The 56,893-nt window shown below is 71.6% G+C and carries 47 protein-coding genes and 1 riboswitch (1 of these 48 running past the window's edge); of the genes, 13 read left to right on the forward strand and 34 right to left on the reverse strand.

Going from position 1 to position 56,893, the window contains the following annotated elements; translation table 11 throughout:
* Positions 1 to 15 precede the first annotated feature (15 nt).
* The 12 genes from ACLJPL_RS10965 to ACLJPL_RS11020 all read right to left on the reverse strand — a co-directional run bounded on the left by ACLJPL_RS10965 (position 16) and on the right by ACLJPL_RS11020 (position 17,367).
* The gene (locus ACLJPL_RS10965) at positions 16 to 618 is read right to left on the reverse strand and encodes a GNAT family N-acetyltransferase (protein WP_411080585.1); all 603 of its coding nucleotides are present in this window, start codon (positions 616 to 618) and stop codon (positions 16 to 18) included.
* Positions 619 to 765: 147 nt separating this feature from the next.
* Complete coding sequence (locus tag ACLJPL_RS10970) at positions 766 to 1,611, reverse strand: GNAT family N-acetyltransferase (RefSeq protein ID WP_411080586.1); 846 nt, start codon at positions 1,609 to 1,611, stop codon at positions 766 to 768.
* Between the two features lie 202 nt (positions 1,612 to 1,813).
* A complete protein-coding gene (gene ispG / locus ACLJPL_RS10975; RefSeq protein ID WP_411080587.1) occupies positions 1,814 to 2,968 on the reverse strand; it encodes a flavodoxin-dependent (E)-4-hydroxy-3-methylbut-2-enyl-diphosphate synthase in 1,155 nt (384 codons plus the stop codon).
* A 237-nt stretch (positions 2,969 to 3,205) separates the two neighbouring features.
* Positions 3,206 to 4,516, reverse strand: a complete 1,311-nt coding sequence (locus ACLJPL_RS10980) for a M50 family metallopeptidase (protein WP_411080588.1) — start codon at positions 4,514 to 4,516, stop codon at positions 3,206 to 3,208.
* Positions 4,513 to 5,766, reverse strand: coding sequence for a 1-deoxy-D-xylulose-5-phosphate reductoisomerase (gene dxr, locus ACLJPL_RS10985; protein WP_411080589.1), 1,254 nt, complete (start codon positions 5,764 to 5,766; stop codon positions 4,513 to 4,515). Before dxr ends, ACLJPL_RS10980 begins: the two co-directional genes overlap by 4 nt.
* A 63-nt stretch (positions 5,767 to 5,829) precedes the next feature.
* Positions 5,830 to 7,116: a 3-phosphoshikimate 1-carboxyvinyltransferase gene (gene aroA, locus ACLJPL_RS10990; protein ID WP_411080590.1), complete on the reverse strand. Its 1,287-nt coding sequence runs from the start codon at positions 7,114 to 7,116 to the stop codon at positions 5,830 to 5,832.
* Positions 7,117 to 7,368: 252 nt separating this feature from the next.
* A complete protein-coding gene (locus tag ACLJPL_RS10995; protein WP_411080591.1) occupies positions 7,369 to 9,324 on the reverse strand; it encodes an acyl-CoA dehydrogenase family protein in 1,956 nt (651 codons plus the stop codon).
* A gap of 278 nt (positions 9,325 to 9,602) precedes the next feature.
* Positions 9,603 to 11,048 (reverse strand): aldehyde dehydrogenase family protein, encoded by a 1,446-nt coding sequence (locus tag ACLJPL_RS11000; RefSeq protein WP_411080592.1) that lies wholly within the window; start codon positions 11,046 to 11,048, stop codon positions 9,603 to 9,605.
* Positions 11,049 to 11,179: 131 nt separating this feature from the next.
* Entirely contained in the window at positions 11,180 to 12,460 is a 1,281-nt protein-coding gene (locus ACLJPL_RS11005) for an MFS transporter (RefSeq protein ID WP_411080593.1), read from the reverse strand.
* Positions 12,461 to 12,609: 149 nt separating this feature from the next.
* Positions 12,610 to 13,206, reverse strand: coding sequence for a TetR/AcrR family transcriptional regulator (locus tag ACLJPL_RS11010; RefSeq protein ID WP_411080594.1), 597 nt, complete (start codon positions 13,204 to 13,206; stop codon positions 12,610 to 12,612).
* 43 nt (positions 13,207 to 13,249) lie between these two features.
* Entirely contained in the window at positions 13,250 to 14,824 is a 1,575-nt protein-coding gene (locus tag ACLJPL_RS11015; RefSeq protein ID WP_411080595.1) for a PucR family transcriptional regulator, read from the reverse strand.
* Positions 14,825 to 14,973: 149 nt separating this feature from the next.
* On the reverse strand, positions 14,974 to 17,367 hold the full coding sequence (locus ACLJPL_RS11020) for an ATP/GTP-binding protein (RefSeq protein ID WP_411080596.1): 2,394 nt from the start codon (positions 17,365 to 17,367) through the stop codon (positions 14,974 to 14,976).
* 280 nt (positions 17,368 to 17,647) lie between these two features.
* Here ACLJPL_RS11020 and gabT point away from each other — a divergent pair, with 280 nt between their 5' ends.
* Both gabT and ACLJPL_RS11030 read left to right on the forward strand, forming a co-directional pair.
* On the forward strand, positions 17,648 to 18,988 hold the full coding sequence (gene gabT, locus ACLJPL_RS11025) for a 4-aminobutyrate--2-oxoglutarate transaminase (protein ID WP_411080597.1): 1,341 nt from the start codon (positions 17,648 to 17,650) through the stop codon (positions 18,986 to 18,988).
* A gap of 147 nt (positions 18,989 to 19,135) precedes the next feature.
* Entirely contained in the window at positions 19,136 to 19,993 is an 858-nt protein-coding gene (locus ACLJPL_RS11030; protein WP_411080598.1) for a phosphatase PAP2 family protein, read from the forward strand.
* On the opposite strand, the gene ACLJPL_RS11035 is transcribed toward ACLJPL_RS11030, so the two are convergent.
* The 9 genes from ACLJPL_RS11035 to ACLJPL_RS11075 all read right to left on the reverse strand — a co-directional run bounded on the left by ACLJPL_RS11035 (position 19,938) and on the right by ACLJPL_RS11075 (position 31,491).
* Positions 19,938 to 21,173, reverse strand: coding sequence for an alpha/beta hydrolase family protein (locus ACLJPL_RS11035; RefSeq protein ID WP_411080599.1), 1,236 nt, complete (start codon positions 21,171 to 21,173; stop codon positions 19,938 to 19,940). The genes ACLJPL_RS11030 and ACLJPL_RS11035 overlap by 56 nt on opposite strands.
* A gap of 244 nt (positions 21,174 to 21,417) precedes the next feature.
* Entirely contained in the window at positions 21,418 to 23,241 is a 1,824-nt protein-coding gene (locus ACLJPL_RS11040) for a chitinase (RefSeq protein WP_411080600.1), read from the reverse strand.
* Positions 23,242 to 23,430: 189 nt separating this feature from the next.
* Complete coding sequence (locus tag ACLJPL_RS11045; protein WP_411080601.1) at positions 23,431 to 23,895, reverse strand: hypothetical protein; 465 nt, start codon at positions 23,893 to 23,895, stop codon at positions 23,431 to 23,433.
* Positions 23,896 to 24,179: 284 nt separating this feature from the next.
* Positions 24,180 to 25,595 (reverse strand): NAD(P)/FAD-dependent oxidoreductase, encoded by a 1,416-nt coding sequence (locus ACLJPL_RS11050; protein ID WP_411080602.1) that lies wholly within the window; start codon positions 25,593 to 25,595, stop codon positions 24,180 to 24,182.
* A gap of 23 nt (positions 25,596 to 25,618) precedes the next feature.
* A complete protein-coding gene (locus ACLJPL_RS11055; protein WP_411080603.1) occupies positions 25,619 to 26,422 on the reverse strand; it encodes an ABC transporter permease in 804 nt (267 codons plus the stop codon).
* The gene (locus ACLJPL_RS11060; protein ID WP_411080604.1) at positions 26,422 to 27,363 is read right to left on the reverse strand and encodes an ABC transporter permease; all 942 of its coding nucleotides are present in this window, start codon (positions 27,361 to 27,363) and stop codon (positions 26,422 to 26,424) included. The genes ACLJPL_RS11055 and ACLJPL_RS11060 overlap by 1 nt, the downstream gene beginning before the upstream one ends.
* On the reverse strand, positions 27,360 to 28,526 hold the full coding sequence (locus tag ACLJPL_RS11065; protein WP_411080605.1) for an ABC transporter ATP-binding protein: 1,167 nt from the start codon (positions 28,524 to 28,526) through the stop codon (positions 27,360 to 27,362). Before ACLJPL_RS11065 ends, ACLJPL_RS11060 begins: the two co-directional genes overlap by 4 nt.
* 97 nt (positions 28,527 to 28,623) lie before the next feature.
* On the reverse strand, positions 28,624 to 29,871 hold the full coding sequence (locus ACLJPL_RS11070) for an ABC transporter substrate-binding protein (protein WP_411080606.1): 1,248 nt from the start codon (positions 29,869 to 29,871) through the stop codon (positions 28,624 to 28,626).
* A gap of 105 nt (positions 29,872 to 29,976) precedes the next feature.
* Positions 29,977 to 31,491, reverse strand: coding sequence for a gamma-aminobutyraldehyde dehydrogenase (locus ACLJPL_RS11075; protein ID WP_411080607.1), 1,515 nt, complete (start codon positions 31,489 to 31,491; stop codon positions 29,977 to 29,979).
* Positions 31,492 to 31,698: 207 nt separating this feature from the next.
* Between ACLJPL_RS11075 and ACLJPL_RS11080 the strand changes: the two genes are divergently transcribed.
* Positions 31,699 to 32,253 carry an NADAR family protein gene (locus ACLJPL_RS11080; RefSeq protein WP_411080608.1) on the forward strand — a complete coding sequence of 185 codons (555 nt, stop codon included), beginning with the start codon at positions 31,699 to 31,701 and terminating at the stop codon, positions 32,251 to 32,253.
* Positions 32,254 to 32,618: 365 nt separating this feature from the next.
* Here the strand turns inward: ACLJPL_RS11080 and ACLJPL_RS11085 are convergent, their stop codons facing one another.
* Positions 32,619 to 33,296: a DUF4190 domain-containing protein gene (locus ACLJPL_RS11085; RefSeq protein WP_411080609.1), complete on the reverse strand. Its 678-nt coding sequence runs from the start codon at positions 33,294 to 33,296 to the stop codon at positions 32,619 to 32,621.
* Between the two features lie 121 nt (positions 33,297 to 33,417).
* On the opposite strand from ACLJPL_RS11085, the gene ACLJPL_RS11090 reads away from it, so the two are divergent.
* From ACLJPL_RS11090 to ACLJPL_RS11100, 3 genes are all read left to right on the forward strand, one after another.
* Positions 33,418 to 34,452: an adenosine deaminase gene (locus tag ACLJPL_RS11090; protein ID WP_411080610.1), complete on the forward strand. Its 1,035-nt coding sequence runs from the start codon at positions 33,418 to 33,420 to the stop codon at positions 34,450 to 34,452.
* 22 nt (positions 34,453 to 34,474) lie between these two features.
* Positions 34,475 to 35,200: a glycerophosphodiester phosphodiesterase gene (locus ACLJPL_RS11095; protein WP_411080611.1), complete on the forward strand. Its 726-nt coding sequence runs from the start codon at positions 34,475 to 34,477 to the stop codon at positions 35,198 to 35,200.
* A gap of 82 nt (positions 35,201 to 35,282) precedes the next feature.
* Complete coding sequence (locus tag ACLJPL_RS11100) at positions 35,283 to 36,080, forward strand: SAM-dependent methyltransferase (protein ID WP_411080612.1); 798 nt, start codon at positions 35,283 to 35,285, stop codon at positions 36,078 to 36,080.
* A 93-nt stretch (positions 36,081 to 36,173) separates the two neighbouring features.
* Here the strand turns inward: ACLJPL_RS11100 and ACLJPL_RS11105 are convergent, their stop codons facing one another.
* Positions 36,174 to 37,337: a spermidine/putrescine ABC transporter substrate-binding protein gene (locus ACLJPL_RS11105; protein ID WP_411080971.1), complete on the reverse strand. Its 1,164-nt coding sequence runs from the start codon at positions 37,335 to 37,337 to the stop codon at positions 36,174 to 36,176.
* 257 nt (positions 37,338 to 37,594) lie between these two features.
* A complete protein-coding gene (locus tag ACLJPL_RS11110; protein WP_411080613.1) occupies positions 37,595 to 39,034 on the reverse strand; it encodes a gamma-aminobutyraldehyde dehydrogenase in 1,440 nt (479 codons plus the stop codon).
* Positions 39,035 to 39,211: 177 nt separating this feature from the next.
* Here ACLJPL_RS11110 and ACLJPL_RS11115 point away from each other — a divergent pair, with 177 nt between their 5' ends.
* The 4 genes from ACLJPL_RS11115 to ACLJPL_RS11130 all read left to right on the forward strand — a co-directional run bounded on the left by ACLJPL_RS11115 (position 39,212) and on the right by ACLJPL_RS11130 (position 43,285).
* Positions 39,212 to 39,703, forward strand: coding sequence for an Lrp/AsnC family transcriptional regulator (locus ACLJPL_RS11115; RefSeq protein WP_411080614.1), 492 nt, complete (start codon positions 39,212 to 39,214; stop codon positions 39,701 to 39,703).
* Positions 39,688 to 41,067 carry an aspartate aminotransferase family protein gene (locus ACLJPL_RS11120; protein ID WP_411080615.1) on the forward strand — a complete coding sequence of 460 codons (1,380 nt, stop codon included), beginning with the start codon at positions 39,688 to 39,690 and terminating at the stop codon, positions 41,065 to 41,067. The genes ACLJPL_RS11115 and ACLJPL_RS11120 overlap by 16 nt, the downstream gene beginning before the upstream one ends.
* A gap of 338 nt (positions 41,068 to 41,405) precedes the next feature.
* The gene (locus tag ACLJPL_RS11125) at positions 41,406 to 42,143 is read left to right on the forward strand and encodes an ABC transporter ATP-binding protein (protein WP_411080616.1); all 738 of its coding nucleotides are present in this window, start codon (positions 41,406 to 41,408) and stop codon (positions 42,141 to 42,143) included.
* The gene (locus tag ACLJPL_RS11130) at positions 42,125 to 43,285 is read left to right on the forward strand and encodes a hypothetical protein (RefSeq protein WP_411080617.1); all 1,161 of its coding nucleotides are present in this window, start codon (positions 42,125 to 42,127) and stop codon (positions 43,283 to 43,285) included. The genes ACLJPL_RS11125 and ACLJPL_RS11130 overlap by 19 nt, the downstream gene beginning before the upstream one ends.
* A gap of 161 nt (positions 43,286 to 43,446) precedes the next feature.
* On the opposite strand, the gene ACLJPL_RS11135 is transcribed toward ACLJPL_RS11130, so the two are convergent.
* The 3 genes from ACLJPL_RS11135 to ACLJPL_RS11145 form a co-directional block, all read right to left on the reverse strand.
* Complete coding sequence (locus ACLJPL_RS11135) at positions 43,447 to 43,920, reverse strand: SRPBCC family protein (protein WP_411080618.1); 474 nt, start codon at positions 43,918 to 43,920, stop codon at positions 43,447 to 43,449.
* A 224-nt stretch (positions 43,921 to 44,144) separates the two neighbouring features.
* On the reverse strand, positions 44,145 to 45,281 hold the full coding sequence (locus tag ACLJPL_RS11140) for a glycosyltransferase family 4 protein (protein ID WP_411080619.1): 1,137 nt from the start codon (positions 45,279 to 45,281) through the stop codon (positions 44,145 to 44,147).
* A 49-nt stretch (positions 45,282 to 45,330) separates the two neighbouring features.
* Complete coding sequence (locus ACLJPL_RS11145; protein WP_411080620.1) at positions 45,331 to 46,521, reverse strand: glycosyltransferase 87 family protein; 1,191 nt, start codon at positions 46,519 to 46,521, stop codon at positions 45,331 to 45,333.
* A gap of 142 nt (positions 46,522 to 46,663) precedes the next feature.
* On the opposite strand from ACLJPL_RS11145, the gene ACLJPL_RS11150 reads away from it, so the two are divergent.
* Together ACLJPL_RS11150 and ACLJPL_RS11155 are read left to right on the forward strand one after the other, a co-directional pair.
* Positions 46,664 to 47,929 carry a sensor histidine kinase gene (locus ACLJPL_RS11150; protein ID WP_411080621.1) on the forward strand — a complete coding sequence of 422 codons (1,266 nt, stop codon included), beginning with the start codon at positions 46,664 to 46,666 and terminating at the stop codon, positions 47,927 to 47,929.
* The gene (locus tag ACLJPL_RS11155; RefSeq protein ID WP_411080622.1) at positions 47,923 to 48,591 is read left to right on the forward strand and encodes a response regulator; all 669 of its coding nucleotides are present in this window, start codon (positions 47,923 to 47,925) and stop codon (positions 48,589 to 48,591) included. The genes ACLJPL_RS11150 and ACLJPL_RS11155 overlap by 7 nt, the downstream gene beginning before the upstream one ends.
* Before the next feature lie 21 nt (positions 48,592 to 48,612).
* Here the strand turns inward: ACLJPL_RS11155 and ACLJPL_RS11160 are convergent, their stop codons facing one another.
* The 5 genes from ACLJPL_RS11160 to ACLJPL_RS11180 all read right to left on the reverse strand — a co-directional run bounded on the left by ACLJPL_RS11160 (position 48,613) and on the right by ACLJPL_RS11180 (position 54,464).
* Positions 48,613 to 49,635 (reverse strand): ABC transporter ATP-binding protein, encoded by a 1,023-nt coding sequence (locus tag ACLJPL_RS11160; protein WP_411080623.1) that lies wholly within the window; start codon positions 49,633 to 49,635, stop codon positions 48,613 to 48,615.
* Positions 49,636 to 49,640: 5 nt separating this feature from the next.
* Complete coding sequence (locus ACLJPL_RS11165) at positions 49,641 to 51,254, reverse strand: ABC transporter permease (RefSeq protein WP_411080972.1); 1,614 nt, start codon at positions 51,252 to 51,254, stop codon at positions 49,641 to 49,643.
* A gap of 125 nt (positions 51,255 to 51,379) precedes the next feature.
* Positions 51,380 to 52,480: a thiamine ABC transporter substrate binding subunit gene (locus ACLJPL_RS11170; RefSeq protein WP_411080624.1), complete on the reverse strand. Its 1,101-nt coding sequence runs from the start codon at positions 52,478 to 52,480 to the stop codon at positions 51,380 to 51,382.
* 82 nt (positions 52,481 to 52,562) lie between these two features.
* Positions 52,563 to 52,679, reverse strand: a riboswitch (TPP riboswitch).
* An 83-nt stretch (positions 52,680 to 52,762) separates the two neighbouring features.
* On the reverse strand, positions 52,763 to 53,869 hold the full coding sequence (rlmN, locus tag ACLJPL_RS11175) for a 23S rRNA (adenine(2503)-C(2))-methyltransferase RlmN (RefSeq protein ID WP_411080625.1): 1,107 nt from the start codon (positions 53,867 to 53,869) through the stop codon (positions 52,763 to 52,765).
* Between the two features lie 358 nt (positions 53,870 to 54,227).
* Positions 54,228 to 54,464 carry a hypothetical protein gene (locus tag ACLJPL_RS11180; protein ID WP_411080626.1) on the reverse strand — a complete coding sequence of 79 codons (237 nt, stop codon included), beginning with the start codon at positions 54,462 to 54,464 and terminating at the stop codon, positions 54,228 to 54,230.
* Between the two features lie 456 nt (positions 54,465 to 54,920).
* Here ACLJPL_RS11180 and ACLJPL_RS11185 point away from each other — a divergent pair, with 456 nt between their 5' ends.
* Positions 54,921 to 55,238 carry a hypothetical protein gene (locus ACLJPL_RS11185; RefSeq protein ID WP_411080627.1) on the forward strand — a complete coding sequence of 106 codons (318 nt, stop codon included), beginning with the start codon at positions 54,921 to 54,923 and terminating at the stop codon, positions 55,236 to 55,238.
* Positions 55,239 to 55,534: 296 nt separating this feature from the next.
* On the opposite strand, the gene ACLJPL_RS11190 is transcribed toward ACLJPL_RS11185, so the two are convergent.
* Both ACLJPL_RS11190 and frr read right to left on the reverse strand, forming a co-directional pair.
* A complete protein-coding gene (locus tag ACLJPL_RS11190) occupies positions 55,535 to 56,620 on the reverse strand; it encodes a phosphatidate cytidylyltransferase (protein ID WP_411080628.1) in 1,086 nt (361 codons plus the stop codon).
* Positions 56,620 to 56,893, reverse strand: partial view of a ribosome recycling factor gene (gene frr / locus ACLJPL_RS11195; RefSeq protein ID WP_018509617.1) — the final stretch only. 284 nt of this gene lie beyond the right edge of the window; 274 of the gene's 558 nt are visible here — the last part of the coding sequence; the start codon falls outside the window, past its right edge; its stop codon occupies positions 56,620 to 56,622. The genes ACLJPL_RS11190 and frr overlap by 1 nt, the downstream gene beginning before the upstream one ends.

A 56,893-nucleotide genomic window follows, 5' to 3' on the forward strand; every position in this document is an offset into this window, starting at 1 on the left:
CAGGCGGAAATCCATTCAGCGCCGGGCCTCTCCTGATCCGGACGCGAGGCCCTGCCGCCGGAGCGGGAGGGCCGCGCCCATCACCGCGTACGGCAGCGGGGCGCTGGGGAAGACCACCTGGCGGGCCAGGTCCTGGTAGCCGAGGGAGCGGTACAGGGCGCGGGCCGGGCTGTCCCTGTCGATCGCGGAGAGGATCGACCGGGGGTGGTCGACGGCGTCGGTGATGGTGGTGATCAGGGTGCGGCCGATGCCGTGGTGCTGGTGGTCGGGGTGGACGTGGAGCTCGGTGATGACGAAGGAGTCGTCGAGCCAGCCGTCCGAACCGGTGGCCCTGAGGTAGGGCTCGACGACGGTGGACCACCAGTGGGCGCGGTCGTTGGGCAGTCCGTAGACGAACCCGACGAGCCGCCCCTCGGGGGTGAGGGCGCCCAGCGCGCGGGCCTCGGGGTGGTCGAGGTGTCTGAGGACGATGTGGCGGCGTACGTCGATCTCGTCCTGGCTGAGCCCGAAGGCGGCCGCCTGGACGTGGAGGGCTTCGTCGACGCGTGCGGCCAGGTCGATGGGGCCGACCTCGATGCCGGGGTCCGCCGGGCCCTTCCCGGTGACTGCTGGTGCCATGCGGGAACCCTACTGGCCGGGGCGGGCGGGCCGGAACGCGCGGCGGCCGGGAATGGTTCGCTCAGGGAGTGCGGGGGACGGCCCGCTGCTGGTGTGCCGGGGGCGGTTCGCTCTCGCCCGGCTCGGAACGGTTCGCCCGCGCTCGGTTCAGAACAGCACGCTCATGAAGGTGCCGGTCTCGCGGAAGCCGACGCGGCGGTAGGCCCTGCGGGCGGCGGTGTTGTAGTCGTTCACGTACAGGCTGACGACGGGGGCGACGTCGGCCAGGGCGTAGCGCAGGACGGCGGCCATGCCGGTCTCGGAGAGGCCCTTGCCGCGGTGCTCGGGGGCGACCCAGACGCCCTGGATCTGGCAGACCTGGGGGGTGGCGGCGCCGATCTCCGCCTTGAAGACCACCTTGCCGTCGTCGATCCGGGCGAAGGAGCGGCCCGCGCCGACGAGTTCGGCGACCCGGGCCTGGTAGAGGAGTCCGCCGTCGCCGGCCAGCGGGGAGATGCCGACCTCCTCGGTGAACATCGCCACGCAGGCCGGCATCAGGACGTCCGTCTCGTCCTTGCGGATGCGGCGGACGAGCGGGTCGGGGGCCACGTCGGCGGAGGGGCTTTCGGTGACCATGAGCGGCTGGTTGGCGCGGACCTCGCGGGCGGGGCCCCAGCCCGGCTCCAGCAGCCGCCACAGCTGGGTGGTGGGTTCGGCGGGGCCGACGATCGAGGAGCAGCGGCGGCCGGCCCGGCGGGCCCGGTCGGCGAAGGCGCGGACGGCCTCGGGTCCGGCGCAGATGGGGACGAGGTTGGCGCCGGAGTAGCAGAGGGAGCGGAGCCTGCCGTCCGCGTACCAGCCCCACATCTCGCCGCCGAGGCGCCAGGGGTCGAGCCCGGCGACGTGCACGCGGGACGTGACGAAGGCGTTGGCCACGGGCTCGCTCTCCAGTATGGCGAGCGCTGCGCCGAGGTCGCTGGGTTCGAGGACCCGGGTGGTGGTCTGCGTCAACACGAGGGGGCCTCACCATGCGGTCTGCTGATTTCCGCACTGTACCCAACAAGCCTGTCGAACGCTGCCCGGGTCCGGAAGCGGGCTCCGGGACACGCCGCCCCGGAACACGGGGCACGTCGCTCGGGGACACGCCTTGGATACGCCGCCGCCCCGCCGGGCGCGGGGCCCGGCGGGGCGGTGAGGACAGCGGGAGGCGCGCCGGTCAGCTGATGGAGACCTCGGGCTCGCCGGACGGGATGCCGTCCTTCTCCATCTGCTCGGCGATCTTCAGGGCCTCTTCGATGAGGGTCTCGACGATCTTCGACTCGGGGACGGTCTTGATGACCTCGCCCTTCACGAAGATCTGGCCCTTGCCGTTGCCGGAGGCCACACCGAGGTCGGCTTCGCGGGCCTCGCCGGGGCCGTTGACGACGCAGCCCATCACCGCGACGCGCAGCGGGACCTCCATGCCCTCAAGACCGGCGCTGACCTGGTCGGCGAGCTTGTAGACGTCCACCTGGGCGCGTCCGCAGGAGGGGCAGGAGACGATCTCCAGGCGGCGCTGCTTGAGGTTCAGCGCCTCCAGGATCTGGAGGCCGACCTTGACCTCCTCGGCCGGCGGGGCCGAGAGGGAGACGCGGATGGTGTCGCCGATGCCCTCGGAGAGCAGCGCGCCGAACGCGACGGCCGACTTGATCGTGCCCTGGAACGCCGGTCCGGCCTCGGTGACGCCGAGGTGGAGCGGGTAGTCGCTCTGCGCGGCGAGCTGGCGGTAGGCGTTGACCATGACGACCGGGTCGTTGTGCTTGACCGAGATCTTGATGTCGCCGAAGCCGTGCTCCTCGAAGAGGGACGCCTCCCACAGGGCCGACTCGACGAGGGCCTCGGGGGTGGCCTTGCCGTACTTCTTCAGGAGCCGCGCGTCCAGGGAGCCGGCGTTGACGCCGATCCGGATCGGGGTGCGGGTCTCGGAGGCCGCCTTGGCGATCTCCTTGACCTTGTCGTCGAACTGCTTGATGTTGCCGGGGTTCACCCGGACCGCCGCGCAGCCCGCGTCGATCGCGGCGAAGACGTACTTCGGCTGGAAATGGATGTCCGCGATCACCGGGATCTGCGACTTCCTCGCGATGGTGGCGAGCGCGTCGGCGTCGTCCTGGGTGGGACAGGCCACCCGGACGATCTGGCAGCCGGACGCCGTCAGCTCGGCGATCTGCTGGAGGGTGGCACCGATGTCCGACGTACGCGTCGTCGTCATCGACTGCACGGAAACGGGCGCGTCGCCGCCGACCGCGACCGTGCCGACCTGGATCTGTCGGCTGACCCTTCGGTCGGCGAGCTTGGTCGGAACGGCCGGCATTCCGAGAGAAATCGCAGTCATGCGCTGTGCATCCCCAAGGTGTGGATCAAGGTCCCGATATCGGCGGGCTCCAGGCTTCGAGGTTACGGCACCGGAGCCTGGAGCCATGCACCGTGTCGACAAGTCCACCCTTTGGTGAGCGACCGGACACAACGGGTGTGCCCGGCCGTCATTCGTGGGACGCGTGGGGCGCGCGGGCCCCGGAGCGCGTGCGTCCACGGGCCCCCGAGGTGCGCGGGCCCGTGGACGCGCGGCGGTTCAGGAGATCTTGACCGGGTTCACGATGTCGGCCACCAGGACCAGCAGCGTGAAGCAGATGAAGAGCCCGGCGACCACATAGGCGACCGGCATCAGCTTGGCCACGTCGAACGGGCCCGGGTCCGGGCGCCGGAAGACCTTGGCCACATTGCGCCGCAGCGACTCCCAGAGCGCGCCCGCGATGTGCCCGCCGTCCAGCGGGAGCAACGGCAGCATGTTGAACAGGAACAACGACAGGTTGAAGCCCGCGAGCAGGAACAGCATCATCGCGACCTGGTTCTGCGCCGGGATGTCGAGGTTCATCACCTCGCCGCCGATCCGGGCCGCGCCCACCACGCCGACCGGTGAGTCGTCCGCGCGCCGGCCGTCGCTGAACGCCGCGTTCCACAGGTCCGGGATCTTGGAGGGCAGCGCGATGATCGCGTCGACGCCGTTCTCGATCATGTCGCCCATGCGCACGACGGAGTCGCCGAAGCCGAGCGGCACGATCTCGGTCTGGGCGGCGAAGCCGAGGTAGCCCGCCTTGACGAACTCGTCGGGCACGACCTCGCCGTTGCCGTCCTTCTTCGCCACGTCGTTCTGGAGGAGAACGGCGTTGAGGGTCAGCTCCTGGCCGCCGCGCTCGACGGTGATCGAGGCGGGTCCGATGGTCTTGCGGATGCGGTCCGAGAGGGCCGCCCAGTCGTCCACCTTCTGGCCGTCGAAGGCGACGATCTTGTCACCTTCCTTCAGGCCCGCCGCCTTGGCCGGGGAGACCTGGTCGGAGGACTGGCAGGTGTCGCGCTTCTCGCTCTGCGAGATCACGCACTGCTGGACGCCGGCGACCTCGGTGGTCTGCGTCTGGAAGCCGAAGGTCATCGCGACGCCCATGAAGATCGCGACGGCGAGGATCAGGTTCATGAACGGGCCGGCGAACATCACGATGACGCGCTTCCACGGCTTGCGCGTGTAGAAGAGCCGCTTCTCGTCGCCCGGTTCGAGCTCCTCGTACGCCGCGGAGCGGGCGTCCTCGATCATGCCGCGCCACGGTGAGGTGGAGCGGGCTTCGAGGCGGCCGTCCGCGCCGGGCGGGAACATCCCGATCATGCGGATGTAGCCGCCGGCCGGGATGGCCTTGATGCCGTACTCGGTGTCGCCCTTCTGCTTCGACCAGAGCGTCGGGCCGAAGCCGACCATGTACTGCGGGACCCGGATGCCGAACATCTTGGCCGTGGAGAGGTGGCCCAGCTCGTGCCAGGCGATGGAGAACAACAGGCCCACGACGAAGACGGCGATCCCCAGGACCGTCAGCAGGATCGAGGTCAGACTCATGCGTGCGCCTCCGCTGTCGCTTTAGCCGAGAGTTCCCGGGCCCGTGCGCGGGCCCAGGTTTCCGCTTCGAGGACGTCCGCGACGCTGAGCGGGGTTCCCGGGGCGGGGGCGCCGTGTTCGGACACCACAGCGGTGACCGTATCCATGATTCCGTTGAAGGGCAGCCGTCCGGCGAGGAAGGCGTCGACGCATTCCTCGTTCGCCGCGTTGAAGACGGCGGGCGCGGTGCCGCCGAGCGCACCGACGTGGCGGGCGAGCGCCACGGACGGGAAGGCCCCGGTGTCCAGCGGGAAGAACTCCCACGTGGATGCCTTCGACCAGTCGAAGGCGGGGGCCGCGTCCGGGACCCGCTCGGGCCAGCCGAGGCCGATGGCGATGGGTCCGCGCATGTCCGGCGGGGTGGCCTGGGCGAGGGTCGAGCCGTCGGTGAACTCGACCATGGAGTGCACGTACGACTGCGGGTGGACCACGACCTCGATCCGGTCGAAGGGGATGTCGTAGAGGAGGTGCGCCTCGATGACTTCCAGACCCTTGTTGACCAGGGTGGCGGAGTTGATCGTGATGACCGGGCCCATCGCCCAGGTCGGGTGGGCGAGGGCCTGCTCCCGGGTGACGTCGGCCAGCTCCTCGCGCGTACGGCCCCGGAAGGGTCCGCCGGAGGCGGTGACGACGAGCTTGCGGACGTCGGCGCGGACGCCCGCGGCCAGCGCCTGGAAGAGCGCGGCGTGCTCGGAGTCGACCGGGATGATCTGCCCGGGGGCGGCGAGGGCCTTCACCAGCGGGCCGCCGACGATCAGCGACTCCTTGTTGGCGAGGGCGAGCGTACGGCCGGCCTTCAGCGCGGCCAGCGTCGGGGCGAGCCCGATGGAGCCGGTGATCCCGTTGAGCACGGTGTGGCAGTCGCTCGCGGCGAGCGTGGTCGCCGCCTCGGGTCCGGCGAGGATCTCGGGGAGCGGCTCCCCGGCCCCGTACCGCTCGCGCAGCGCCTCGCGGAGGGCGGGGACGGCGTCCTGGTCGGCCACGGCGACCGTGCTCACCCGCAGCAGGTGGGCCTGTTCGGCGAGGAGGGCGACCCGGCCGCCGGCGGCCGAGAGCGCGGTGACACGGAAACGGTCGGGGTTGCGCAGGACCAGGTCGATGGCCTGGGTGCCGATGGACCCGGTGGAGCCGAGGATCACCAGATCCCGGCGGCCGACCGCCGCATCGAACACGAGATGCGGATCGGCGAGGGGGGCGGGGCTGTCGCTCATGCCCCCATTGTTGCCGCTCCGGCTGTGCGTGGGGACAGCGCGTCCCGGTGGCGCGCGCGTCCGCTACGGCCGGGGGCTCCCCGCGGCCTGGGCGAAGTCCGCGAAGACCTCGTGAAACTGCGGGAACGTCTTCCGTACGCAGCCGGGGTCGTCGAACGTGATGCCGGGCGTGCGCAGTCCGGCGACGGCGAAGGACATCACGATGCGGTGGTCGCCGTGGGTCGCGATCTCGGCGGGCCGCGGCGTACCGGGGTGGATCTCGATCCAGTCGGGCCCGGTGCGGACGGTGACGCCCATGCGGCGGAGGTTCTCCGCGCACGCCTCCAGCCGGTCGCACTCCTTGACCCGGGTGTTGGCGACGTCCTCGATCCGTACGGGGCCGTCCGCGTACGGGGCGATGGCGGCGAGGGTCGGCATGGTGTCGGAGATGTCGCGCATGTTCACGGTGAGCCCGCGCAGCGTCCCCGTGGAGCGGACGGTGGTGGCGTCGGCCCCCACCTCCACCTCCGCGCCCATGTCCCGCAGGACGTCGACGAAGCGCAGGTCGCCCTGGAGCGCGCCGATGCCCAGGCCCGGGACGGTGACCTCGCGTCCGGTGAGGGCGGCCGCGGCGAAGAAGTAGCCGGCGGTGGAGGCGTCGGGCTCGACCGCGTAGGCGGTGGCCCGGTAGCCGCCGGTGGGGCCTCCCCTGTCCGGGCGAAGCCGGGAACTCGGGGAAGGAACGGTGAAGGTGTTCCCCTCGCGCAGCACCTCCACGCCGAAGCCGCGCATCATCGCGAGGGTGATCTCGACGTACGGGGCGGAGACCAGCTCGGTGACCTCGATCCGCAGCCCCTCGGCGGTGAGCGGGCCGAGCATCAGCAGGGCGGTGAGGTACTGGGACGACTCCCCCGCGTCCAGGGCCAGTTCGCCGCCCTTGATCCCGGCGGCCCGGACGGTCAGCGGGTGGTGCCCCTCGGCCTCCTCGTGGCGCAGGTCGACGCCGAGGTCGATGAGGGCCCGGGTCAGCGGGGCGAGCGGGCGGCGGCGCATCTGGGCGGAGGCGTCGAAGCGGTACGTGCCGGAGGCGGCGGCCGCGACGAGGGTGGGCAGGAAGCGGGCGGTGGTGGCGCCGTCACGGCAGTGGACGTCGGCGTCCGGGGCGGCGGGCCCGGCCGGGCGGCCCTCGATGTGCCAGCGGTCGGCCTCCTGGACGACCTCGTACCCGAGGCTCTTGAGGCCCTCGACGAAGCCCTCCGTGTCGTCCGAGCGCAGCGGGTTCAGCAGGGTGGTGACGCCGTCCGCCGCCGCGGCCAGGAAGAGGGCGCGGGCGGTGACGGACTTGGAGCCGGGGATCTCGATGACGGTCACGGCCGCCATCCTGCCGTGCGGGCGGCGGGCCGAGGGGACGCGTCCAGCGCGTGGACGCGCCCCGTGGGCTTCCTTCAGCGCGTGGGCGCGCCCTGTGAGTTTCCTTCAGCGCGTGGGCGCGCCCCGTGAGCTTCCTTCGGTGCGCGGGCGCGCCCTGTGCACTTCCTTTAGGGCCCGGATACGCCCCGTCTAGGGCCTGGATACGCCCCGTGGACTTCTTTCAGGTCGTGGACACGCGTCCTGGGTCATCGGTCAGCGCACCGGCCGGTGCTGGTTGTCGTGGACGGAGGCTCCGGGGGTGGCGTCCGCGATCCAGGGGCCCTCGCCACTGGGGTCGATGACGCCTTCCTCCAGCCAGGTGTACGTACCGGACAGGACGCCGTCCACCACGCGCCCGTCGAGGTCGTCGGTGTTCGACCACAGCCGGGTGAAGAGCTCCTCGACCCGGATGCGGGACTGGCGGCAGAAGGCGTCGGCGAGCTGGTAAGCCTCGCGGCCGTGCTCCCCGGAGCCCCGCAGGTGCTCGGCGCGGACGCAGGCGGCGCTCATGGCGAAGAGTTCGGCGCCGATGTCGACGATCCGGCCGAGGAAGCCCTGCTTGGTCTCCATCCGGCCCTGCCAGCGGGACATCGCGTAGAAGGTGGACCGGGCGAGCTTGCGCGAGGAGCGTTCCACGTACCGCAGGTGCCCGGAGAGGTCGCGGTGTCCGGAGGGGTTGAACTCGGCGTACGTACGCGGAAGTTGTCCGGCCCCGGTGACGAGCTGGGGCAGCCAGCGGGCGTAGAAGCCGGCCGCGTTGGCACCCGCTTTCGCCTTGTCCGACAGGGACTTCTCCGGGTCGATGATGTCGCCGGCGACCTTGAGGTGGGCGTCGACGGCCTCGCGGGCGATCAGCAGGTGCATGATCTCGGTGGAGCCCTCGAAGATCCGGTTGATCCGCATGTCGCGGAGCATCTGCTCGGCCGGGACGGCGCGTTCGCCGCGGGCGGCCAGCGACTCGGCGGTCTCGAAGCCGCGTCCGCCGCGGATCTGGACCAGTTCGTCGGCGATCAGCCAGCCCATCTCGGAGCCGTACAGCTTGGCGAGGGCGGCTTCGATGCGGATGTCGTTGCGGTCCTCGTCGGCCATCTGCGAGGAGAGGTCGACGATCGCCTCGAGGGCGAAGGTGGTGGCCGCGATGAAGGAGATCTTCGCGCCGACCGCCTCGTGCCGGGCGACGGGCCGGCCCCACTGTTCCCGTACGGCGGACCATTCACGGGCGATCTTCAGACACCACTTCCCCGCGCCGACGCACATGGCGGGCAGCGAGAGGCGGCCGGTGTTGAGGGTGGTCAGGGCGATCTTCAGCCCCGCGCCCTCGGGGCCGATGCGGTTGGCCGCGGGAACCCGGACCTGGTGGAAGCGGGTGACCCCGTTCTCGATGCCGCGCAGCCCCATGAAGGCGTTGCGGTTCTCCACCGTGACGCCCGGGGCGTCCGCCTCGACGACGAACGCCGTGATGCCGCCCTTGTGGCCCTCGGAGGCCGGGACCCGGGCCATGACGACCAGCAGGTCGGCGACGACGCCGTTGGTGGTCCAGAGCTTCACGCCGTCCACGAGGTAGTCGGACCCGTCGGGCACGGCGGTGGTGGCGAGGCGGGCCGGGTCGGAGCCGACGTCGGGCTCGGTCAGCAGGAACGCGGAGATGTCGGTGGTGGCGAGCCGGGGCAGGAAGGCGTCCTTCTGTTCCTGGCTGCCGAAAATCTTCAGGGGCTGCGGTACGCCGATCGACTGATGCGCCGAGAGCAGCGCCCCGATGGCGGGGCTCGCGGAGCCGACCAGGGCGAGCGCCTTGTTGTAGTACACCTGGGTGAGCCCGAGACCGCCGTACTTGGTCTCGATCTTCATCCCGAGGGCGCCGAGCTCCTTGAGACCGGCGATGACCTCGTCGGGGATCTTCGCCTCGCGCTCGATCCGGGCGCTGTCGACGTGCGTCTCGCAGAAGGTGCGCAGCCGCGCCAGGAACTCCTCGCCGCGCCGGATGTCGTCCGGCGGCGGCAGGGGGTGCGGATGGATCAGATCGAGCTGGAAACGCCCCAGGAACAGCTCCTTGGCGAAGCTGGGCTTGCGCCAGTCCTGCTCACGGGCCGCCTCGGCGACCCGGCGCGCCTCACGCTCGGTGACCTTGGGTGCTTTGGGGACCTGGGGTGTGTTGTGTGGTGCGGACATGTGGGGCCTCACCTCGCCGCGCGTCGCCGGACGGATGGACACACGGACTGCTAGTCGCTGCCTACTGGTCCGTATGTAACCCGTGTACCCGCGGTTCGGCACCCGCACCAGCCCCCGCGCGCGGACAGCCGCCGCCCGGAGCGCACGGCTCGCACGGCGCGCACGGCGCGCACGCGCGGACGGCCTGAACCCCCGCACAGTGGGTTCAGGCCGTCCGTCTCGCATCCCGCCCGCCCTCGCTGTCCGGGCGGAGGGGCGGGCGGGGTGTCGGTGGGGTGTTACAGGGCGAGGCCCGTGAGGACGAGGACGCGCTCGTAGGTGTAGTCGTCCATCGCGTAGCGCACGCCCTCGCGGCCGACGCCGGACTGCTTGGCTCCGCCGTACGGCATCTGGTCGGCGCGGTACGAGGGGACGTCGCCGATGATCACGCCGCCGACCTCCAGGGCGCGGTGGGCGCGGAAGGCGGTCTGGAGGTCGTGGGTGAAGACGCCCGCCTGGAGGCCGTACTTGGAGGAGTTGACGGCGGCGAACGCCTCGGCCTCCCCGTCGACCTTCTGGAGGGACATGACCGGGCCGAAGACCTCTTCGCAGGAGAGCTTCACGTCGTCCGGGAGGCCGGCGAGCACGGTCGGGGCGTAGGTGGCCCCGTCGCGCTTGCCGCCGGTGAGGAGTTCCGCGCCGCCCTGGACGGCCTCGTCGACCCAGGACTCGACGCGCCGGGCGGCGTCCTCGCTGACGAGGGGGCCGACGTCGGTGGCGGCGTCGGCGGGGTCGCCGGTGACCAGGGCCTCGACGGCGGCGACGATCTTCGGGACGAGCCGGTCGTAGACCGAGGCGTCGGCGATGACGCGCTGCACCGAGATGCAGGACTGGCCGCCCTGGTAGTTGGAGAACGTGGCGATCCGGGTGGCCGCCCACTCCAGGTCCTCGTCCGAGGCGTAGTCGCCGAGGACGACCGCCGCGCCGTTGCCGCCGAGCTCCAGGGTGCAGTGCTTGCGGGGCGCCGACTCCATGATCGAGTAGCCGACCGGGCCCGAGCCGGTGAAGGAGATGACCGGCAGCCGCTCGTCCTGGACCAGGGCGGGCATCTTGTCGTTCGGGACCGTCAGGACGGACCAGGAGCCGGCCGGGAGGTCGGTCTCCGCGAGCAGCTCGCCCAGGATGAGCGAGGAGATCGGGGTGGCCGGGGCCGGCTTGAGGATGATCGGTGCGCCGACGGCGATGGCCGGGGCGACCTTGTGGGCGCTGAGGTTCAGCGGGAAGTTGAACGGCGCGATGCCCAGGATCGCCCCGCGCGGGAAGCGCCGGGTCAGCCCGAGGCGGCCGGTGCCGCCGAGGTCGGTGTCGAGCCGCTGGGCCTCGCCGCCGTTGAAGCGCCGGGCCTCCTCGGCCGCGAACCGGAACACGGACACCGCCCGGCCGACCTCGCCGCGCGCCCACTTGATCGGCTTGCCGTTCTCCGCCGAGATCAGCTGGGCGATCTCCTCGGTGCGCTCCGTCAGCCGCCGTACGACGTGGTCGAGGGCCGCTGCCCGTACGTGCGCCGGGGTCGCGGCGAACTCGTCGCGTACGGCGTGGGCGGCGGCGACGGCCTCCTCGACCTGGTCGTCGGTCGGCACGCTGACGGCGCCGACGAGGCGGCCGTCGTACGGGTTGGTGACGTCGAAGCTGTCGGCACCGGTGGCCCGGCGGCCGGCCACCCAGAAGGCGTGGGGCGAAGTCATGGAGGTTCCGGCCCTTCGGAGGTCGTGAGGAGGTCGTGACGGAGCAGGTCGTGACGGAGGTGGTAGTGACGGAGGTGACGGGCGCCCGGGAGGCTCCCCTCTTGTTGGTCCACGGTAGGGCGGCGGGACGCTCAGGGCGTTTGTCCGGCGTGGAGCGGAGCGGGGGTCGGGTGCTCCGAATCGGCAGGGGCGGTGTCCGCAGCGGAGGACCCGGACTTCTGCGTACGCCCGCCGGCCGGGCCATCCGGGCTGTCCGGGCCGGACGGTCCCGGCTTTGCGCTACGCCGGAGCAGATCCGGTACGAGGGTGAGCAGGCCGGCCACCGCGAGGGCCGCGCCCAGCCAGAGCGGGGCCCGCAGGCCGAAGCGGTCGAGGCCCAGGCCGCCCAGCGCGGAGCCGAGGACCACGCCGAAGGTGATGAAGGAGCTGTGCACGGTGTTGACGAGCGGCCGGGCGTTGCCGGTGCGCTGCACCCGGGTGACCAGGGCCGGGTTCATGGTGACCCCGACGAGGCCGATGCCCAGCATGCAGAGCACCGCCCAGAGGTCGAACCGGGCCAGCAGGGCGAACCCGGCCAGGAACACCGCGTTCAGCGACAGGCCGCCGAGCAGGACGGGGAGGGTGAACCGGTCGGCGAGCCGGCCGACGACGGTGTTGCCGATCACGGTGGCGGCGCCGTACGCGAGAAGCAGCAGCGGGACCGTGCCCGAGGAGAATCCGGTGACCTGGGTGAGGATCGGGTTGAGGTAGCTGAAGGCGGAGAAGGTCGCGCCGATGACCATGGTGCTGGTCAGCAGGGTGATCCAGAGCCTGGGCCGGCGGAAGGCCGTGAGCTCGGAGCGGAAGGTGCCGCTGCCTTCGGGCCGGTCGGTCCGGCCCACGCCGATCAGCGTGCACAGGGCGGCGGCGACCGTCAGCGCGGAGATGGCCCAGAACGCGGCGCGCCAGCCGTACCGTTCGCCGGTCAGGGTGGCCAGCGGCAGCCCCAGCAGGGTGCCGAGCATCAGTCCGTTGAGGATGACCGCCACGGCTCGGCCGCGGATCTCGGGGCGGGTGAGCTGGGAGCCGAGCGAGATCGCGACGCCGAAGAACGCCTGTGAGGCGACGCCGGTGATCACCCGGGCGACCACCATGACCGGGTAGCCGGACGCGGTGGCGGCGAGCACGTTGCCGGCCAGGAAGACCGGGAAGAGGACCATGAGCGCGGTCTTGGGCGGGAGTCGCAGCAGGGCGACGGAGAGCAGCGGCCCGCCGAACGCCATGGAGAGGGCGAAGACGGTGATCAGGTAGCCGATCTGCGGGACGGTGACGCCCAGTCCGGCGGCCATCTGCGGCATCAGTCCGGCGACGACGAACTCACTGGTGACCATGGCGAAGATGCCGAAGGCCAGTACGTGGACAGCACGAGGCACGGGTGGTTCCCCCTGTGGGTGTTGTTCTGCATTGATCGGCATTGATGGGTGTTTTGTATTGATCAGTTCAAAACTCGGACATGGGCGGGCCCGGCCCGTGGACGGCAGGCGGGAACGACGCTCAGCGCATGCGGGTCAGCGGATCGGCGTCAGCGGACCAGGGCGTCCAGGGCGGTGTCGGCCACGGTCTGGACGGCGGCCCGGTCGGCTCCGCCCTGGGCCGCGATCCGCATGCCGCCGATGACGGCGTTGACGTACCGGGCGAGGGCGTCGGGGCCCCGCGCGGAGGCGATGGAGCCGTCGCGCTGCCCGGAGGCGATGACGCCGGAGAGGGACCGCAGCCTGCGGGCGGCGTCGCGGTCCAGGAGGCGGGCCGCCTCCGGGTCGCGGGCCGCGAGTTCGACGGTGGAGTTGACTCCCAGGCAGCCCAGACTGCGGCCGTCCGGGCGGTTGTCGAACTCGTCGGACACGATCTTGTCGAGCAGGGCGCGGACCCGTTCGCCGGGCGGGCGCGTCTCGTCCTCCAGCACGGCGCTCTGGGCGTCGGCCATGGTGTCGAGGTAGCGGGCCAGCGAGCGCGCGAACAGCTCGCGCTTGCTCTGGAAGGTGTTGTAGATGCTGCTGCGCCCCAGCCCTGTGGCGACGCACAGGTCCTGGGTGGAGGTGGCCTCGTAGCCGTACTCCCAGAACGTGCGCATCGCGGCGTCCAGGGCCCGGTCCTCGTCGAACTGTCTCGGTCGGGCCATGGCAGTACTCTAGGGTTTTGGACCGGTCGATGCAATACCGGCTTCAGCCCTCGCCGGGGGTCGCCGCCTCGGTCGCCTTGAGCGCGAGCCACAGCTCCATCCGGACATCCGGGTCGTCCAGCGAGCGGCCCAGGATCTCCTCCACCCGGCGCATCCGGTAGCGCAGGGTGTGCCGGTGCACGCCGAGGTCGGCGGCGGCCGCGTCCCACTGGCCGTGGCGGGAGAGCCAGGCGCGCAGGGAGGCCACGAGGTCGCCGCGGCCCTTGGCGTCGTGCTCGTACAGGGCGCGGAGCATGCCGTCGGCGAAGGCCCGTACGGCGTCGTCCGCGAGCAGCGGCAGGACCGAACCGGCGGCCAGCTCCTCGTGCTCGACCAGGGCCCTGCCCCGGCGGCGGGCGACGGAGAGGGCCTGTTCGGCCTGCTTGTACGCGGCGGAGACGGCGATCGGGCCGCAGGGCGCGGAGAGCCCGACCACCACATCGCTGTCCTCGGCGCCGCCTTCGCGCGGGGAGCGGTCGTCCTGGGCCTCGGCGTAGGCGGCACAGGCGGCGACGGCGGTGCCGCCGTCCGCCGCCAGGACGACGACGCGTTCGCCCTCGGGGACCATGAGGAGCGCCTCGCCGGAGCGGGCGGCGGCGGCCTCCATGGTCTCGGTGAGCAGCTCGAACCCGGCGGGCGCGGCCGCCTCCGCGATCAGCAGCCGGAACGGGGCGTCGAGGAGTCCGCCGTACAGGTCTCCGGCGACCGCCCGGGCGTGGTCGGACTGGCCGGCCAGGAGCATCCGCAGGACGGCGGCGCCGAGGCGCTGTTCGGCGCCCTGGAGGGAGCGGGAGCGGGCGGTGGTGAGGGTGAGGAGGGCGACGGCGGAGTGCACGGCGTACCGCTCGGCGGTTCCCAGCGCCGCGCCCGTGCCCACGGCCAGCGCGCCGCGCGCCCGGCGGCCGGTGCCCAGCGACTGGAGCTCGACCCGGTCCTCGCTGCCGCCCACGACGACGCTGGCGGGGGCGGGGCGGTCCCGGAGGCGTTCGACGTCCGGGGTGAGGCGGGCGGCGCGGCGGGCGGCCCAGTCGGGGGCGGCGGCGAGCACCGCGCCGGAGGTGTCGTACAGCGCGGCCCACCCGTCGATGTGGGCGGCGAGGCGGGCGAGGAGGTCGGCGGGGCCGTCCCCGGCCAGTGCGGCCTTCGTCAGCTCGCGCTGGGCCTCGAAACCGGCGGTGACCGCGCGGTACTGGTCGGCGGCGATGGCGGCGGACACGGCCTTGCTGATGGCGAGGAACGGGGTGCGGCGGGGGACCTCCAGGAGCGGGAGCCCCGCTTCCTCGGCGGCGTCGACGAGGGCGGCGGGAACGTCCTCGTAGTTCACCCCGACCGCGAAGCCGACCCCGGCGACACCCGCTCCGGCGAGCCGCCGCACGTACCGCCGCATGGACTCGGCGTTCTCGGCGTCCAGGTTGGTGGCGGTCACGAGGAGGAGCTCGCCGCCGTCCATGTACGGGACGGGATCGGCGAGCTCACTGGCGTGGGCCCAGCGCACGGGGGTCTCGAGCCGGTCCGCGCCCGCCCGCACGGTGAGCTTGAGCGCCGAGTGCTGGACGAGCGAGGCGAGCGTGGGGGGCATGGGACCGGGAACCCTTGAGGTCGGCGACAAGGTCTGCGGGACGGCGGACCGGCGACGCGATGGGCGATGCCGATTTCGCCGTCCCGTATGAACGGCTGTCTTCGATTCTGCCAGGGCGGCAGGGTTCCCAGGACCGCTCCCGGCCGCTTTCAGCCTGCGAGGTCCACCAGGAAGGGCGGTGCGTGTTCGCCGTCGACGGTGGTCAGGGACAGCACCGCGTGCCCGGCGGGCAACTCGTAGGCGAGCGCCGATGCCGTCCAGCGCTCCCGTTCCACCTGTCGCACGGTGACCGCGTCGGTGGTCACCGCCTTGCCGGTCGCGAGCTTCCGCAGCGCGTGGAGGGCGCGTGTGAAGGGCTGGTCGGCGAAGACGGTGTGCTGGGCGACATCCCGGACCTCGACCCACTCCTTGCCCCATGCCTCCGAGAACCGCTTCCCGTCCCAGGTGGTGATGCCGGAGAAGATCATCCCGCACCCGACCGCGCCCAGCAGGGCCGAGTGCAGCCCTTCGGGCACGTCGTCGACGGTGCGCAGGGCCAGGACCGCCCCGGCGTTGACAGACCTGAGGTGCCGAACGCCCCGGACGGTCTCGGCGGTCAAGGTGTGGGTCGCGTCGTCCAGCACCAGGCAGGCGAAGAGTGACCGGTCGGCACGGGCTGCGGCGGCCGCGTTGAACTGGGCCAGAACAAGGCGGGCCAGCACTTGCGACGCCCCCGCGTGAGCGCGTACGGGAAGATCGATCCGGACCCTGAGCGGGTGCTGCACGAGGGACCGGAGAGGGAAGGCGCGGGATTCGTCGCTGGTGCCGAAGAACCCCTCGAACGCGGGCCGGTCGAGCAGAGCCACCCTGTCGGCGAGGACCGGGGCGGGGTCCCCACCGGTGCTCGCCTGTCGTACCCGGGCGTCCAGCTCACGCAGCATGGCGTGGTGGCCGCCGGCTTCGAGTGCTCGCCGCAGCTCACGCAGTTCGGAGTCGGTTCCCGCGAGGAGCTCGCGAAGGTCCGGCACGGACGGGAAGCGGCCGTGGACGGCACGGTAGGGTCCGAGCAGCTGGCCGAGCACCAGAGCCGCGCGTCGGCTGTCCAGGTTCGGAATGTCGCCGACGAGCCCTTCGGCAAGGACTGCCGCGGCCTCGTCGGGGTCGTTCGTGCCGCCGTACAGATCGAAATCGTGCGCCGACGAGGCGTCGCCGATCTTCACGACGACATCGAAGGCGTCGTCCGCGCCGAGAGGTGTGCCCGCCGCGCAGACGGCGACCACCGCCGTCCTCCCCGCCAGAGCCTGGAGCGCCAGCGTTTCGACGACGGGACGCACGAGCCGGGTCGTCTTGCCGGATCCGGACGGTCCGACCGCCAGCAGAGAGGTGCCGAGAACAGCGGGTTCCAGGGCTGCGCCCGCACCCCTGCGGTCGTAGGGGTTTCGTTCGTCGTCGACATAGCCGCCGACGCGGACCTGTCCGGTCAGCAGATCGTGACGCGCGGCTCGCAGGGGCAGATCCCGGTGTCCCGAGGGATGAAGGAAGGCATGAGGACCCTTGCCCACCACCTCGGCGGCGAACGCCTCGGAGCGGTCCCGATAGGCACGGCCGGTCTCCCATGCATGGCTCAGACGGGCACAGTCGACATCGTTCACACGTTCGTCGCGCACGGCGGACGTGAGCACGTCCGCCGCCTCCACCTGGCCGGCGGCACGCAGCTCGGGCCAGTGGTCCCTCCCTGTTCCGGGCTCGGGGGCAACGGCTTGCGGGGGGTGGGGCCCGGTCGCGGACGTCGGGGCCTCCCTGACGTCACGGAAAGCGGTACGCCACCGCCCCACCCGGGCGAAGGGCCACACGACGACAGAAGCGATCAGGACGTGGGTCCCATAGCTCACCAGTACCGCCAGGTAAGGATTGCCGCCTCCCTGCCGCCAGCTGAGCGGAGTCGACCCGAAGACGAATCGGTGCAGGGGGACGCTGTCGTTCCATACCAGCCACAGAGCGACAAGGGCTCCGAAGCCGGAGGCCAGCAACCGGGCACGGGGCAGGTTGGGGCCCGCGTAATGGCGGAAGACACCGGCCCAGTTGCCCAGACGGGCGGCCCACACTCCGGCCGCGATCACAAAGACCTGGTAGTAGAGGGTTCGAACGGTGTAGGCGATGTCAGGCGCGTACAGCCGGAACCCTGAAATATCCCACCAGTCCGCCGGTGTGAAGACCCTGAGCAGCCCCTCCATGTACGGAACGCGGAAATTCTTCAGAAGTGCCCAGGCCACCAACCACAGCGCCAGGGTGAGCAGCGGAGCCACCAAGGAGGGGCGGGACGGTTTCCGGGCGGGACGCGGCACGAATGCGTAGCGCCAGACGCCGGGGCCGACTACGGGGCGGGGCGTGTTCAGCCAGCGGGCGATCGTCGGTGCACTCCGAGGGGGGTCGGCGGGCCTCGGCGGCGCAGCGGGCGGCGGCCCGGCCGGACGGGGCACTTGGGGCCGGACCCCGCCCGCTGCGGACGGCCCCCACTCCCTGCCGCTCGCGCCCCGTACGCCCCGCGTGCCCTCGTCGTCCATGAACCACTGCCCCCTTGACCTGCCGGTCCGTCCGCTGCCCCGGTCAATCTAGTGCGCGCGCACGGCGAGTTCAGCAATGCGCGCGGATATGGCCGTCCCCGGCCGCCGGCGGAGCCGCATCGCACCAGGTCGGCGGAGGAGTGGCCGGGCATCGGGCCGCTACCTGTCCGCGGCGGACAACGACACGCGCTCTCCACTCCCGATCGGAGCATGCCCGGGTGGCGGCCCCGCCCCTAGCCTGCAGAAAGAAGAGCGTCCGAAACACCCCCAGGAGCCCCTCATGACCGCAATTCCGCAGGAGCGCCGCGTCGTCACTGCCATCCCCGGCCCGAAGTCGGCCGAGCTGCAGGCTCGCCGTCTCGCGGCCGTCGCCGCAGGTGTGGGCTCCACCCTGCCGGTGTTCACCGCCCGCGCCGGCGGCGGGATCATCGAGGACGTGGACGGCAACCGTCTGATCGACTTCGGCTCCGGCATCGCCGTGACGTCGGTGGGCGCCTCCGCCGAGGCCGTCGTACGCCGCGCCACCGCGCAGCTCGCCGACTTCACCCACACCTGTTTCATGGTCACGCCGTACGAGGGGTACGTCGAGGTCTGCGAGCAGCTCGCGGAGCTGACGCCGGGCGACCACGCGAAGAAGTCGGCGCTGTTCAACTCGGGCGCCGAGGCCGTCGAGAACGCGGTGAAGATCGCCCGCGCCTACACCAAGCGCACCGCCGTCGTCGTCTTCGACCACGGCTACCACGGCCGGACCAACCTCACGATGGCGCTGACGGCGAAGAACATGCCGTACAAGCAGGGCTTCGGCCCGTTCGCGCCCGAGGTCTACCGCGTCCCGGTCGCCTACGGCTACCGCTGGCCGACCGGGCCCGAGAACGCCGGCGCCGAGGCGTCCGCGCAGGCCATCGACGAGATCACCAAGCAGATCGGCGCGGAGAACGTCGCGGCGATCATCATCGAGCCGGTGCTCGGCGAGGGCGGCTTCATCGAGCCGGCCAAGGGCTTCCTCCCGGCGATCGCGCAGTTCGCCAAGGACAACGGCATCGTCTTCGTCGCGGACGAGATCCAGTCCGGCTTCTGCCGCACCGGCCAGTGGTTCGCCTGCGAGGACGAGGGCATCGTCCCGGACCTGATCACCACCGCCAAGGGCATCGCCGGCGGTCTGCCGCTCTCCGCCGTGACCGGCCGCGCCGAGATCATGGACGCCGCGCACGCCGGCGGTCTGGGCGGTACGTACGGCGGGAACCCGGTCGCCTGCGCCGGTGCGCTCGGCGCCATCGAGACGATGCGTGAGCTGGACCTGAACGGGAAGGCCAAGCGGATCGAGGAGGTCATGAAGGGCCGCCTCGCCGAGATGCGGGCGAAGCTCCCCAACGGCGACATCATCGGCGACATCCGCGGCCGTGGCGCCATGATCGCGATCGAGCTGGTGAAGTCCGGCACGAAGGACCCGAACCCGGAGGCGGCGGGCGCGCTCGCCAAGACCTGCCACGCCGAGGGCGTCATGGTCCTCACCTGTGGCACCTACGGCAACGTGCTGCGCTTCCTGCCGCCGCTCGTGATCGGCGAGGACCTGCTCAACGAGGGCCTCGACGTGATCGAGCAGGCGTTCGGCACGCTCTGACCCCCGAACCCCGGAACGGACGCGGGCGGCTTTTCGCCGCACCCGTCCGGCATCCGGGTGAGGGCCTGTGAAGAACGTGTGCGGGGGCGATGGCGGCCGGCGGTTGCGACTGTCGGCCGCCCCTCCACTGCCGTACGGTTTCTGCAGATGAGAGAAACACCTCGCTCGCGGGAAACCGCGGGCGATTCCGGGTCGGGGCTTCCCCAGCACCGTCCCGGGCGTGCCTTCGTGCACGCCACCGGAGCTTCCGGCTCCGGTACTCCTCACCGATCGGACGGCCGCCCGCCCCACACCCCCCGGGGCGCGCGGCGACCCGATCCGGCCGGCCATCCCGGAACAACCCCCCCTGTTCCCCGGTGGCCGGCCTCTCTCCTTCTCGGCCTCCTGGCGGCGCTGTTCGCGCTGTTCGCGCTGATCACCTGGCAGGTCGCGGCCGAAGGCCCGCTGGTCCGGCTCGACGAACGCGTGGGCGAGAGCCTCTTCCGGCGCGGCCCGGCTCCCCTGACCCAGCTCTTCTCCGACCTCGGCGGCATGCCGGTGGCCCTCCCGGTGCTCGTCTGCGCGATCGCGTACGCACTGTGGCGCGGCGCCCGCCGACTGCCGGTGTACGCGGCGCTCACCATGGCGGCCGTGCCCGCGCTGGTGATCCCGCTGAAGGTGGCCACCGCCCGGCAGGGCCCGCTCACCGAGGCCGTCAACTACTACCCGTCGGGCCATACGGCGACGGCGGCGGTGGCGTACGGGGCGGCGGCCCTGCTCCTCCTCGCCCTCCCCCGCCCGTCGTGGCTGCGGGAGAGGGCCTGGCCGCGGGCCTGGATGCTGCCCGCCGCCGCTGTGCTGCTGACGGCGGCGACGGGCGTCGGGCTGGTGCTGCACGGTTACCACTGGCCGCTGGACGTGCTGGCGAGCTGGTGCCTGGGGCCGGTGCTGCTCGCGCCGCTGTGGTGGGTCAGTCGGCGGCCTCGGCGGCGGCGTCCGCGAGAAGGGCCGCGAGCCACTCGGTGAGCTCCGGGGTGTCGTGGTCGATCGTCGCGAAGTGGATGCCGAGCGGCTCGCCGGCGGGGACGACGCCGGGCTCGTAACGCCGGTAGTGGATGTCCGCGCGCGGACTGTTCGTCCTGATCAGTTCCTCGACCAGGGCGTCGGTGCCCAGCAGCGGTGCGGGGTCGGCGCGGACGCGTTCGTCGTCGGCGGCCTGGGTGATGCGGACCGGCACGGCGAAGGGGAGGTCCGGGTTCATCGCCTCCACCTGGCGGTCGAACTTCTCCTGGTCGGCGTTGGGGGCGGCGGGGTATCCGGCCCTGAACTGCTCGGATCCCCTGATGCCGCCCCAGGAGTCGGGGCGGCTGAGACCCGCGCGGGAGCGCTGCCGCACATGGGGCCAGAGCTCCTGGAACGCCCGGGGCGAGAGGACCTGTGCCGGGTCGATCGTGGGGTCGCCGCCGATGGCCCCGGCCAGGAAGAGCGGGGTGAACGCGAAGCCGGGGGCGGCCCGGTCGAAGAGGGCTCCGGCTCGGACCAGGCCCAGGAGGTGGTTGGCGGGGGCGATGGCGGCGACGCCGGCCAGTCCGTCGACCCGGCCGGGGGCGTGATGAGCGGCGAACAGGGCCGCCTGGCCGCCCTGCGAGTGTCCGACGATCGCGAACCGCTCCCCGATCTCCCCGGGAAACAGCTTGCGGGCGGCCGTCACGATGTCGAGTACGCCCATGGCCTCGGAGCGGCCGAGGAGGTACGGGTGCAGATGGTCCGCGGTTCCGGTGCCCAGGGCCTCGTAGTCGCTCATCGCCACGGCCCACCCCTGGTCCAGGAAGTGGCCGAGAAGCGTGAGCGGGTAGGCGTTCATGGGCGAGGCCCCGGTGTCGCCCCGGTCCCGCGACGGCGCGCACCGGTTGGCCGCGCCCACGGTGCCGTGGGCCCAGCTGACGACCGGGTAGCCGCCGGCGGGGACGGGGTGGGCGGTGCGGTCCGGCAGGGCGATGACGCCCGAGGTGGCGACCGGGGTTCCGTCCGCGCCCTCGGAGAGGTGGAGCACCAGCCAGTTCTTTCCGCCGGGCACTGCCGCGGCGGGGTTGCCCAGGGGGCGCGCGTGGATCGGGTCGCCGGGGCCGCCTTCGGGCAGGGGGACCGGCGGGGTGTAGAACGCGTCCCCGGCGGGCGCGTCCACCGGGGACGCCGAGGATGCCACGGATGCCGTAGGTGCTGCGGATGCCGTGAGGGATGAACCGGTGCTCACACGCTGTCCTTTCTCGGACGCGGCGGAACGCGGCGGGCGGACGACACGCCCCCTCCGCCCCGTCAGGCGTCGTGATCACCATAGGGGGCCGGGACGGCGTGGATGATGCCCGTCGCCGCGATCCTCTTCACCCCGGCGACGGGCATCGGTCTGATGGGGCGTACGGCCTGTGGTCGCCGGCCGTACGCCGGGTGGGTCAGCGGCCGAAGTAGGTGTTGAAGTTCCGGGAGAACTCCCAGTTGTTGAACCGGTCCCAGTTGATCGACCAGGTCATCAGCCCCCGCAGATCGGTCCAGGTCCCGTGGGTCTGGTAGGAGCCGCAGTCGGTCTTCTTGATCAGGCAGTTGAGGGCCTTGTTGACCTCGGCCGGTGAGGTGTGGCCGTTGCCCGCGTGGGTGGAGGCCGGCAGTCCGATGGCGACCTGGTCGGGGCGCAGGCCCGGGAAGACGCGGCTGGTGTTGCCCGCGACCGGGAAGCCGGCGAGCAGCATGTCCGTCATCGCGATGTGGAAGTCCGCGCCGCCCATCGAGTGGTACTGGTTGTCCAGGCCCATGATCGGGCCCGAGTTGTAGTCCTGGACGTGCAGCAGGGTGAGGTCGTCGCGCAGGGCGTGGATGACCGGCAGATAGGCGCCGGCGCGCGGATCCTGGCCGCCCCAGGGGCCGGAGCCGTAGAACTGGTAGCCGAGCTGTACGAAGAAGGTCTCGGGCGCCATCGTGAGGATGAAGTCGGAGCCGTGCTTCGCCTTGAGGGTCTTCACGGCGGAGATCAGGTTGACGATCACGGGCGACGTCGGGGCGCGGAAGTCGTTGTCCCCGGTGTTCAGCGAGAGGGAGTGGCCCTCGAAGTCGATGTCCAGGCCGTCCAGGCCGTAGGTGTCGATGATCTTCGAGACCGAGGTGACGAAGGCGTCCCGGGCGGCGGTGGAGGAGAGCTGCACCTGGCCGTTCTGGCCGCCGATGGAGATCAGGACCTTCTTGCCCGCGGCCTGCTTGGCCTTGATGGCGGCCTTGAACTCCGCCTCGGACTCGACGTTCGGGCACTCCTTGACCGGGCAGAGCGAGAAGCGGATGTCGCCGGAGGTGACGGAGGTGGGCTCGCCGAAGGCGAGGTTGACGACGTCCCAGGAGTCGGGCACGTCCGCCATGCGGGTGTAGCCGGAGCCGTTGGCGAAGCTGGAGTGGAGGTAGCCCACGAGCGCGCGGGCCGGGAGCTTGGTGTCGCCGCCCCCGCCCCCGGCTGTGGTGGTCGCGGTGACGGCGGCCGACTTGGCGGACTCGCCGGCCGCGTTGGTCGCGGTGACCTGGAAGCTGTACGCGGTCGAGGCAGCCAGTCCGCTGACGGTGGCGGCCGGGCCGGTGACCGTGGCCACCTTCGTACCGCCGCGGTAGACGTGGTAGCCGGTCGCGCCCGACACGGCGTTCCAGGAGAGCGCGACGGAGGAGGAGGTCACGGCTGTGGTGCGCAGGCCCGCGGGGACGGCGGGCAGGACGACCGGGTCGCCGCCGGGGCCGACGAGGGTGAGGTCGTCGACGTAGTGGGCGGGGGCGCCGTACCAGCCGTGGGTGTAGACGCTCACGGAGGTGGTGCCCGGGCCGGTGGTGAAGCTGGTGGTGAGCTGCTTCCAGGCGCCGGTGGACTGGGTCCAGGTGGAGACGTCGGTGGTTCCGGTGCCGGTGGCGCCGAGGTAGACGGGGCTGCCCTGCACCCAGGCGCTCAACGTGTAGCGGGAGTTGGGCTTGACCGTGACCGCCTGGGAGCACCTGGCGTTGTCGTTGCCCGCCGGGGTCCCCTTCAGCGCCTTCGTACCGCCGTACACCGGGGTGGAGACGGCCGCCCCGCTGCCTGCGGTGCAGCTCCAGCCGTCGAGACCCGCCTCGAAGCCGCCGTTGCGCGCCACGTCCACATCGGCCGCACTCGCCGCCGGCGCCGTGGCGACCAGGGCGCCGGCGGCGAGCACCGCGGCCGTACAGGCGGCCAGAAGTCCGGAGAATCTGACGGTTGGTCCGGTGCGTTCCACAACAGCCTCCGTGCAGGGGGGAATTGAGTGTGGCGTGCGCACAACATGGTCCAGACCAATGAGGTTGTCAAGACCTCTGGCAGTCAGTCACCCGCACTTGCATCCGCACCCGCACCCGCCTTCGCGCTCGTCCGAGGCGACAGCGGGCCCACCCCCTTCACGGCCGTCCGCGTCCTGGGCCGCAGCGGCTCATCCCCCTTCGCGGCCGTCCTGGGCCGCGGCTCCGGCCGCCTCGTGCATCGCCAGCTCCAGCAGCCCCGCGTCCGTGAGGGTCCCCGAACCGTCCGGCGGGATCAGCCACCGCACTCCCCCGGCCGCCCGCCCCGGGTGGGGAACGACGATCCAGGTGCCGGGGCCCGCCCCCCGGATGCCGGTGCCGACCCAGCGGGCCGCGGTGCCCGGCGGGACGAAGAAGCCCATACGGGACTCGCCGAAGTCGGCGAGCACCGGCCCCGGCCGGTCGATGAGACGGGTGAGCACGTCGAGCGTCGGATATCCCAGCCCCCCCGGCAGGATCAGCACGTCCCAGCGCTTGCCGGCGGGAAGGAGCGCGATCCCCTGCGGATTGCGCTCCCACTCCCACCGGCAGGCGCCCGGATCCGGTGCCACCGATGTGAGCCACTCGACCGCGGCCCTGGTCTCCGAGCCAGTCATGACCTGCCCTCCCGTTGACGTGGGCACCGGCAGGGTCCTGCCGGTGCGTACACGGGGGGAGAGAGCGTCGGGTCCGAACTATGACGCGGGTTGGGGCTACTTGTTGGCAGTGAGGTGGGTCACAGCAGCCGACGACCCGGTGGCCGGGCCGCCGGGTCGTCGGGCCGCCGGGTCGTCGGGCCGCCGGGCCGTCGGGCCGCCGGGCCGCCGGGCCGTCGGGCCACCGGGCCACCGGGCCACCGGGCCGTCGGGTCGTCTCGTCGCCCGGTGGCCGGGCGGCCGGGTCAGCTGTCGAAGCCCAGCCCCAGCTTGTCCATGGTTTTCAGCCACAGATTGCGGTGTCCGCCGTTGGCGTCGGCGCGGGCGAGGGACCGCTTGGTGATCTCGATCCCGGCCCAGGCGAACGGCTCCGGCGGGAACGGCATCGGCTTGGAGCGGACCATCTCCAGACGGGTCCGCTCGGTCTCCTCACCGGCGAGCAGATCGAGCATCACATCGGCTCCGAAACGCGTCGAGCCGACGCCGAGACCCGTATATCCGGCGGCGTACGCGACCCGCCCCTGATGGGCCGTTCCGAAAAACGCCGTGAAGCGGGAACAGGTGTCGATCGCACCGCCCCAGGCGTGCGAGAAACGCAGTCCGGAAAGCTGCGGGAAACAGTCGAAGAACTGCTCCGCGAGCTTGAGGAAAGTCTCCGGCCGCTGGTCCAGATCGGCGCTGAGCTTTCCCCCGTACGGATAGATCGCGTCGTATCCGCCCCACAGGATCCGGTTGTCCGCGGAGAGCCGGAAGTAATGGAACTGGTTGGCGCTGTCGCCCAGCCCCTGGCGCCCCTTCCAGCCGATGGATTCCAGCTGATCGGGGGTGAGCGGTTCGGTCATCAGCGCGTAGTCGTAGACCGGCACGGTGTACGGGCGGACCCGCTTGACGAGCGACGGGAAGATGTTGGTGCCGAGCGCGACCCGGCGGGCGAAGACCCTCCCGTACGGTGTGCGCACCGCCATCCCCGGGCCGGAGCGGACCAGGTCGAGGCCCCGGGTGTGCTCGTAGATCCGCACGCCCAGTTCCTCGCAGGCCCGCTTCAGGCCCCAGGCGAGCTTGGCCGGGTTCAGCATCGCGACCCCGCGCCGGTCCCAGAGGCCGCCGAGGAAGGTGGGCGAGTCGACCTCGGCGCGCAGGGCGTCGCGGTCCAGGAAGTCCACGCCGGTGATGCCGAGCCGCTGGATCTCCTGGTGCCATTCCCGCAGCTCTTCGAGCTGGTGGGGCTCGGTGGCGACGTCGATCTCGCCGGTCCGCTCGAACGCGCAGTCGATGCCGTAGCGGGCGACGGCGGCCTCGATGGCGTCGAGGTTCCGCTCCCCCAGCTCCTCCAGCTTCGCGATCTCGTCCGGCCACCGCTCCACACCGTTGGCCAGGCCGTGGGTGAGGGAGGCGGCGCAGAAGCCGCCGTTGCGGCCCGAGGCGGCCCAGCCCACCTCGTGCCCCTCGATGAGGACGACGTCCCGGTCGGGGTCGCGCTCCTTGGCGATGAGCGCGGTCCACAGTCCGCTGTAGCCGCCGCCGACGACCAGGAGGTCGGTGTGCTCGTCGCCGGTGAGGGCGGGGAGGGCGGCGGGCCTGGCCGGGTCGTCGAGCCAGTAGGAGACCGGCTTGGCACCGGAGAGTGATCGGGCGGCGATACTCATGGCAGCTGGGGCCATGGTTTCCAACTCCTTCAGGAATTTCAGGGTCGTGCGTTGTTCTTTCGCCGGCTCGCTATGACCTGGCCGACGAGAACCACCGATACCGCAATGATGAACATGGCGGTGCCGATGACGTTGATCTGGACGGGCGTGCCGCGCTGTGCCGAACCCCAGACGAACATGGGGAAGGTGACGGTGGAGCCCGCGTTGAAATTCGTGATGATGAAATCATCGAACGAAAGCGCGAAGGCGAGCATCGCTCCCGCCGCGATTCCCGGTGCGGCGATCGGAAGGGTCACCCGTAGGAAGGTCTGCACGGGCCCCGCGTAGAGATCGCGGGCCGCTTCCTCCAGTCTCGGGTCCATCGACATGACGCGCGCCTTGACGGCCGTCACCACGAAGCTGAGGCAGAACATGATGTGCGCGATCAGCACGGTCCAGAAGCCGAGCTGGGCGCCCATGTTCAGGAAGAGCGTCAGCAGGGAGGCGGCCATGACGACCTCGGGCATCGCCATCGGCAGGAAGATCAGCGAGCTGATCGCGCCGCGCGCCCGGAAGCGGTAGCGGACCAGCGCGAAGGCGACCATCGTGCCGAGCGCGGTCGCCCCCAGCGTCGCCCAGAAGGCGATCTGGAGCGAGAGCGAAAGGGATCCGCAGAGGTCGGCGACGCCGCAGGGGTCCTTCCAGGCGTCCAGCGAGAACCGCTGCCACTCGTAGTTGAAGCGCCCGTTGGGCTTGTTGAACGAGAACACCATCACGACGATGTTCGGCAGGATCATGTACGCGAGGGTCAGCAGACCCGCGATGACGATCAGGTTGCGGCGTATCCAGCGCAGTACGGGCATCAGACCAGGTCCTCCGTCCCGGAGCGGCGGATGTAGAAGGTGACCATCAGCAGGACGATCGCCATGAGGATGAACGAGAGCGCGGCGGCCGTCGGATAGTCCAGGACCCGCAGGAACTGGCTCTGGATGACGCTGCCGACCATCTTGGTGTCGGTGGAGCCGAGCAGTTCGGCGTTGACGTAGTCGCCGCTGGCCGGGATGAAGGTCAGCAGGGTGCCCGAGACGACGCCGGGCATGGAGAGCGGGAACGTCACCTTGCGGAAGGTGGTGGCGGGGGTGGCGTAGAGGTCGCCCGCCGCCTCGTGCAGCCGGCCGTCGATCCGCTCCAGCGAGGTGTAGAGCGGCAGGATCATGAACGGCAGGAAGTTGTACGTCAGACCGCAGACGACGGCCATCGGGGTGGCCAGCACCCGGTTGGACTCGGTCCAGCCGAGCCAGCTGGTGACGTCCAGGACGTGCAGGGTGTTGAGGACGTCCACGACCGCGCCGCCGTCCGCGAGGATCGTTTTCCACGCCAGCGTACGGATGAGGAAGCTGGTGAAGAACGGGGCGATGACCAGCACCAGCACCAGGTTGCGCCAGCGGCCCGCCTTGAAGGCGATGAGGTAGGCGAGCGGATAGCCCAGCAGCAGGCACAGGATCGTGGCGGTGCCCGCGTACAGCAGGGACCGGATGAACTGCGGATAGTAGTCGCGCAGCGCGTCCGCGTAGGTCTGGAAGTGCCAGGTGACCTCGAAGCCCTGCTCCAGGGAGCCGGTCTGTACGGAGGTGGATGCCTGGTAGACGAGCGGCAGCGCGAAGAAGACGAGCAGCCACAGGATGCCGGGGAGCAGCAGCCAGTACGGGATGAGCCGTTTGCGGGTGGAGGGCTTGCGGAGCTTGAGCTCCTTCGGCCCCCCGGGCTGCGAAGGGGGCGCGGGCGGCGCTTCGGTGAGGCTCACTCCGCGTCCTCCACGCTCGTCGCGCCCGCGTCGATGTCCTGGGCGGCGTCGAGGCCGAAGGTGTGGGCGGGGTTCCAGTGGAGGACGACCTCGGCGCCGGGGACGAGGCGCGTGTCCCTTTCGATGTTCTGCTCGTAGACCTGGAGGGCGGTCCCGGCCGGGCTCTCGACCACGTACTGGGTGGAGACGCCGATGAAGCTGGAGTCGGTGATGCGGCCGGTGACGCGGTTGCGGCCTGCGGCGATGTCGCCCGCGTCGTCGGCGGGGGCCAGGGATATCTTCTCCGGCCGGATGCCGAGGAGGAGGCGGCCGCCGCTGGTGGCGGGGGCCGAACATCGCTCGCGGGGCAGGGTGAGCTTGCCGCCGCCCGCGGCCACCACGAGATCACCGCCGGCGTTGTTTCCGGTGGAGACGATCTCGCCCTCGATGAGGTTGGAGGTGCCGAGGAAGTTGGCGACGAAGGTGGTGCGCGGGTTCTCGTAGAGGTCGGCGGGGGCGCCGAGCTGTTCGACGCGGCCCCCGTTCATCACCGCGACGGTGTCGGCCATGGTCATGGCCTCCTCCTGGTCGTGGGTGACGTGCACGAAGGTGATGCCGACCTCGGTCTGGATGCGCTTGAGCTCCAGCTGCATCTGGCGGCGGAGCTTGAGGTCGAGGGCGCCGAGCGGTTCGTCGAGCAGCAGGACCTGCGGGTGGTTGATGAGCGCGCGGGCGACGGCGACGCGCTGCTGCTGGCCGCCGGAGAGCTGGTGGGGTTTGCGGCGGGCGAAGTCGCCGAGCTGGACGAGCTCCAGCATGTCGTCGACCTGCTTCTTCACCGACTTGATGCCGCGCCGGCGCAGCCCGAAGGCGACGTTCTCGGTGATGTCAAGGTGTGGGAAGAGCGCATAGCTCTGGAAGACGGTGTTGACGGGCCGCTTGTACGGGGGCAGGTCGGTGATGTCCTTGCCGCCGAGGAAGACCGTGCCGGTGGTGGCCTCCTCCAGCCCGGCGATCATCCGCAGGGTGGTGGTCTTGCCGCAGCCGGACGCGCCGAGCAGGGCGAAGAAGGAGCCCTGGGGGACGGTCAGGTCGAGGGGCTGTACGGCGGTGAAGGAGCCGTAGGTCTTGCTGATCCCGGCGAGGCGGACATCGCCGCCCGCGGTCTGCTGCTGCTGTGTCATGGGTCGCAGTCCCAGTGTGTTCGGGGGGAGTTCGGGGAAGTTCAGGTGGCGGCGTCACCGGTCGGGGCGCCGGTGGGATGCCTGGCGGGCTGCCTGATCAGGCGCCGATGAGTCTGGCGAACTTCTCTTCGTACGCCGTCTCTTCCTCCGTGCTCAGCGAGCGGAAGGCGCGCGACTTCGCCGCCATCTCCTTGTCGGGGAGGATCAGGGTGTTGGAGGCCATCGACTCGTCGATCTTGGCCAGTTCCTCGCGTACGCCGTCGACCGGGCAGACGTAGTTGATGTACGCGGCGAGCTGGGCGGCGACCGGGGGCTCGTAGTAGTAGTCGATGAGCTTCTCGGCGTTGGTCTTGTGCCGGGCCTGGGCGGGGACCAGGAGACTGTCGCTGGAGATGATGTAACCGGCGGCCGGGATGGCGTACTCGATGTCCGGGTTGTCGGCCTGGAGCTGGATGACGTCCCCGGCCCAGCCGACGCAGGCGGCGATGTCGCCCTTGCTGAGGTCGGCGGTGTAGTCGTTGCCGGTGAAGCGGCGGATCTGCTTCTTGTCGACGGCCTTCTGGAGCCGTCCGATCGCACCGTCGAAGTCGGCGTCGGTGAACTTCCCCGGGTCCTTGCCCTGGTCGAGCAGGGTCATCCCGACGGTGTCGCGCATCTCGGAGAGGAAGGACACGCGGCCCTTGAGCTTCGGGTCGTCGAGCAACTGAGTGATGGAGTCGACCTTGCGGCCGCCGGTCGCCTTCGTGTTGTACGCGATGACCGTGGGGATGCCGGTCCAGGGATAGGAGTAGGCGCGGCCGGGGTCCCAGTCGGGGGTGCGGAACTGGGCGGAGACATTGGCGAAGGCGTGCGGGAGGTTCGAGGGGTCGAGCTTCTGCGCCCAGCCGAGCCGGATGATGCGGGCGGCCAGCCAGTCGGTGACGCAGATGAGGTCGCGTCCGGTGTTCTGGCCGGCGGCGAGCTGCGGTTTGATCTTCCCGAAGAACTCGACGTTGTCGTTGATGTCCTCGGTGTACTTGACCCTGATCCCGGTGCGCTTCGTGAACGCCTGAAGGGTGGGCCGGCTCTTCTCGTCGTCGCTGACGTCCATGTACTCGGTCCAGTTGGAGAAGGTGACTTCCTTCTCCTTCTCCGAGTGGTCGTCGGCGGCGGCTGCTCCCTCGGCGCGTCCGGCGGGCGGGATGCCGCAGGCGCCGAGGGTGGCTATCCCGCCCAGCGCGAGGGCGCCCATGCCGGACGCGCGCAGCAGGGAGCGGCGGGTGAGGGCTCCCCGGCCGTTGGTCAGGGACCGCCTCATGGCCGCCAGCTGGGCGGCCGAGAGGCGCTCGGGCTCGTAACTCTCCATACGCTGTGTGCCCTTTCGGGTGGGAGGCCGCTGGGGCCTCTCGTCTGGATGGTGCCGGGCTCAGGGGCCCGGTCCACACGAAGGGCCCCGGTCGCGCGGCAGCTGCTATCGGTCCCCGAAGATCGTGCGGTGCCAGTCCTTGCGGGCGACCGCGGTGTTGTCGTACATGACGTGCTTGACCTGCGTGTACTCCTCGAAGGAGTACGCCGACATGTCCTTGCCGAAGCCGCTGGCCTTGTATCCGCCGTGCGGCATCTCGGAGAGGATCGGGATGTGGTCGTTCACCCACACACAGCCCGCCTGGATCTCGCGGGTGGCGCGGTTCGCGCGGTACAGGTCGCGGGTCCAGGCGGAGGCGGCCAGTCCGTACGGGGTGTCGTTGGCGAGCGCGATGCCCTCGTCGTCGGTGTCGAAGGGGAGGACGACCAGGACCGGGCCGAAGATCTCCGACTGGACGATCTCGCTGTCCTGGGCGGCGTCCGCGACGAGGGTGGGGCGGTAGTACGCGCCGTCCGCGAGGTCTCCGCCGGGGGCCTCGCCGCCGGTGACGACCCGGGCGTAGCCGCGGGCCCGCTCGACGAAGGCGGCGACGCGGTCGCGCTGGGCGTGGCTGATGAGGGGGCCGAGGTCGGTGGCGGCGTCGAAGGGTGAGCCGAGGCGGACGGTGTCCATGAGGGCGGCGACGTCGCGGACGAAGGCGTCGTAGAGGGGGCGCTGTACGTAGGCGCGGGTGGCGGCGGTGCAGTCCTGGCCGGTGTTGATGAGGGAGCCGGCGACCGCGCCGTGGACGGTGGCCTCCAGGTCGGCGTCGTCGAAGACCACGAAGGGGGCCTTGCCGCCGAGCTCCAGATGGAGCCGCTTGACGGTGGCGGTGGCGATCTCGGCGACCCGCTTGCCGACCGCGGTGGAGCCGGTGAAGGAGGTCATCACGACGTCGGGATGGCCGACGAGGTGCTCGCCGGCGTCCTTGCCCGCGCCGGTGACGATGTTGATCACGCCGTCCGGGATGCCCGCCTCGGTGGCCGCCTGCGCGAACATCAGCGAGGTCAGCGGGGTGAGCTCGGCGGGCTTGAGGACGATGGTGTTGCCGGCGGCGACGGCCGGGAGGACCTTCCAGGCGGCCATCTGGAGGGGGTAGTTCCAGGGGGCGATGGAGCCGACGACGCCGATCGCCTCACGCCGTACGTACGAGGTGTGGTCGCCGTCGTACTCGGCTGCGGCCTTGCCCTCCAGGTGGCGGGCCGCGCCCGCGAAGAAGGCGGCGTTGTCGACGGTGCCGGGGACGTCGAACTCGGTGGAGAGCTTGATCGGCTTGCCGCACTGGAGGGACTCGGCGTACGCGAAGTCGTCGGCCTGCTCCGCGAGGACGGCGGCGAACCGGTGCAGCGCGTCGGAGCGCTCGCCGGGGGTGGCCCCGGACCAGCCGGGGAAGGCGGCCCGCGCGGCGGCGACGGCCGCGTCGACGTCCTCCGTACCGGCCAGCTCGTACCGCAGGACGCTCTCGCCGGTCGCGGGGTTCACGATGTCGTGGTGGCGGCCGGACGTGCCCGGGAGCAGCTTGCCGCCGATGTACTGCGCACCTTCCGCGAAGCGGTCCTGAACCTGGAACCCGTTGCTCATGACGCTCTCCTCCGCCGCTGTACCCGCTGGGCGGGGTCGGCGTAGCTTCTTCGTGAATTGAGTGCCGATCCTGACAGAGGGGTTCAAGCCCAACAAGTGATTCCGTTGTTGCCTTTTGGTTACGCGACGGAATCTGTCGACCATGTGTCGTGTCGGTGCGGAAATCCCCGTACGGAGTGTCAGTGGCGGATGCCACACTCACATGTCATGGGACCGATCGATGAGCTTCTGGCGGACGTGGCGCAGGGCAAGCGGGTGAAGTATCTGCCGTTCTGGGGCCACCGTCCGCGCCCGGACGGGCGGATCGGCGCGAGTTGTCTGAGCCAGTGGTGGCCGTCGCCGTTCACGGTGGACGGGGTGACGTACGCGAGCGCCGAGCACTGGATGATGGCCGGCAAGGCCCGCCTCTTCGGCGATCCGGAGGCGGAGCGGGCGGCGGTCGCGGCGAGTAGCCCGGCGGCGGCGAAGAAGGCGGGGCGGCTGGTGCGCGGCTTCGACGAGGACGTGTGGATACGGGAGCGGTTCGGGCTGGTGGTGGAGGGCTCCGCGCACAAGTTCGGGCAGGACCCGGAGCTGGCCGGATATCTCCTGGGCACGGGCGACCGGGTGCTGGTGGAGGCGTCCCCGCTGGACCGGATCTGGGGCATCGGCCTCGCGGCGGACGACGAGCGGGTGGAGCGGCCGCGGGAGTGGCAGGGGCTGAACCTGCTGGGCTTCGCGCTGATGGAGGCGCGGGAGCGGCTGCGGGTGGGGGCCGTTTAGACGGCGGGCGGGGGGCGGCTGGAAGGCCGGGGCGCGGCGGCGGCTTTCGGGCCGGGGGGCCTGGCGTCGCCGGGCGGGCTGGGGGCTGGGTTGGGGGGCTGGGGCCCGGGCGGGCCGGCGGGCCTTGTGACCTGGGGCGGGGCGAGGGCCTTGAGACCGGGGCCGCCCGAGGGGCCTGGAGTCCGCCGGTCGCGGCACCGGGCCTTGAGGCCCCGGGTGGCACCGAGCCTTGAGACCCCGGGTAGGGCAGGAGGCGCGCCTCCGCCCGGGTCGGCGGGGGTGGCCCCCTGCCGGCCCGGCGGCGGATGCGGTGCGTCCGGCTGCCGGTGGGGCTGCCGGACAGGCCCTGCGGCGGGCCCGGAGACCTACCTGCGGTCCTCGACGACCAGCGATGTGGAGAACGGGTCGTCGTAGGAGTCGTCGTAGTCCGACTTGTCATTGGCGATGGCCCAGATGACGGCGCCGAGGAACGCGGCCGCGATCACCATGCCGACCGAGCCCAGGACGATGCCGGCCACCGCCATGCCCCGGTTGGTGGCCTCGCCCCGCTTGGCCCGGCCCAACCCGATGAGGCCGAAGACCAGCGCGAGGATGCCGAGAATGATGCCCAGCCCGTACAGGCAGAAGACGACCACCGAGACGATGCCGAGCACCATCGCGGCGGTGCCGAGGCCGTTCGCGGGCGCGGGCCCCCACGGCTGCTGGCCGTAGGCGTCGTACCCCGGATAGCCGCCGTACGGCTGCACCGGGGGCGCGGGGTAGCCGTAGCTCCCGGCGGCCGGCGGCGGTGCCGCGTAGGCGGAGCTCTGAGGGCCTGTCGGCGGCGGTGGTACGGCCGAGGGCGGCGGACCGAATCCGCCGGGCGCCGGTATCGGCCCGGTGCCGTCCCCCGCGGACGGCATCGACGTCACGGTCGGCTGGTCGTGGACCGCGGGCGGCGGCGTGCTCGCGCCCGGCTTGCCCAGCTCCACCCTGCTGTCCGGCGGTGCCCACGGATCGCGCGGCGCGGCCCCGCCCCCAGGCTGCTCTGTGTTGTCTGACATGGGCCTCCCCCATCGTGGTCCCGTCATGCTACGGCCCGGCCGATCGGCCCCGGACCCCGCCTACGATGATCGGTGCGGCCGGTACGCCCGGCCCACGTCACGCCGAACCGGGAGATTTCCGATGACCGATCCGCATCCCTTCATCGCCGGGCTGCCCAAGGCCGAGCTCCACGTCCACCACGTCGGGTCCGCCTCGCCCCGGATCGTCGCCGAACTGGCCGCCCGCCACCCGGATTCCAAGGTCCCCACCGACCCGGACGCGCTGGCCGACTACTTCACCTTCACCGACTTCGCGCACTTCATCGAGATCTACCTCTCGGTGGTGGACCTGATCCGCACCGCCGAGGACGTCCGGCTGTTGACGTTCGAGGTGGCGCGGGACATGGCCCGGCAGAACATCCGGTACGCGGAGCTGACCGTGACCCCGTTCAGCTCGACCCGGCGCGGGATCCCCGAGGTGGCCTTCATGGAGGCCATCGAGGACGCCCGCAAGTCCGCCGAGTCGGAGTTGGGCGTCATCCTGCGCTGGTGCTTCGACATCCCGGGCGAGGCCGGGCTCCAGGCCGCCGAGGAGACCGCCCGGCTCGCGGTGGAGCGGCGGCCGGAGGGGCTCGTCTCCTTCGGCCTCGGCGGACCGGAGATCGGGGTGGAGCGCCCGCAGTTCAAGCCCTACTTCGACCGGGCCATCGCCGAGGGGCTGCACTCGGTCCCGCACGCCGGGGAGACCACGGGGCCGCAGACCATCTGGGACGCGCTCACCGCGCTGCGCGCCGAGCGCATCGGCCACGGCACCAGCTCCGTCCAGGACCCGAAGCTGCTGGAGCACCTGGCCGAGCACCGTATCGCCCTGGAGGTCTGCCCCACGTCGAACATCGTCACCCGCGCGGTCACCGACATCGAGCTGCACCCGATCCGGGAGATGGTGCGGGCGGGCGTGCTGGTCACCGTCAACAGCGACGACCCGCCCATGTTCGGCACCGACCTGAACAACGAGTACGCGGTGGCCGCCCGGCTGCTGGAGCTCGACGAGCAGGGCATCGCCGGCCTCGCGAAGAACGCGGTGGAGGCGTCCTTCCTCGACGCGGCCGGCAAGCGCGCGCTGGCCGAGGAGATCGACACGTACACGGCGAACTGGCTCCGGGGGCCCGCCCGCTGACGCCGGTCGTCACAATGGCCCCATGGCCGACACCCTCACCCCCTTCACCGCCGCCGTCACCGCCGTGGGACATCGCGGCGACCCGTACCGCGCCCGGGAGAACACGCTGCCCTCGATCCGCTCCGCCCTCGACCGGGGGGCGGACGCCGTCGAGATCGACGTCCGCGTGACCCGCGACGGGGTGCCCGTCCTGCTGCACGACGCGACGCTGGAGCGGCTGTGGGGCCATGACCGGCGCCTCGACCGGCTGACCCACCGGGAGGTGCTGGAGCTGACCGGCGGCGGGGTGCCGACCCTGCGCGAGGCGCTGGCCGCCGCCGGGGAGCACCGGGTGATGGTGGATCTGCCGGGCTCCACGGACGCGTCGGTGAAGAAGATCGTCGGCACGGTCCTGGAGTGCGGGGCGGGCGAGCGGGCGTACTACTGCGCGAACGCGGGGGCGATGCTGCGGGTGCGCGCCGAGGACCCGGCGGCCGAGATCGCGCTGACCTGGACGACGCTGGCCCCGCCGCGCCCGGTCCTGCTGGACGCCCTGAAGCCGCGCTGGCTCAACTACCGCTTCGGTCTGGTGAGCCGGGAGCTGACGGACCGGGTGCACCGGGACGGACTGCTGGTTTCCGCCTGGACGGCCGACACGAAGCGCACGATGCGCCGGCTGATCGGGCGCGGCGTCGACTCGATCACCACCAACCGGATCGACGCGCTCCACCACCTGCTCGCCAACTCACCCGCACGCGGGGGCTCTTGACCGGTCCGGCATGATGGGGCGCCCCGCACCGCCCGCCGCCGCCCCGGGGCGGCGGGCCCCTGGGCACCGAGGAGCAGATGTGATGGACCCCCGACCGCAGGCGGCCCCCGCGCGGATACGTTCCGACGTCGCGCACAACGCCCGTGTGTGGAACTACTGGCTGGGCGGCGAGGACAACTACCCGGTGGACCGGGCGGTGGGCGACCAGGTCACCGGGATGTACCCGAGCATCGGTGAAGTGGCGCGCGCGGACCGGGCGTTCCTCGGGCGGGTGGTGCGGCATTTGGCCGGCGACGCGGGCATCGACCAGTTCCTCGACATCGGCACCGGGCTGCCGACCGGGAACAACACCCACGAGATCGCCCAGCACACCGCGCCGCACGCGCGCGTCGTCTATGTGGACAACGATCCGATCGTGCTGGCCCACGCCCGTGCGCTGCTGACCGGTTCGCTGGAGGGCGCGACCGAGTACATCGACGCGGACGCGCACCGCCCGGAGCAGATCCTGCGGGCCGCCGAACCCACGCTGGACCTGGGCCGGCCGGTCGCGGTGATGATGCTCGGCATCCTGAACTTCGTGCTGGACACGGACGAGGCGCGGTCCATCGTGCGGACGCTCATGGCGGCCGTGCCCCCGGGCAGCCATCTGGTCCTGACCCATCCGACGCTGGAGCTGGGCGGCGAGGGCAACGACGCGGCGATGCGCTTCTGGAACGAGAACGCCACCCCGCCGATCACCGCCCGCAGCCGGGAGGAGTTCGCGTCGTTCCTGGACGGTCTGGAGATCCTGGAGCCGGGGATCGTCTCCTGCTCCCGCTGGCGTACGAACCCGCGGGAGCCGGAGGTCGCCCAGTTCGGCGCGGTGGCCCGGAAGCCCTGACGCGCTTCGCGGGACTGTCGGCACGGCTGCGCGGGCCGGTCGCGGTTGGCGGCGTCGAGCCCCTGTGACGGGTTCACAGGCCGACGGACGGGATCACAGGCCGACGATGGTGTTCCACCTCTTGGCGAAGTCCATCCGCTCCTCGGAGGTGATGTCGCGCGCGATGGCCAGCCGCGCGCGCATCGCGTCGTCGGGGAAGATCAGCGGGTCCTCGGCGAGCGCGGCGGTCTCCTCGTCCTTCGAGGAGGCCAGGACGTCGCGGGCGGCGGGCACCGGGCAGACGTAGTTGACCCAGGTCGCGAGTTCCGCGGCGATCTCGGGGTCGTAGTAGTGGTCGACCAGCCGCTCCGCGTTGCGCTTGTGGCGGGCGAGGTTGGGGATCATCAGGGACTCCGCCCACAGTTCGGCGCCCTCCTCGGGCACGACGAACTCGATGTCCGGGTTGTCGGCCTGGAGCTGGATGACATCGCCGGAGTACGCCTGGCAGGCCAGCACGTCGCCGGTGGAGAGGTCCTTGATGTAGTCGTTGCCGGTGAAGCGGCGGATGTGCCGGGAGCGGACCCGCTTCTCGACGTGCTCGCACATCGTGTGGAAGTCGTCGGCGCTCCAGCGGGTGATGTCGACGCCGTCGCCCTGCATCAGCAGCGCGAACGACTCGTCGAGCCCGGACAGCAGCGTCACCTTGCCCCGCAGGTCGTCCGCCCACAGGTCGCCCGTGGACCGGATCTCGCGGCCGAGCTTCTCGCGGTTGTACGCGATGCCGGTGATCCCGGACTGCCAGGGGACGCTGTGGAGCCGCCCCTCGTCGAAGGCGGGGGAACGCAGCTGCGGGTCCAGGTACTTGGCCACGTTGGGCTGCTTGGCCCGGTCCATCTCCTGGACCCAGCCGAGCCGGACGAAGCGGGCGGCCATCCAGTCGCTGATGACGATGAGGTCCCGGCCGGTCTGCTGGTGGTTCATCAGGGCGGGGCTGATCTTCCCGAAGAACTCGTCGTTGTCGTTGATCTCCTCGGTGTACGTGACGGAGATGCCGGTCCGCTCCGTGAAGGCGTCCAGGGTGGGCCGCTCGGAGGTGTTCTCGTCGTCGGTGTCGATGTAGAGCGGCCAGTTGGCGAAGTGCAGACGGTGATCGGTCTCGGAGCTGTCGCGTCCGGCCCGGTCCCCCGGCTCGACGAAGGCGGCGGGCACCCCGCAGCCGGCCAGGGCGGCCCCGGCCGCCCCCGCCCCGAGGACGCGCAGCAGGGAACGGCGGGACATGGGGTGGTTCGGGATCGCTCGCACCCGCGCAGGATGCCGGTCGGTCACGGCGGCGGACAATGGGCCAAGCGTCCAGCGGGACGGGGCCGCCCCGCACAGGTTGTACAGCGGGCGGTACGGATACGGCCCCGGGCGCGGAGCCCGGGGCCGTATCCGTGCGACGTGGGACGCGCGACGTGGCACGCGCTACGTGGGACGTGCTACGTGGGACGCGCGACGTGGCACGTGCTACGTGCGACGCGGCACGTGCGACGCGGTCAGTCCTCGATGGACGTCATGACGTGCTTGACGCGGGTGTAGTCCTCGAAGCCGTACGCCGAGAGGTCCTTGCCGTAGCCGGACTTCTTGAACCCGCCGTGCGGCATCTCCGCGACCAGCGGGATGTGGGTGTTGATCCACACGCAGCCGAAGTCGAGGTTCTTGGACATGCGCATGGCGCGGGAGTGGTTCGTCGTCCACACCGAGGAGGCGAGCGCGTAGTCGACGCCGTTGGCGTACTCGACGGCCTGCTTCTCGTCGGTGAACGACTGGACGGTGATGACGGGTCCGAAGACCTCGTTCTGGATGATCTCGTCGTCCTGCTTGAGGCCGGAGACGACGGTCGGGGCGTAGAAGTAGCCCTTGTCGCCGACCCGGTGGCCGCCCGCCTCGACCTTGGCGTGGGCGGGCAGGCGCTCGATGAAGCCGCTGACCTGATTCAGCTGGTTGACGTTGTTGAGCGGCCCGTACGCCACGTCCTCGTCGTCCGGCTGACCGGTCTTCGTGTCGGCGGCGGCCTTGGCGAGCGCGGCGACGAAGTCGTCGTGGATGGACTCGTGGACCAGGACGCGGGTCGCGGCCGTACAGTCCTGGCCCGCGTTGAAGAAGCCCGCCTCCGAGATGCCGGAGACGGTCTTGGCGATGTCGGCGTCCTCGAACACCACGACGGGCGCCTTGCCGCCGAGCTCCAGGTGGACGCGCTTGACGTCCTTGGCGGCGGACTCGGCGACCTGGATGCCGGCCCGGACCGAACCGGTGATGGAGGCCATCGCCGGGGTCGGGTGCTCGACCATGGCGCGGCCGGTGTCCCGGTCGCCGCACAGGACGTTGAAGACGCCCTTGGGCAGGATCTGGCCCATGATCTCGGCCATCAGCACGGTCGACGCCGGGGTGGTGTCGGACGGCTTGATGACGACCGTGTTGCCCGCGGCGAGGGCCGGGGCGAACTTCCACACGGCCATCATCATCGGGTAGTTCCACGGCGCGACCTGGGCGCATACGCCCACGGGCTCGCGGCGGACGATGGAGGTCAGGCCCTCCATGTACTCGCCGGCCGAGCGGCCCTCCAGGAGCCGGGCGGCCCCCGCGAAGAAGCGGATCTGGTCCACCATCGGCGGGATCTCTTCGCTGCGGGTGAGCCCGATCGGCTTGCCGGTGTTCTCCGACTCGGCGGCGATCAGGTCCTCGGCCCGCTCCTCGAAGGCGTCCGCGATCTTCAGCAGGGCCTTCTGGCGCTCGGCGGGCGTGGTGTCGCGCCAGGCGGGGAACGCCGCGGCGGCGGCCTCCATGGCGGCATCGACGTCGGCCTGGCCGGAGAGCGGGGAGGTCGCGTAGACCTCTTCCGTCACCGGGCTGACCACATCGATGGTCCGCCCGTCCGCGGCGTCCCGGAACTCTCCGTTGATGTAGTTGCGCAGACGGCGCACCTCGGTGGTCACAACCACCCCTCCTGTCGGCTGTCCGATGGGTGAGATGTCCACCCTAATCGCTCCGGTGTCGCTTTCGACATAGCCACCCGCCCCCAACTTCGGATTCAGTCAGTTCTGAGCACTCAAACAACGAATTTCATCGATCTGGGGTTGCGATACAGACGAGGAGCGGTGCAGAGTGGATGTGTGGCCAGTCGCAGCGCAGACTCCAGGAACGGGAACGGATCACCGCCAGCGGTCGATGCCGTCTCCCTCGCAATCATCGAGCAGCTCCAGGAGGACGGACGCCGTCCGTACGCCGCGATCGGCAAGGCCGTGGGCCTCTCCGAAGCGGCTGTGCGCCAGCGCGTCCAGAAGCTGCTCGACCAGGGCGTGATGCAGATCGTCGCCGTCACGGACCCGCTCACCGTGGGATTCCGGCGCCAGGCGATGGTCGGCATCAACGTCGAGGGCGACCTCGACCCGGTGGCCGAGGCCCTGTCGGCCATGGCCGAGTGCGAGTACGTGGTGATGACCGCGGGCTCCTTCGACCTGATGGTGGAGATCGTCTGCGAGGACGACGACCACCTGCTGGAGATGATCAACAAACGCATCCGGACTCTCCCCGGCGTGCGCTCCACCGAGAGCTTTGTTTACCTCAAGCTCAAGAAGCAGACCTATATGTGGGGAACCCGATAGCCGTGAGCAAGGACCTCAGCCGAACCGCGTACGACCACCTGTGGATGCACTTCACCCGCATGTCGGACTACGAGAACGCGCCCGTTCCCACCATCGTGCGTGGCGAGGGAACGTACATCTTCGACGACAAGGGCAAGCGCTACCTGGACGGCCTCTCCGGCCTGTTCGTGGTCAACGCCGGCCACGGTCGTCACGAGCTCGCCGAGACGGCGTACAAGCAGGGCCAGGAGCTCGCCTTCTTCCCGGTGTGGTCCTACGCCCACCCGAAGGCCGTCGAGCTGGCCGAACGTCTCGCCGACTACGCCCCGGGCGACCTCAACAAGGTCTTCTTCACCACCGGTGGCGGCGAGGCCGTCGAGACCGCCTGGAAGCTGGCCAAGCAGTACTTCAAGCTCAAGGGCCAGCCGACCAAGTACAAGGTCATCTCGCGTGCGGTCGCCTACCACGGCACCCCGCAGGGCGCCCTGTCCATCACCGGCCTCCCGGCCCTGAAGGCCCCCTTCGAGCCGCTGGTCCCCGGCGCGCACAAGGTGCCGAACACCAACATCTACCGCGCCCCGCTCTTCGGCGACGACCCGGTGGCCTTCGGCCGCTGGGCCGCCGACCAGATCGAGCAGGAGATCCTCTTCGAGGGCCCCGAGACCGTCGCCGCGGTCTTCCTGGAGCCCGTGCAGAACGCGGGCGGCTGTTTCCCGCCGCCGCCCGGCTACTTCCAGCGGGTCCGCGAGATCTGCGACAAGTACGACGTGCTGCTCGTCTCCGACGAGGTCATCTGCGCCTTCGGCCGCCTCGGCACGATCTTCGCCTGCGACAAGTTCGGCTACGTACCGGACATGATCACCTGCGCGAAGGGCATGACCTCCGGCTACTCCCCGATCGGCGCGTGCATCGTCTCCGACCGGATCGCCGAGCCGTTCTACGAGGGCGGCAACACCTTCCTGCACGGCTACACCTTCGGCGGCCACCCGGTCTCCGCCGCGGTCGGCCTCGCCAACCTGGACATCTTCGAGCGCGAGAACCTCACGCAGCACGTCCTGGACAACGAGAACGCCTTCCTCACCACGCTGCAGAAGCTGCACGACCTGCCGATCGTCGGCGACGTCCGCGGCAACGGCTTCTTCTACGGCATCGAGCTGGTGAAGGACAAGGCCACCAAGGAGACCTTCACCGACGAGGAGACCGAGCGCGTCCTGTACGGCTTCCTCTCCAAGGCGCTGTACGACAACGGCCTCTACTGCCGGGCCGACGACCGCGGCGACCCGGTCGTGCAGCTCGCACCGCCGCTGATCTCGGACCAGTCGACGTTCGACGAGATCGAGGGCATCCTGCGGGCGGTGCTGACGGAGGCGTGGACGAAGCTCTGATCCGTCAGGGGCCTCTGAGCCGTCAGGGGCCTCTGCGGCCTCTGAGCCGTCAGCAGCCTCTGAGCCGTCAGCGGCGTCTGAGCTTCGTCAGGCTGTGAGCTTCGCGCTTTGAGGGTTCCGACCCTCGCCATGACCCCTGGATGATCATCATCCAGGGGTCATTTCATACGGTCCACCCGGCCCGGATGCGCCCGTTCGAGTGGGAAGGGGCTCATCCGGGCCACGTGTTGTGCGCACACCCCGGTCCGACTCCCTACGGTGCCCAGTGACCGATCGGCCGCGTCCTCGTTCCCCCGTACGGGGGAACGGGAAAACTCATCCGAACCGAGGTGTACGCCATGGTGGCCCCGCCCGACAACGACGTGATCTGGGCGCGTTCCCTGCACCACTCCCACAACGGATCGCCCGGTCTCGGCGGTGTCTCCCTGGGCGTCCGCGACGCCGAGATCCTGGCCGTGACCGGTCCGCGCGGCAGCGGGAAGACGACCCTGCTGCACTGCCTGTCGGGGCGGCTGGTGCCCGAGGAGGGCGAGGTCTGGTTCAACAGCGTGCCCGTGCACACCATGGCCCCCCGGCTGCGCGAGCAGCTGCGGCGGGAACGGTTCGGCTGGATCGGCTCCGACCCTCAGCTCGTCCCGGAGCTGACCTCCTGGGAGAACACGGCGCTGCCGCTGCTGCTGCGCGGGGTCTCCCACCGGGCCGCCAAGAAGGCCGCGACGGAGTGGCTGGAACGCCTGGACATCGCCGCCTTCGCCAAGAAGCGCCCGCACGCCCTGCTCCAGGCGCAGCGTCAGCGGATCTCCGTCGCCCGGGCCCTGTGCGCCGCGCCGACCGTGATCTTCGCCGACGAGCCCACCGCCACGCTGCACCGGGCCGAGCGCACCCAGCTCCTGCGCACCCTGACCACCGCCGCCCGCTCGCACGACATCACGGTCGTCCTGGCCACCCATGACGCCGAGATCGCGGCGCTCGCCGACCGTGCCGTCGCCCTGCTGGACGGCCGCCGCGTCGCCACGGTCGATCTGCCCGCGGCACCGGATGCGGAGGGCCACTCGGCGTGCTCGCTCTCCGTCTAGCCCGCGGTACGCATCCCCTCGTCCTGGTCCGGCGGCTGCTGGTGGCCGCCGCTTCGGCCGGAGTCGGCTTCCTGCTCCTGGCCGCCCTCGGCTACGCCTCCGCGCACCCCGCGTCCGCCGGTTCGGTGCTGCGGCTGCTGTGGTGCCTGATCCCGCTGGCCGCCACCGTGCAGTTCGCCGTGGCGGTGGCCCGTACGGACCCGAGCACCCGGCCCCGTCCCGGCCTCTCCTCCGTGGGCCTCGGCCCGGTGCGGCTCTCCGTGCTGGCCGCGGTCTCGACCGCCGTCTCCACCACGCTCGGCTCGATGGTCGCGCTGCTCTTCTTCCTCCATCTGCGCGGCGACCTCACCGGGATGCCGTTCGACGGCGGCGCGGCGGAGTTCCTCGGCGCGGGCGCTCCGTTGCCGCTGGCCGCCGCGCTGATGCTGCTCGCTCTCGTACCGGTGGCGTCGGCGACCGCGAGCGCGCTGGCGCTGCGGTCGCGGCCCGACGCGGCACGGGACCCCTTCGGCTCCGACGAGCTGCCCGAGCCCGCTCCCGCGCCGGCCGGGCTCCCGTGGGGCGTGGCGCTGACGGCCGCCGGGCTGGCGATCGAGGCGTACGCGTCGCGGGAGGCGACGGGGCACGCGTTCCCGCTGCCGGGCCGGTTCGACGCGACCCCGGTGGCGGTGCTGGCCGGCTGGACCCTCACCGCGATCGGCCTGGCCATGGCCGGACCGGGGCTGGCCCATCTGTGCGGGCGGGCGCTCCAGGCGGTGCGCCCCGGTGCCGTACGCCTGCTGGCCGGGCGGGTCCTGATGGACGAGGCGCACCGGATCGGCCGCCCGCTCGGAATCGTCTGCGCGGTGCTCTCGGCGGCGCTCGCCGCGTCGACGCTGTACGGGGGCGGTGAGCGCCCCTGGGGCCCGCTCACCGCGCTCGGTGCGCTGCTGGTCCTCGGCTGCACGACGGCGACGCTGCTCACGTCGGCCCTGGAGGCCAAGCAGGCCCGCGCGCACACGGCCCAGGCGCTGCTGCGGATGGGCGCGCCGGCCTCCGCGCTGCGGGCCGCGACGGCGCTGCGGGCCGCCGCCCTGCTGGCCGTGTTCGCCCCGCTGACCTGGCTGATCGCGGAGCTGGCGGCGCTGCCGCTGACTCCGTGACTCGCTGAGGACGTCCCGGGGCCGGGGGCGCGGGGCCGGAAGGTCTGGGGCCGGAAGGTCAGGGCTTGGGTCGCGGGCCCCGGGCGCTGGGCGCCAGCGCGGGTCGCGGGCCCCGGGCGCGGGACGCGGGGCCCCGGCGCGGGACGCGGGGCCGGGGCGGCTCAGGGGTGGGTGGCGAGCCGGGCGACGAGGGCGTCGAGGAATGCCTCCCAGCCGTCCTCCGCCGCCGCGTACTGGGCGGGGGTGAGGTTGCCGCCGCGCTGCTGGAAGGCGAGCTCGGTGGTCCCGTCGCCGAGATCGGTGAAGGTCACGGTGATGATCTCGCCCTCCGCGGCCTCGGTGTCCTCAGGAGTCCCGGGCGCGGAGCCGTCCTTCAGCGTGAGGACCAGGCCGTCCGGCTCGCTCACCTCGCGGTACACCCCGTGGAACGGCATCTCGACACCCGGCATCACGATGACCAGGCTCCACGCGCCGCCGGGGCGGACATCCATTGAGACCCGGTCCAGCGGGACGTCGGCCTCGCCGCCGTACCAGGCCGCGAAGTCCTCCGGTGACGTCCAGGCCGCGAAGACCCGCTGCTGCGGGGCGGGGAGTACGCGGGTGAGGTCGATGCCCTGGCGGGTGCCACCGTTCATGGTCGCGGTCCTCGTCTCGTGGTCGCGGTCTGGGGGCCCGGAGCCCGGGGGCTGTGGCCTGGACCGGAATCCGGGGGTCCGGGGGGCCAGGGGGGGCCGGGGGGGGCCGTCTCCAGCTTGCCCGGCGCACCCGACCCTGTCCTGTCCTGCCACCCGTCCTGCATCCTGTACCGCCGCCAGCCCTGCCGCCCGGTCCTGCCGCGCGCCCGGTCCTGCCGCGCGGGTCAGGGGCGGAGCAGCCCCTCCAGGGTGGCGTACGCGCTGTCCCACCCCCACGCCTCGCGGACCCAGGCCCGCCCCTTCTCCCCCATCGCGGCGGCGGCCTCGCGGTCCCGCAGCAGCCCGACGAGCCGGTCCGCGACCGCGCCGACGTCCCGCCCGTCCACCACGTGCCCCGTCTCCCCGTCCCGTACGGCCTCCGGAGCGCCGCCCGAGTCACCGGCCAGGACGGGCAGCCCGGCCGCAGCCGCCTCCAGGAAGACGATCCCCAGCCCCTCCACCTCCAGGCCGCGCCTACGGGTCCGGCAGGGCATGGCGAAGACGTCGGCGGCGGCGTAATGGCCGGGCATCCCGGCGTGCGGCTGCCCACCGGCGAAGGTCACGCCGTCCGCGACCCCGGTGTCCGCGGCGAGCCGGCGCAGGGCGGGGGCGTACGGTCCGTCGCCGGTCAGCAGGAGTACGGCGTCGGGCACCGCGCGCCGTACGGCGGGGAGGGCGCGGATCAGGGTGTCCTGGCCCTTGCGGGGGACGAGCCGCGCCGCGCAGAGGATCACCGGCCGCGCGCCGAGCCCGTACCGCTCGCGCACGCGGCTCCCCTCGGCCCGCACCCGGAACGCGTCGGCGTCCACCCCCGGCGCGAGGCGCACCATCCGGCGGGCGGCGGCCGGGCCGAGTGCGGCGGCGATGGGGGCCCGGGTGGCGGCCCCGAGGTAGGTCACCGCGTCGGTACGGGCCCCGATCAGCCGGAGCAGCGCCCGGCTGCCCGGGGTGCGGGCCCACCACAGCTCGTGCCCGTGCGTGGTGGCGACGGCCCGCCGCACCCCGGTCTCCCGCCGCAGCCTCCCGGCCATCAGCCCGAGCGGTGCGGCGGCCCCGAACCACACACTGTCGCAGCCGTGGCGGCGGGCGAGCTCCACGGCGCGGGCGGCGACGCGCGGGGTCGGCAGCAGCATCCGGGCGGGGTCGCGGATCACCGGGTACGGCAGATGGGCGTCATGGGCGGCCGCCCCCGGTTCGGCGGAGGTGTACACGACGACGGAATCGGCGGGGAACCGTCCGGTCATGGCGTGGACGAAGGTCTCGATGCCGCCCTGGCGCGGCGGGAAGTCGTTGGTGACGACGAGGGTGCGGCGGCGGTTCATCGCGTTGCCTTCCTTTGGTACGCGTACGGGGCGGGGCCGTGCCGGACAGTCATCGCGACGCCTTCTTTCGCACGCGGAGACGCACGAACGGGTGAACGGGCCCCTGCCGATCCACCGCCGCCCATACCGCGAGGACCAGCGGGAACACCAGGTACCCGAACCGGGTCGCCGGCAGGAACGCGATGGCCAGGAGCAGCCCGAGCGCGAGCCGCAGCGCGGCGTCCGGGGCCGTGGCCGGAGGGCGTACGAGCAGCGAGAGGGCCACCAGCAGGGCGCTCGCCCCGAGCAGGAGCAGGGCCAGGGTCCGGCCGCCGGGGACATGGGTGGCGAGGAGGTGGCCGGGGAGCGGGCTGGCGGCGGAGGACACCGCGTCGGTCAGGCCGAGGGGGAAGGCGACGACGTGGGCGTAGAAGGCTCCGGGGTCGCGCAGGGCGGCGGGCAGGACGAGCGCTACGGCGGTGGCGACGGTGACGAGCGCGCAGCGCGAAGCACCACGGCCCGCCCGTGCCGAGGCCGACAGTGCCAGCACCACCGGCAGCGCCGGCCACGCGGTCCACTTGAGCGCCGCCGCGAGCCCGGTCCAGAGCCCGGCGCGCCCGGCCCTCCCCCGGCCCGCCTCCGCCAGCCCGAGGCACATCAGGCCCACCACCGGCAGGTCCACCCCGCCGACCGCGAGCGGTAGCGCGACCAACGGACAGGCGGCGATCCACAGCAGCGGGTCGCGCCGTGCTCCCGCCGGAAGGGCGTACGCGAACGCGGTGAGGAAGGCCGCGCCCATCCACAGCCGGGGATCGGTGAGCGGATGGGCACCGGCCACCGCCTCCGGGAGGCCGAAGACCGCCATGCCGGGCAGGTACGGGGTGAAGTCCCCGGGTATCAGCGGGTGCGCGGCGTACGGCGTTCCGTCCGCCAGCAGGAGCGTGGCCGACCGGGCCACCACCTCCACCTCCAACTGCGCCCGGTCCAGGGCCAGGAGCACCGCGAGCGGCAGCGCGACCGCGCCGGTGACGGCGACCGCGCCCACGGTCCGGGCGGAGCGACCGCGTGCGGCGAGTACGGCGGCCGCCGCGTAACCCAGTGCGCCGGCGACGCCCCAGACGCGGTGCGGGCCGAGAGAGGTGAGGGCGGCCAGGGCCAGCGACGCCGCCGCGCAGGACGCCCACCAACCGGGGCCGCCGGGCAGCGCGAAGCGGTCCTGTCGTCGCTGGTCAGGGAGGGTGGAGGGAGCAGTCGTCGCCATGGATCCGAGGCTAGGAACGGCCCGTTCACGGGTCGTCACACCACCGTCCGGTCCTCCGGCTCAACCCGTGGCATGACAGGGGCCCGTGAATTCCCCCCGTGCTCCGATGCGCACGCCCCGGGCGGCGTTGAAGAATCGTCGTATGACACGCACCATCGGGGAGAGCGGCGAAACGGCAGCGCCCGCCGTCGAAGCCCCGCCACCGGAAGGGAACCTGCGGCGGCGGTTGCTGCGCTTGACGTCGGCGCCCGCGTACGCCGTGCTGACCGGGGGCGCGTTGACGCTCTTCGCCGTCGTGGAGCTGCTTCTCGTACCAAGTTCGGCGATCACGGCCTTCGCGGTGCTGCTGTGCACGGCCTCGTTGACGCTGCGCACCGCCCACCCCGCTGTCGGGCTGCTGAGCGTCGGCGCGGCGCTGCTCGGCTTCGGCACCGACGGCAACATGGCGTACGCGACGGTGGCCGGTCTGCTGATGGGCTGCTACACGGTGGGGCGGCACCGGGTGCAGCATCCGGCGGTGCTCGTACCGGCCGGGGCGCTCGCCGCGCTGACGGTCAACCTGGTCCACATCGACCGCTGGACCCGCGACGGCTCCCCCGGCCTTCCCGCGCTCCAGGGCGCCGACCGGTTCAGCCTCGGGCTGTACGCCGAGACGCTGGTGCTGACGGTGGCGATCCTGGGCGCGGTGAGCGCGGGTGACGCGGTACGGGCGCGCGAGGAGGCCCGGCACACACGGGCCGCGGCCCAGTCCCGGCTGCTGGCGATGGAGCGGCGGCAGGCGGCGGAGGCGGAGCGGGCGGCGATCGCACGGGAGTTGCACGACATGATCGCGCACTCGGTGTCGATGATCGCGGTGCGGGCCGAGAGCGCCACGTACACGACGCCGGATCTCTCGCCGCCGGCGAGGGACGCGTTCCAGGAGATCGCGGGCACGGCACGGTCCTCGATGGCGGAGCTGCGCCGGTTGCTCGGGGTGCTGCGCACGGGTGTCGACGCACCTGTTCTCACCGCCCCGCAGCCGTCGCTGGCCGCGCTCGACGAGCTCCTGGACCAGCACCGGACGGTGGACGGTTCGGCCGAACTGCGGGTCAGCGGGGAGGCGATGCCGCTGCCGGCGTCGTGGGAGCTGTCGGCGTACCGGATCGTGCAGGAGGCCCTGACCAATGTGCGCCGGCACGCACCGGGCGCGCACGCGGTCGTGGAGATCGACCACCGGCCGGGGCTGCTGAGGGTCCGGGTCGGTGACGACGGACCGGGGCCGCCCGCGACCCCCGCTACGGAATCCGCCGGGCGTCCGGGGCACGGGCTGGTGGGCATGCGTGAACGGGCCGCCCTGCTGGGCGGCCGGCTGACCACCGGCCGGAGTCCGGCCGGGGGCTATCTCGTGGAGGCGGAACTCCCGTGGTGATCCGAGTGATCGTCGCCGACGACCAGGCGATCGTACGGACGGCGTTCGCCGGCCTGCTGGACACCCAGGAGGACATCGAGGTGGTCGGCGAGGCGGAGGACGGCGAGCAGGCGGTCCGCGTCGCGGCCGAGCTCCGGCCCGACGTCGCCCTGTTGGACATCCGGATGCCCCGGCTCGGCGGGATCGACGCGGCCCGCGAAATCGTCACCGCGTCGGGCGGGGCGACGAAGGCGCTGATGCTGACGACGTTCGGCCTGGACGAGTACGTGTACGACGCCCTGACGGCGGGAGCCAGCGGCTTCCTCCTCAAGGACGCGACCTTCCCCGAACTGCTGAACGCGGTACGGGTGGTGGCGGGCGGGCACGCGCTGCTCGCGCCCGAGGTCACCGGGCGGCTGATCGCGGAGTTCACCCGGCAGCGGGTCAGCGCGCCCCCGGTCCGCTCCGTCGAGGGGCTGACGGCGCGCGAGGCGGAGGTGCTCGTCCTCATCGCGCAGGGGCTGTCCAACGCGGACATCGCCGTCCGGCTGACCATCACCGATCACACGGTGAAGACGCACATCAACCGGCTCTTCGCGAAGATGGGGCTGCGGGACCGGGCCCAGGCGGTGATCCTGGCGTACGAACTGGGGCTGGTGGTGGCCGGAACGCGCGTCCCCTGAGGTGCTGACGGGCCCCGCCGATCACTCCCCCGCCAGCACCACGGTCTCCGCCGCGTCGAACCGGACGCCCACCACCGCGCCCTCGTCCGGGGTGTCCCGGAGCGGGCACTCGGCCTCCAGCACCGGCGCGTTCTCGGGGCTCAGCCGCACCGCCACATGGTTCCCCCGGAACGTGCGCACGCCGACGGTGCAGCGCAGCCCGTCCTCCGGAGCCCCGATGAGCACCCCGGCCGGGCGCACCAGCAGGTCGACGTCGCCCTGGGGCGAGCCCTCGGGCACCGGCACCTTGCCCCAGGCGGTGGCGGCGGCCCGGCCGGTCACGGTCGCGGGGGTCACGTTGTCGAAGCCGAGGAAGCGGGCGACGAACGCGGAGGCGGGGCGCTGCCACACGTCCAGCGGGCTGCCCTCCTGAGCGATCCGGCCGTCCCGCATCACCACCACCTGGTCGGCGAGCGCGAACGCCTCACCCTGGTCGTGGGTGACGGCGAGCACCGTCGTACCCAACTCGCGGAACAGTGTCCGGAGTTCGACGACCAGGCGTTCGCGCAGGCTGCGGTCGAGCTGGCCGAGCGGTTCGTCCAGCATCAGGAGCTTGGGGCGCGGGGCGAGGGCCCGGGCCAGGGCGACGCGCTGCTGTTCGCCGCCGGAGAGGGCGGCGACCGCGCGGCGTTCGGAGCCGGGGAGGCCGACCAGGTCGAGGAGTTCCCCCACTCTCCGCCCGGCCTCGGCGCGCCCGGCCCCGTGCATCCGCAGCCCGAAGGCCACATTGGCTCCGACGTCGCGGTGCGGGAAGAGCTGGTGGTCCTGGAACATCAGGCCGAGCCCGCGCCGGTGGACCGGTACGCCGCGCTGGTCCTGGCCGGCCAGCAGCACCCGGCCGCCGTCCATCGGCTGAAGCCCGGCGACGGCGCGCAGCAGGGTGGACTTGCCGCTGCCGCTGGGACCGAGCACGCAGACGATCCGGTGGTCGGCGACCTCCAGGTCGACGGCGTCGAGCGCGGTCCGCCTCCCGAACCGTACGGTGGCCGCTTCCAGGCTCAGCATGTCGTTCAGAACTCCCCGGATCGGTCGGTACGGATGCGTTCGAGGAGCAGCAGCGAGACCGCGCACACCAGCATCAGGATCGTGCTGAGGGCCATCGCCTGCCCGTAGTTGAGCTCCCCGGAGCGGCCCAGCAGCCGGGCGACGGCGACCGGCAGGGTCGGGTTGTCGGGCCGGGCGATGAAGACGGTCGCCCCGAACTCCCCGAGCGACACGGCGAACGCGAAGCCCGCCGCGACCAGCACCGCCCGCCGCACCAGGGGCAGATCGACCTCCCGCCAGGCCCGCAGCGGGGATGCCCCCAGTACGGCGGCGGCCTCGCGCAGCCGCTCGTCCACCGCACGCAGCACGGGGAGCATCGTCCGTACGACGAAGGGGACGCCCACCAGCGCCTGGGCCAGCGGGACCAGGATCCAGGAGGTCCGCAGGTCGAGCGGCGGCTCGTCGAGGGTGATGAGGAAGCCGAAGCCCACGGTGACGGCGGAGACCCCGAGCGGCAGCATCAGCAGCGCGTCGAAGCCGCGTACCAGCCGCCCCGCCCGCCGGGTCAGCGCGGCCGCCGCGAGACCGCCGACGACCAGCGCGATGAGGGTGGCGACGAACGCGTACTGGAGCGAGTTGCCGACCGCCTCCAGCGGGGCGACCAGGAAGGTCGAGCCGCTGGAGCCCGCCGACTGGAGGGCCTCGTAGTAGCCGAGGCCGTAACCGCCCGGCCCGTCGAACGACCGCTCCACCAGCACCCCGAGCGGCAGCAGGATCAGCACGAGCGCGGTGAGCAGCACCCCGCCGAGCAGTGCCCACTGTCCGGGGCCGTGCGGCCGGCGGGAGGTCTGGGCCGGGTCGACGAGCTTCAGCGCCCGCTCCCGGCGGCGTACGGTCACGGCGTGCAGGGCGAGGATCGCGCCGACCGCCACGAACTGCACCATGGTCAGCACGGCGGCGGTCGGCAGGTCGAGCAGTTGGGCGGTCTGCCGGTAGACCTCCACCTCCAGGGTGGAGTACGCGGGGCCGCCGAGGATCTGCACGACGCCGAACGAGGTGAACGTGAAGAGGAAGACCATCAGCGTGGCGGCGGCCACCGCCGGGGCGAGCGCGGGCAGCGTCACACGTCGCCAGGCGGCCAACCGTCCCGCGCCGAGCACCCGGGCGGCCTCCTCCTGGCGCGGGTCCAGTTGCGACCACAGACCGCCCACCGTCCGTACGACCACCGCGTAGTTGAAGAAGACGTGGGCCAGCAGGATCGCCCACACGGTGGTGTCGAGCCGTACGCCCCACAGCTCGTCCAGGAACCCGCCGCGCCCGAGCAGCGCCAGGAACGCGGTGCCGACGACGACGGTGGGCAGGACGAACGGCACGGTGACGACCGCGCGCAGCACCTGCTTCCCGGGGAAGTCGAGGCGGGCGAAGACGTACGCGCCGGGCAGGGCGATCAGGAGGGTGAGCGCGGTGGAGGCGAGGGCCTGCCAGGTGGTGAACCAGAGGACGTCGAGGATGTCGGGGCGGGCGAGCACCGTGCCGATGCGCCCGAACTGCCAGTCGCCGTCCGTCTTCAGCCCGCGGCCGACGATCGCGGACACGGGGTAGGCGAAGAAGACGGCGAAGAACGCGACGGGCACGGCCATCAGACCGATCCGCACCGCGGCTCCGCGCTGCCCGCCGCCGCCGGCGGACCGTCGCACGTCTCCGCCGCCGGACCGCCGCCCGCCGCCGGGCTCGGAGTCGGGCCCGGCGGCTTTGGTCGTGCCGCCTACTTCACGACGAGCGAGTGCCACGACTGGACCCACTGCTCACGGTTGGCGGCGATCTTGTCCGGGGCCACCGTAGCCGGCTTGTCGACGGTCTCGCCGAACTCCGTGAAGATCTCCGGCAGCTTCGCGTCCTTCACGACCGGGTTCACGAACATCTTCAGCGGGACGTCCTCCTGGAACGTCTTGCCGATCAGGAAGTCCAGCAGCGCCTTGCCGCCCGCCTCGTTCTTCGCCCCCGTCAGCAGCCCGGCGTACTCGGTCTGCCGGAAGCAGGTGCCGGTGGCGACCCCGGTCGGGGCCTCCTTGGGCCGCGGGTCGGCGTAGAGGACCTCGACGGGCGGGCTGGAGGCGTAACTGACGACCAGGGGCCGGTCCGCGCCGGTCTTCTTTCCGCCCGCCGAGCCCGAGAACTCCTCGTGGTACGCCTCCTCCCAGCCGTCGACGACCTTGACGCCGTTGGCCTTCAGCTTCTTCCAGTACTCCTCGTAACCGTCCTCGCCCTGGGCCGCGACGGTGCCGAGGAGGAAGCCGAGGCCGGGCGAGGAGTTCGCCGCGTTCTCGGTGACGAGGAGGTTCTTGTACGCGGGCTTCAGCAGGTCCTCGAAGGTCTGCGGCGGCGCGAGCTTCTTGTCGGCGAAGTACTTCTTGTCGTAGTTGACGCAGATGTCGCCGGTGTCGACGGGCGTGACGCGGTGTTCCCCGTCCTGCTCGGTGCCGTCCGCGAGCCGGTCGAGGCCCTTGGCCTCGTACGGAATGAAGAGGCCGTTGTCGAGGGCGCGGGAGAGCAGGGTGTTGTCGACGCCGAAGAAGACGTCGCCGCGCGGGGAGCCCTTCGTCAGGATCTCCTGGTTGAGCGCGGCCCCGGCGTCGCCGCTCTTGAGGAGCTCGACGGTGTAGCCGCTCTTCTCGGTGAACTGCTTCAGCACAGCTTCCGAGACGTCGAAGGAGTCGTGGGTGACCAGGGTGACGGTCTTGGAGCCGCCGCCCTTCGACGCGCCGGATCCGGACGGGGAGCCGTCCGAGTCGCCGCAGCCCGCGAGGACGGTGACGCCGAGCGCCGCGGCGAGCGCGGTCGCGGCGTACTTCTTGGTGGTGTTCATGTGATTCCTCCTGGAGGTGACCAGGAAGAGACGCGGCCCCGCCCGCCGCCGGGTCGTACCGGAAGCGGGCAGGGCGCAACAGCTTGAGTAAGGTCCGAACTTCCTACCCGGAATGACCCGGGCGAGGTTCAGAGGGTCTGCGGCCAACCTGTCCTTGGTGCCGCACTCTCAGCGCTGTGGCGCTCCCCTGTCGGAATATGAAGTTGATTTCGGCCCAGGCTACACCGGCGGTTTTCGGCCGGACGGTGTGAGGGTCACCGGCCGCTCCCGGGCCACCGGTGGTCAGCGCTCGGAGGCCGCCAGCTGCCCGCAGGCCCCGTCGATCTCCTGGCCCCGGGTGTCCCGGACGGTGACGGGCACGCCATGGGCCGCGATGGCCTCGACGAACGCCTTCTCGTCCTCGGGCCGCGAGGCGGTCCACTTGGAGCCGGGCGTGGGGTTCAGCGGGATCAGGTTGACGTGCACCCGCTTGCCCTTGAGTAGCCGGCCGAGGAGGTCCCCGCGCCACGCCTGGTCGTTGATGTCCCGGATGAGGGCGTACTCGATGGAGATCCGGCGGCCGGACTTCTCCGCGTACTCCCAGGCGGCGTCCAGCACCTCCCGTACGTTCCACCGGGTGTTCACGGGGACGAGGGTGTCGCGCAGCTCGTCGTCCGGGGCGTGCAGCGAGACGGCGAGACGGCACTTGAAGCCCTCGTCGGCGAAACGCAGCATCGCCGGGACGAGCCCCACGGTGGAGACGGTGATCCCGCGCTGGGACAGGCCGAGGCCGTCCGGCTCGGGGTCGGTGAGCCGGCGGATCGCTCCGACGACGCGGTTGTAGTTGGCGAGCGGCTCGCCCATGCCCATGAAGACGATGTTGGACAGCCGGGCGGGACCGCCGGGCACGTCGCCGTCGCGCAGGGCGCGCATGCCGTCGACGATCTGGTGCACGATCTCGGCGGTCGACAGGTTCCGGTCGAGCCCGGCCTGCCCGGTGGCGCAGAAGGGGCAGTTCATCCCGCAGCCGGCCTGGGAGGAGATGCACATCGTGACGCGCTCGGGGTAGCGCATCAGGACGGACTCCACCAGCGTCCCGTCGTGCAGCTTCCACAGCGTCTTACGGGTGGTGTCGTCGTCGCAGCTGATGTGCCGCACCACGGACATCAGGTCGGGGAACAGCGCCTCGGCGAGCTTCTCCCGGGATCCGGCGGGAATGTTGGTCCACTGCGCCGGGTCGTGCGCGTACCGCGCGAAGTAGTGCTGCGAGAGCTGCTGGGCGCGGAACGGCTTCTCGCCGGTCGCGGCGACCGCTTCCTTGCGCTCGGCGGGCGTGAGGTCGGCGAGGTGCCGCGGGGGCTTCTTGGCTCCGCGGGGCGCGACGAAAGTGAGTTCTCCGGGCTTAGGCATGGTTCATCCAGTGTCGCAGACACGCCGGGGTGCGCCGGGCCGTCGCCGGACCCGCCCATGACAGTCGAATGCGCCCGGGCATCACCGGTATGCGCCGGCCGTGACCGGTGGCCCTCCATCGGCCCCGCCCCCGCGCGTACTCCCCGAACGCTGAAGAGACCTCCAGGGGGCCGGTCCGTTCCTGGAACGCACCGACCCCGCACGCACTCGGGAGTGTACGCACGCCTGGCGCCTTCGTGCGGGACCCACGGCGCCGACGACGGGGTCTTCGGCGCCTGGAGCCCGGGCCGTCGGCGCCGGACAGACGGAGGGGCGGCACTCGGAAAGTGCCGCCCCTCCATTCAGCCGCGCTAAGCAGCTAGACGATGTGCACATGCTCAGTCTCACCGTCCTGGTTGCGTAGCAGCAGGTCGCTGCCACCGTGGAGGCGCTCCTCGATGAACGCGTACACCTGAACCGCGCGGTTGATCACGTCGGTCTTGCTGAGGCCGGTCGCCGCGGTCAGTTTGTTCACCGCGTCGACGGCCGGCGGAACCAGCGTGACCGAATACCTCTCACTCGTCGGAACGTCTGCACCTCGACTGGCGCGTGCCATGACCTACCTCCCGGCTTGGTTACTTGATCTTAACTCGCCGCCCGAAAGTGCACCTGAGCTGCACCTGAGAGACGGGCAGCTACCTCAACTATGCCAGTAGTCGCGCACACGATCCACCTTTCCGGTGCATTTCTCTGCATCTTTACACCGGACTGACGCGCCCTCTGCTAGCTTTGGATGCACCTTGTCGCGGGCCACATGCCCGACGGCAAGGGGTCCCTGAAATGCGCCCCTGCGGGGGTGCACGCACGGCAGCGAGAGAAAGGGCGGTGAGCGCCATGAGGTGACAAGAAGTGGCGGCCGCTGACGGAAGTCGAGTTCTCACGGCGGTCGCGGCATGCACTTGATCGACTCGACACCCCTTCGTAAGCACTGAGAGAGGAGGCGGCATGTGGCGATGGATGCAGCCGGTACCCACCTAGGAAGGCCCTAGGGGTCCGGTGCGTGGAGGAAAAAATGCACCTGCCCGACTCGAATACCGCGCCTCTCGGGGAGAGTGGAGATCTCACCGAAGCCGCCTTCATCACGATCACGACTACGTCGAACGGCCCGTCCATCACAGCCTCGGTGCCCGGCACAGAGGCTGACCGGATGATGACGATGGGAGAGTTCGTCGTCGGCGTGGGTGGAACAGCGGTCGGTCCGTACGTGATGGCCAAAGCGCTCGAAGTGGCAGCCGTTGAGGTGCCGTGGCCTGCGCTGACCATCGTGCTCGTCCTCGCGGCACTGCTGCCGATGGGTGGCCTCTGGCTGACGATCCGTCTCCGGGGTTGACCGAATTTCGCCACCAACCATCTGAGAGCCCTCCGCGTCACGCGGGAGGGCTCTCAGTCATGTGCGCCGTTCGACGGGACGGCCCAGGGGCAGGTCGCAGGGCTCGAGCGGGCCCCGTTCCCGCCCTACGCACTGATCAGGAACCTCAGGCCCGCGGCGTACCGCGGCTCTCCGGACCCCGGCATGGTTCGTTCAGCGGTCGCAGCATACGAGTGAGGGCCCGTCGCCCCGTGGACGACGGACCCTCACTCGTAGAACGTGCAGGTGAACCGTGCTGCGCGGACCTGCGCGGGCGCTCAGCCCGAGCCGACGAACAGCACCAGCAGCAGCCAGACCACCGGCGCGGTCGGCAGCAGCGAGTCGAGCCGGTCCATGATGCCGCCGTGACCGGGGAGCAGGGTGCCCATGTCCTTGATCCCGAGGTCCCGCTTGATCATGGACTCGCCCAGGTCGCCGAGGGTGGCGCTGACGGCGACCGCGAGGCCGAGCAGCAGCCCCTGCCACCAGGCGCCGCCGTCGATCAGGAACTCCATGCACAGCGCGCCCGCGGCCATCGCGAAGGCCACGGCCCCGAGCAGGCCCTCGCGGGTCTTGCCGGGGCTGATGCGGGGGGCGAGCTTGTGGGTGCCGAAGCGCCAGCCGACCGCGTACGCGCCGGTGTCGCTGACGACCGTGAGGACGAGGAAGGTCAGCACCCGCCAGGACCCGTCGTCCGCCGTCAGCATCAGGGCGACGAAGGTGGCCAGGAACGGTACGTAGAACGCGGCGAAGACCCCGGCCGTGACGTCCTTGAGGTATCCCTCCGGCGGCTCGCTCATCCGCCAGACCAGCACCGCCAGAGCGGTCAAGGCCATGGCGACCCAGGCCCCCTCCGCGCCGCGCGCGTAGCCGGCGACGACCATCGCGGCCCCGCCGACTGCCAGCGGAATCAGGGGGGCCTTGATGCCCTTCTGCTCCTGGAGCCGGGAGGTGAGCTCCCAGAGGCCGACGACGACGGCGAGGGCGATCACCCCGACGAAGACGGCCTTCACGACGAACAGCGAGGCGACGATGACGGCGCCGAGCCCGACGCCGACCCCTATGGCGGCGCGCAGATCGCGTCCCGCGCGCTTCTTCTGCGGCGGGGGCGGCAGCGGGGTGGACATGGGCTCCTGCGGCTTCTCGTCACGGAACAGGGGGTCGCTGACGTGCGCGGCGTCCCTGCCCCGGTCGTCGCGGTTCTCTGCGTCTCTACCTGCGTCGGGAAAGTCCGGCACGTTGGGCATGGGCCGAGTCTGCTGGGCTTCATGCACATCGTAGGCGGGACCCGCCGGAGCAGCCCCCATCTCGGGGGCTCCCCGGTAACCGGCTCCCTGCGGTGCGCCCCAGGAAGAGTCGTTCATCAGACTTCGAGCAGCTCGGCTTCCTTGTGCTTGAGCAGCTCGTCCACCTGCGCGACGTACTTCGCGGTGGTGTCGTCGAGCTCCTTCTCGGCGCGGCGCACCTCGTCCTCGCCGGACTCCTTGTCCTTGACGAGCTTGTCGAGGGCTTCCTTGGCCTTGCGGCGGATGGAGCGGATCGAGATCTTGGAGTCCTCGGCCTTGGTCTTGGCGACCTTGATGTACTCCTTGCGGCGGTCCTGGGTGAGCTCGGGGAACGTCACCCGGATGATGTTG

This window comes from Streptomyces sp. cmx-18-6, assembly GCF_046548915.1.
Lineage (GTDB): Bacteria > Actinomycetota > Actinomycetes > Streptomycetales > Streptomycetaceae > Streptomyces.

Coding starts and splice junctions, on each gene's coding strand:
- ACLJPL_RS10965 (WP_411080585.1), bottom strand. CDS start 618: ATGGCACCAGCAGTCACCGGGAAGGGCCCGGCGGACCCCGGCATCGAG.
- ispG (WP_411080587.1), bottom strand. CDS start 2,968: ATGACTGCGATTTCTCTCGGAATGCCGGCCGTTCCGACCAAGCTCGCC.
- ACLJPL_RS10980 (WP_411080588.1), bottom strand. CDS start 4,516: ATGAGTCTGACCTCGATCCTGCTGACGGTCCTGGGGATCGCCGTCTTC.
- dxr (WP_411080589.1), bottom strand. CDS start 5,766: ATGAGCGACAGCCCCGCCCCCCTCGCCGATCCGCATCTCGTGTTCGAT.
- ACLJPL_RS10995 (WP_411080591.1), bottom strand. CDS start 9,324: ATGTCCGCACCACACAACACACCCCAGGTCCCCAAAGCACCCAAGGTC.
- ACLJPL_RS11000 (WP_411080592.1), bottom strand. CDS start 11,048: ATGACTTCGCCCCACGCCTTCTGGGTGGCCGGCCGCCGGGCCACCGGT.
- ACLJPL_RS11010 (WP_411080594.1), bottom strand. CDS start 13,206: ATGGCCCGACCGAGACAGTTCGACGAGGACCGGGCCCTGGACGCCGCG.
- ACLJPL_RS11015 (WP_411080595.1), bottom strand. CDS start 14,824: ATGCCCCCCACGCTCGCCTCGCTCGTCCAGCACTCGGCGCTCAAGCTC.
- ACLJPL_RS11020 (WP_411080596.1), bottom strand. CDS start 17,367: ATGGACGACGAGGGCACGCGGGGCGTACGGGGCGCGAGCGGCAGGGAG.
- gabT (WP_411080597.1), top strand. CDS start 17,648: ATGACCGCAATTCCGCAGGAGCGCCGCGTCGTCACTGCCATCCCCGGC.
- ACLJPL_RS11030 (WP_411080598.1), top strand. CDS start 19,136: ATGAGAGAAACACCTCGCTCGCGGGAAACCGCGGGCGATTCCGGGTCG.
- ACLJPL_RS11045 (WP_411080601.1), bottom strand. CDS start 23,895: ATGACTGGCTCGGAGACCAGGGCCGCGGTCGAGTGGCTCACATCGGTG.
- ACLJPL_RS11050 (WP_411080602.1), bottom strand. CDS start 25,595: ATGGCCCCAGCTGCCATGAGTATCGCCGCCCGATCACTCTCCGGTGCC.
- ACLJPL_RS11055 (WP_411080603.1), bottom strand. CDS start 26,422: ATGCCCGTACTGCGCTGGATACGCCGCAACCTGATCGTCATCGCGGGT.
- ACLJPL_RS11065 (WP_411080605.1), bottom strand. CDS start 28,526: ATGACACAGCAGCAGCAGACCGCGGGCGGCGATGTCCGCCTCGCCGGG.
- ACLJPL_RS11070 (WP_411080606.1), bottom strand. CDS start 29,871: ATGGAGAGTTACGAGCCCGAGCGCCTCTCGGCCGCCCAGCTGGCGGCC.
- ACLJPL_RS11075 (WP_411080607.1), bottom strand. CDS start 31,491: ATGAGCAACGGGTTCCAGGTTCAGGACCGCTTCGCGGAAGGTGCGCAG.
- ACLJPL_RS11080 (WP_411080608.1), top strand. CDS start 31,699: ATGGGACCGATCGATGAGCTTCTGGCGGACGTGGCGCAGGGCAAGCGG.
- ACLJPL_RS11085 (WP_411080609.1), bottom strand. CDS start 33,296: ATGTCAGACAACACAGAGCAGCCTGGGGGCGGGGCCGCGCCGCGCGAT.
- ACLJPL_RS11090 (WP_411080610.1), top strand. CDS start 33,418: ATGACCGATCCGCATCCCTTCATCGCCGGGCTGCCCAAGGCCGAGCTC.
- ACLJPL_RS11095 (WP_411080611.1), top strand. CDS start 34,475: ATGGCCGACACCCTCACCCCCTTCACCGCCGCCGTCACCGCCGTGGGA.
- ACLJPL_RS11100 (WP_411080612.1), top strand. CDS start 35,283: ATGGACCCCCGACCGCAGGCGGCCCCCGCGCGGATACGTTCCGACGTC.
- ACLJPL_RS11105 (WP_411080971.1), bottom strand. CDS start 37,337: ATGTCCCGCCGTTCCCTGCTGCGCGTCCTCGGGGCGGGGGCGGCCGGG.
- ACLJPL_RS11125 (WP_411080616.1), top strand. CDS start 41,406: ATGGTGGCCCCGCCCGACAACGACGTGATCTGGGCGCGTTCCCTGCAC.
- ACLJPL_RS11135 (WP_411080618.1), bottom strand. CDS start 43,920: ATGAACGGTGGCACCCGCCAGGGCATCGACCTCACCCGCGTACTCCCC.
- ACLJPL_RS11140 (WP_411080619.1), bottom strand. CDS start 45,281: ATGAACCGCCGCCGCACCCTCGTCGTCACCAACGACTTCCCGCCGCGC.
- ACLJPL_RS11145 (WP_411080620.1), bottom strand. CDS start 46,521: ATGGCGACGACTGCTCCCTCCACCCTCCCTGACCAGCGACGACAGGAC.
- ACLJPL_RS11150 (WP_411080621.1), top strand. CDS start 46,664: ATGACACGCACCATCGGGGAGAGCGGCGAAACGGCAGCGCCCGCCGTC.
- ACLJPL_RS11160 (WP_411080623.1), bottom strand. CDS start 49,635: ATGCTGAGCCTGGAAGCGGCCACCGTACGGTTCGGGAGGCGGACCGCG.
- ACLJPL_RS11165 (WP_411080972.1), bottom strand. CDS start 51,254: ATGGCCGTGCCCGTCGCGTTCTTCGCCGTCTTCTTCGCCTACCCCGTG.
- ACLJPL_RS11170 (WP_411080624.1), bottom strand. CDS start 52,480: ATGAACACCACCAAGAAGTACGCCGCGACCGCGCTCGCCGCGGCGCTC.
- rlmN (WP_411080625.1), bottom strand. CDS start 53,869: ATGCCTAAGCCCGGAGAACTCACTTTCGTCGCGCCCCGCGGAGCCAAG.
- ACLJPL_RS11180 (WP_411080626.1), bottom strand. CDS start 54,464: ATGGCACGCGCCAGTCGAGGTGCAGACGTTCCGACGAGTGAGAGGTAT.
- ACLJPL_RS11185 (WP_411080627.1), top strand. CDS start 54,921: ATGCACCTGCCCGACTCGAATACCGCGCCTCTCGGGGAGAGTGGAGAT.
- ACLJPL_RS11190 (WP_411080628.1), bottom strand. CDS start 56,620: ATGAACGACTCTTCCTGGGGCGCACCGCAGGGAGCCGGTTACCGGGGA.